Genomic DNA, 56441 nt, shown 5'->3' on the forward strand with positions numbered 1-56441 from the left:
CGCGCGCAGCCGTGCCGCGCGCGTTGCCACCGGCGCCTGGGTTTGCCGTCGCGCTTGCGCGCGGCGGAGGGCCGGGTTCCGCGTGCGGGCGCGGCGGCGCTGCAGGCGCCGGATGTGCCGGTTGGACGGACTCGCCCGGCCGTGCAGACCGGGGTGACCGGGCCGCAAGCGACGCGTCATCGTGATCCGGTGGCGTCGCCGCCTTTGCGGTGACGGGAGCTGCCAGGGCTATGCCTGCGTGGGTTCCGGTCCGCGCCGCATCCGGATGAATTGCGACGGCATCCGCACTGGCGCTGCCGTAAGCGTCGTGCGCTTCGCGATAAGGGTCGGGCGCCGCGTCATGCTGCGCCGCCTGCATGACTGTTTCTTCGAAATTGCGTAACGGCGCGGCAGGCGTGGCGGACAGGGAACTGGTGTCCGGCTCGTGCGGCACCAATGCCAGCGCCATGTCCGGCAAGGCGGGCAGGTCCGGCCCCCCCGGGATATCGGGCAACGGCGGCAGCGTCTGTAACGGGGGCTCGTACGATACGCCGTGCTGCGCGGCGGGCGCCGCCTGCCGGCGCGATTGCGGCGGCGTCGGATCGTGCGGTGCGGGAATGGCCGGTTCCAGCGCCGGCACCTGTTCGCTGACACCGCCAGCCGGCTCGCCGGATTCGTAAGCCAGCGGTTCCAGTGGTTCCAGGGAAAACGCCGGTCCGTCCGGCGCGGGCGGCACGCGTCCGGACAGCACGTCGTCCGGCGTCAGCGCCACCACGTCGAAGGATTCGGAAGGCAAGGCCAGGTCGTCATCGTCGGGCAGCGCATCGAGTTTGTTGCGTTCGGCCTTTTTCAGCGCCTGCATCAGCAAACTCATAGCCCCCTCCGCGCGATCTCCGCCGTGGCGTCGCCCGCCGCGTTTCCCGTGTTGTTCCCGTAGGGCGCTTCCGGCCCGGCGCCTGGCGCCGGCAGCAGGTAGCGGAAGTCGCGGTAGTCGCCGTTCATGCTGGCGTCCTTGACCACCACGGGCCGCATGAAGATCACCAGTTCGGTCTTGACGGCGTTTTCATTACGGTACGAGAACAGGTTGCCCACCACCGGCAGGGCGCTCAGCAGCGGCACGCCATCCTTGTTATTGTCGACGGAATCCTGCATCAGGCCGCCCATGACGGCCACCTGGCCGCTGCTGACCTTCATGACCGATTCCAGTTCGCGCGCCTGGATCACGGGCACGCGGGAAATCACGTTGCCGGCGGCCAGCGCAGGGTTCGGGTCCTGCACGTAGCCGACGATGCGCGTGATGGTCGGGCGCACGTTGAGGGTGACTTCGTCGGTGTCGGCAATTTGCGGCGTGACGCTCATGACAAAGCCGACCGGCACGGTTTGCAGGCTGGATTCATAGGTGGCGGGCGCGGTCACCGTGCCGGTCGAGTTCAGCACGGCGGGAGTCACCTTGATCGTAAAAAATACGTTGTTATCGACGACTTTCAGCATGGCGGTCTGGTTATTCAGGACGCTGATCTTGGGGCTGGACAGCACCTTGACTTTGCCGAACGATTCCAGCAACTGGATCGTGGCGGACAGGTTGCCCGGATTGACGTAATTGAGGAGGAACATGCCGGGCGAGGTATTGGGCAGCACGCCCGACGGCAACGGTTCGGTGCCGATCCTGCCCTGCGTGGCAGTCAGGCGGCCGCCCAGGCGCGACCAGTTGATCCCTTGCTGGTACTGGTCGCCCAGGCGCACTTCGATGATGGTGGCTTCGATCAGCACTTGCCGCTTGACGCTGGCCAGTACGAGGTCGAGGAATTCCTGGATTTTTTCATGCTGGCGCGCGGTGGCGCGCACGCCGATCAACCCGCCTTCGGCATTCACGACGATGGATGGATCGTAGCGGTTGCGGTTGCGGCCGGAGGGCGGCGGTGCGGTCGACAGTGGCGCATCCTGCAGCATGGGTGGCGCCGCCATCGGCAGCGCCGCGCCGCCCGGCATGGACACCGGCTGCATTGGCGCGCCTGGTGACTGCGATGGCGATTGCGCCTGTGCCTGGGCTAGCGCTGCCAGCGGGTCTTGCTGCGCGTCCTGCAAGGTCGAGGCGCGCAGCATATCCCGGATGTTTTTTTCGATGTTGTACCAGAAGTTATTGTCCGAGCGGTTCGACACCGACGTGGTGGAATTGTTGTTGCCGGATCCGGTCGATTGCGCCTGCGTGGCGCCGGACTGCGCAACGGCGCCGGCCACGGGATTGCTGGCATTGGTGTTGGAACCGCCGCCCGTGGTGGAAATCTGCGTGGCGATATTCACGCTGCTGTTGGTGCTGCGCGCGATATTCACGTAGTCGATTTTATAGTTGCGCCACTCGGGCGTATCCGGCTGCACGATCAGCGTGCTGCCGGCGATTTCATAGCGCATGTCCACTTGGCGGGAAATGCGGTGCAATAACTGAGGCAAGGTCTGGTCCAATGCGTTGAGGGTGACGGTGCCCTCGATACCGGGATGGATGTCAACGTTCAGGCCGGCATCGCGCGCCAGCGCAAACAGCATCGATTGCACCGGCACTTTGTGCACGGTGACACTGTACGTTTCCACTTTCGGCGTCGGCCGCGGCGGCGGCAATTGCGCGCTCTGGCGCACTGGTTCCGGTATGGTCCCGGCAAGGGGCGGTTCGCCGCCTATATGGGTGGACGACAGCGGGAATTGCGGTGTGGCGCAAGCAGACAGCAGTGCGCATGCCACCGGTATCAAGGGTGCGGCAAATTGTTTCTTCATGGCGGCGCCCCAGCTGGCAAGCTCAAGAAATGTTGTGTTTATGAAATTATTCGCACATCATCTATTAAAAGTACCAACAGTGGCGCACGATTTCTTTTTGACATTGTTTTTGCGCAATATCGTGCGCCGGGATGGCGTGGTTGCCGGAGCGGGGGCGGCAGGTCCGTCAGCGGGTCCGCACCATGTAGGTACGACGGCCGGAGCGTTTTTTGGAACGGTGGGTAAACAGCCAGGATGTCACGAAGCTGCCATACAGTGCGCGCAGGATCGGCGGGCGATAGCGTTCAAAGGTTGCGCGCAGCGTGGACACTTCGGCGCCAAACGCTTCTTCATTTTCAGGCGCGATGCGGTAGCGCCCGTCGCCGTCCCGGGGTTCCCACACAACGTATGGCTGTGCGTGAAAATTGAACACGAGTTTGACATCGCCCGACAGGCGGCGGCGGTGGATGTCCGATACGCCATCGGTTGCCGCCAGCAGGCGGGCCAGCGCGCGCGTGGTGATATAAGGGTATTCGATTTCAAAGGCACGGATCGTGGCGCGATCCGCAGTCAGGACGGGGAATGTGTTCATCGTCGTAGCCCTTTCCGCAGTCAGCATGCGAGGAACATCGAACGCGAACCTGGCTCGGTTCGCGAGTGGATACAGCGTAACGGATTTCGCTATTGCAGAGCGCGCGGCTGAGTTTTTGTTGCGCGCGCCACAGCGGCGCGGATGGCGCCGATATTGCGGATCTTCGGCGCATAGCGCCAGCGGCCATTCAATGCGGCCATGGCTTTGAGGGCTTGCTGCTCGGTGCCGTAGCTGCCGTAGGCAATGCCGATGCGAGGTTCGCCTTTATTCAGCGTGGGATAGGCATGCACGTCGCCGATGCCGACCACGTTGCGCACGTCGTTGAGGAATGCTTCCGCGCGCGCGGTGTCGCTGGCGGCGAAGTCTTCGATCTTGATGCTGAAATGCGTGTCCGGCTCGTCGCGCAGCCACGTCTTGCCGGCCTTGAGGGTTTGTTGCAGCAGGCTTGCCGTGGGGGGCTGCTTGTCCGCGACGGCGTTCGCGTTTGCCGCATCAGGCCGCGCGTCAGCGGATGACGTAGTTGGCAATGCGGTGGCCGATGCCGGCGCCGATGGTGCCGTTGATGCAGCAATCGCCGGGGTGCTCTGTGGATTGGTGGTGGCAGTGCCCGTGGTACCCGCAGTGGCCAGCGCCATCGGCGCGGCAGACTTGATGACGCCGGTATGCATGGGCAGCGATGCGGCGGCAGGGCGGCGCTGCGCCTGCTGCAACAGCACCACCGCGCCGATACCGATGGCCGCGATGACCGTGATCGACCCGATGACCACGGGCCGCACGTTGCCGCGCGGCTTCAGGGCCGGCAGGCGTCCACGGATCGCGGCCTGCACGTGGCGTACCGATACCGACACGGCGCCTTCGCTGGCGGCTGCGGCCAAGGTCTGGTCGGCCAACTGGATCAGGCGCCGCAGGTCGCCTTTGGCCGTGGATGCCAGCATGCGCACGGCATCGGATGCAAACATGTCGAGGCCGTCGTAACCCGCCGCGTGCAAGCGGTGCGCCAGCAGCGCCGGCACGTCGTCCGCCGCCAGTTGCGGCATCACGAAGCTCAGCGTGATGCGTTCGCGGAACTGGCGCATCGCGTGTTGCCGCAGGCTTGCGTTCAACGCGTGCTGGCCCAGCAGCACGATTTGCAGCAGCTTGCCATCGGTGTCATCGAGGTTGGTCAGCAGGCGGATTTCTTCCAGCGCTTCTGATGGCAGCAAGTCCGCGTGGTCCGCCATCAGCACGGCGTGACGGCCGCCCGCGCGCATGGCCGCCAAATGGCTTTGCAGTTCGCGCAAGACTTCATCGCTGCGTTTGCCGTCCGGGTTCAGCCCCAGCGCCAGCGCGGTGGCGTGGATCACGCCCAGCGGCCCCAGGCTGCCCGGTTCCATATGGATGATCACGGCCTGGCCCGCCAGTTGCCGGGCCAGCGCGTGGCACAGCAGGGTCATGCCGCTGCCCGCGTCGCCCGTGATCTTGACGATGCCGTCGCCATGCGTGACCGCGTAGGCGAGGGCGCCCAGCAATTCGCGGCGCGCGCCTTCCGCGTAGAACAGCGCGGCATCGGGCGCGGTGCCAAACGGCGCGCTGCGCAGGCGGAAGTGGGCAAGATAGCCGGGCTGTTCCATGGTCCTCATTGGCTGCATTGAATACTGGCCATGAACGCCTGTTCCAGGGTCGCGGCGCCGTAGTGGCGGCGGCACGCATCGGGCGTGCCGACAAATTGCAGGCTGCCGTCATGCAGGATGGCGAGGCGGTCGCACAGCGCGTCGATATCGGCCAGCGCGTGCGAGGTCAGCAAAACCGTGCGGCCCTGTTCCCGCAAGTGCCGCATCCGGTTGTTGAACAGCGCGTGCGCTTTCGGGTCAAGGCCGCTGCACGGCTCATCGAGGACGTATAGTTGCTTGTCGGCAATCAATGCGGCGGCCAGCCCCAGCTTTTGCGTCATCCCCTTCGAATACTCGCGCACCCGTTGGGGCAGGGCGGACGGGGCCAGGTCCAGCGCGGCCAGCGTGTCGAGGGCGCGCCTTTCATCGTAGCGCTGGCCTTGCAGTTGCAGCACATAGGCGAGGAATTCCTCGCCCGTCAGGAAGGGCGGCGGCTCGAAGCGCTCCGGCAGGAATGCCAGCGGCGCGCGGGCGCGGCTCTCGCGGCTGTCAATGCCGAACAGGGCGATCTCGCCTTCATCGGCTGCACAAAAATCCAGCAGGCAGCGCAGCAGCGTGGTTTTGCCGGCGCCGTTGACGCCCACCAGGCCAAGCAGTTCGCCGGCCCGTACGTCCAGGGTCACGCCGCGCAGCACGTCGCGCCCGCCGTGGCGCTTGGCGACGCGGGTAAAACGGATGGCGGGTTGTGGGCTGGTCGACAAGATCATACGGAAGGCGGCAACGATGGCCACCACTGTAGCAAATATCGTACTGCGAGGGCCAGCGGCAGGCATATATATTCGGAGAAATGATACCTTCTGACATACAATGGCCGCGACGAAATGTGTGGTAAATATGGAGATGGTTTATGGCTAGGCCGGAAAAGGTCCGATTAGGCGAAATCCTCGTGCAGCAAAAGCTGCTGACGGAAGAGCAACTGGGGCAGGCGCTGGCCGAACAAAAGCGCAGCGGCCGCAAGCTCGGCCGCGTGTTCATCGACAGCGGCTTCGTCACGGAAGAACAGATTTCCGGCGCGCTGGCGCGCCAGCTGAACATCCCGTACATCAACCTCAAGTTCTACAACATCAATCCCGAGCTGGTGCGCATGCTGCCGGAAACGCAGGCGCGCCGCTTCCGCGCGATCGTGCTGGAAGACCGGCGCGGTTCGCTGCTGATCGGGATCTCCGATCCGACCGACCTGTTCGCGTATGACGAGATCGCCCGTCTCGTCAAGCAGAGCATCGAGCTGGCGGTGGTCAATGAGACCGAAGTGCTGGGTGTCATCGACCGCACCTATCGCCGCACGGAAGACATTTCCGACCTGGCGCGCGAGCTGGAGCAAGACCTGGGCGACGTGTCGATCGACTTCGGCGCGCTGGCCGCGAACCCAGGGCTGGAAGAAGCGCCCATCGTCAAGCTGCTGCAATCGGTGTTTGACGACGCCACGCAGGTGCGGGCTTCCGACATCCATATCGAGCCGCAGGAAACCCGGCTGCAAATCCGCTTCCGCATCGACGGCGTGCTGCACTTGCAAACGGAAGCCGATATCAAGATTGCGCCGGCGCTGGCGCTGCGTTTGAAACTGATGTCGGACCTCGACATCTCGGAAAAGCGCTTGCCGCAAGACGGCCGCTTTGTGGTGCGGGTAAAAAACCAGCGGATCGACGTCCGTATTTCCACCATGCCGACCCAGTACGGCGAATCGGTGGTCATGCGTTTGCTGAACCAGGGGAATATCAACCTGAAGCTGGACGCGATCGGCATGCCGCGCGCCATGGTGGATCGCTTCCGGTCCATCGTGCAGCGCCCCAACGGCCTGGTGCTGGTGACGGGGCCGACCGGTTCGGGCAAGACCACCACGTTGTACAGCGCGCTGGCCGAACTGAATTCCGTTGAAAAGAAACTCATTACCGTGGAAGACCCGGTCGAATACCGGCTGGCCGGCATCAACCAGGTGCAGGTCAACGACAAGATCGAGCTCAATTTTGCACGCGTGCTGCGCGCCGCGCTGCGGCAAGACCCGGACATCGTGCTGGTGGGCGAGATGCGGGACCAGGAAACCGCGCAAATCGGCTTGCGGGCCGCGATGACGGGTCACCTGGTGCTGTCGACCCTGCACACCAACGATGCCGCCAGCACGCCGCTGCGGTTGATGGACATGGGCGTGCCGCGCTACATGGTGGGCAGCGCGCTGCAGGCGGTGCTGGCGCAGCGCCTGGTGCGCGTGATCTGTGAAAGTTGTAACACGCAGTACACGCCGACCCCGACCGAATTCGAATGGCTGAAACTGGAGTTGAAAGACAAGGTCAACATGGCCCGCTACTTCCACGGCAAAGGCTGCTCACATTGCAACGGCATGGGATACCGCGGCCGGACCGGCGTCTATGAATTGCTGGAAGTGACGCAGGCGGTGGTGGACGCCTCCAACGATCCCGATCCGAACCACTTCCTGAAGGTCGCGCACGCGACGATGCGGGGCGAGACCCTGCGCCGCCACGCGGTGCACCTGGTGATCCAGGGCCGCACGACGATTTCCGAAGCGATGCGCATCAGTAACCAGATCGAGGAATAACCCGTGCCGTTTTATGCCTATAAAGGCCGCAGCAACAGCGGGGAACTGATGCAGGGCGTGGTGGAGGCGGCCGATGAAAATGCGGTGGCCAGCCAGTTGATGGGGTCCGGGGTGACGCCGGTGTCGATTACGCCGACGCGGGCGGCCAAGGCGGCTGCGGGCAAGGGTGAAAGCGAAGACTGGGTCGCCAGGCTGACGGAAAAGAAGCCGACGTCGATGGATGTGCAGCTGTTCAGCCGCCAGTTGTATACGTTGCTGAAGTCCGGCGTGCCGATCATGAAGGGGCTGGCGGGGCTGCAGGAATCGGCCATCAGCAAATCGTTTGGCCGCGTGATCGCGGATTTGCGCGAATCGCTGGACGCGGGCCGCGAATTGTCCGCCGCGATGACCAAGCATCCCACCGTATTTGACAACTTTTATTTGTCGATGGTGCGGGTGGGGGAAATGACGGGGCGCCTCGATGAAGTCATGCTGCGCCTGTTCGACCACCTGGAGTTCGAACGGGACATGAAAAACCGCGTGAAAAGCGCGACCCGCTATCCGACCTTCGTGATTATCGCGATGGTACTGGCGATGATTGTCGTGAACGTGTTTGTGATTCCGCAATTCGTTAAAGTATTTGAAAGTTTTAAAGCGGAATTACCGCTGATGACGCGGATTTTGATTGCCACGTCCCGATTTACCATTGATTACTGGTACATGCTGCTGGCGGGCGCCATCGGCGGATTCTTCGGATTCAAAGCGTGGACTAAAACCACGGAAGGGTTGCTGAAATGGGACCGCTATAAATTGAAGTTTCCTGTTGCGGGAAAGATCATTCATAAGGCCACCATGGCGCGCTTTGCCCGCAGTTTTGCACTGTCGAGCAAGAGTGGCGTGCCTATCGTGCATGCGTTGACGGTCGTGTCCCAGACGGTGGATAACGCGCATTTGAGCAAGCGGATCGAAACCATGCGTGACAGTGTGGAACGGGGCGACAGCATTCTTCGTACGTCCGTTGCCGCCGGCATTTTTACACCCATCGTGCTGCAAATGATCGCGGTGGGGGAAGAGTCCGGTTCGCTGGATGACTTAATGGATGAGATTGCCGCCATGTATGAGCGGGAAGTCGATTACGAATTGAAAACCCTGTCGGCCCAGATCGAGCCGATCATGATCACGTTCCTTGGCGCGATGGTGCTGGTGCTGGCGCTGGGAATTTTTGTGCCCATCTGGAGTCTTGGCAAGGCGGCAATGCACTGATGAGACAATGTAAAACACGTGTGGTTCGAGCGCAACACAATCGTCAGTCTGGTATTACGTTGCTGGAACTGATCATTGTGATCATAGTTTTTAGTGTTTTGCTGGGGACCATACTTGAAAGTATTTACTACTATCAGGGAAAAGCTGAACAGGCGGCGGTGCAACGATTAGTGGGACATATGCGCCTAGCCTTGGTTGGGAAGCAGTATCAAGCAATGGTGGCGGGAACGCGACTCGACTTGGTGGCGTTGACGAGGGAAAACCCCATGACTTGGTTGCAAACTTTTCCTGCAAACTATCGGGGTGAAATTGCTAAATCGACAAAGGAAAACCTGACTCCTGGCAGCTGGTATTTTGACGTTTCGGAACATAAACTTGTATATATGTTCAGCAGTAAAAAAAGTTTTCTAGGGGATTCATTTGAACGCTGGTTTTTCAAGGTAGAATTCAACCGCTTGCCCACGAATACCGCCAAGCAGGTTGAACCGTCCCAGGCTGAGCCGGGCGTCACCTTGGTTCAAGTTGACTCAGGATAAATGATTCACTCATACTTGCATCCTGCTCGTCACACACCCTTTCTGACACCTCGGAGAATTGATAAATGCATATGAAACAAACGGGTTCGCTGCGTCGTACTGCCCAAGCAGGCTTCACCCTGATTGAACTGATCGTTGTGATCGTGATTTTGGGCATTCTGGCTGCGACAGCGTTGCCAAAGTTTGCGGATATGAGTGGCGATGCACGACTGGCGAAGATGAATGGTGCGAAAGCTAGTGTTGCGGCAGCTTCGGCGTTATATCGTGGGAAATGGCTGGCGGGTGGAACCAATGCTGCGGCAACATATACAGTTGAAGGTACGTCGGTTGGAGTGAATTCTACTGGTTTTGTAACGGCAGCTACGATCGCAACTGCTTCCGGTATATCGAGCACCGATTTCTCGGTGACTGCTGGTACTACCACTACAGATATTGCATCTGATACGGGGCACGCTTCCTGCAAAATCACGTATGACGAATCTAATGGATCCGTTACGGTGAGCGGTTTGACGTCAACGAACTGCAAATAACTAGTTAACCCAAGCTAAAACCCGGCTTTTTAAGCCGGGTTTTTCTTTTTGCGCATCCTGGTGTCGTTGAGGACTGCTGAGCCGCGAAATCCACAGGCCGTCACTACAGAGTAGCGCAGTACTGTTCTGCTTAGGCTAGCGTTACAACGCCAATTGCGAATTCTGAACAGTACCGGGATGAACTCCTTTTGCGTAGTCAACACGGTGCCTGTACACCGGTTGCACACAACGTGACCACGCGTTTCCGCTCCACGTACCCAGATTTGGTGGCGGCCGTATCATCGGGGCAGCTGGCTGAATTGCACGCAGTTGCCGTAATCGTATAAATATTGATGGCCCGTACGTTCACGCCATCTGACTGCACACCTTCGTTGCGCTGGTCGATGTTACATGTCACGGTCACGTTAAACCCGCCACTGCTGCCGCTCAGCGGCAATGTTGTGGTACCAGCGCATGCCGCATTTTGCAGCGCCTGATATAGCCCCCAGTCCGTCCCGGCGCGCGCCGCCTGTAATGCATAGGCTTGCATGGCATCTTCCGCCGCTGTGATTTGCTGGGTATTGGACAGCCGGCTGACGGTAATGCCGAGTGTGGCCAGCACTACCAGCAGTACCACGGCGGCGATGTAGGCGAATCCGGCGGTGTGTTTTCTGGTGATGGTCATGGCGTGTTATCTGTATGTGTGCCAACGACGATTTGTACCGATTGATTACTCTCCGTCAGTTGCAATTTAATTTGCATATACCCAGTGTTCAAACCACTGTTGTTGGAGTTAGGGTCGTAGACGAAAGTGCATGACTGTATTTTTGTGGCCACGATAGGGGTATTTGCGCCAGGCGTGGGGCAGGTATTGTTGATGCTGAAACCATAGCCGCTGAAGCGGTACAGCGTTCCTTTGCCGTCGCCATTCGAGTCGATGCCATTCGCCCCGGAGCAGACGTAGAAGACGGCCTGTTGCGCAGCGGGCACGATGACGAAGCGCGCATTGTCATAACCGACGTCCACTCTCAATGCGTTGATGTCGAGGCGATATGTCCCTATGTTGTCAGTCGCAGGCAGGACGGCCACGCCGGTAATGGTGCTGCGTGATGTGCTGTTCACCGGGGTGTAGACGTTGGTCGAATCCTGGTTGTTGATCACGACGAAATCGCCCACTGCAGGTGCTGTTGTTAATTGCGAGAGGACGTCAAACTGCGTGGTGGTTGTCATGGTGTTGACCCACTTGGTGGTGTTGGCAGCGTGTGTCGCATCGTAGCCTGTGTCGGGAGCTGCGCGGTAACGTCCACCCGCCGAGGTGGGAACCAGTTCAAAGCATGAAGTGTCCGGCGTATGGATGGAGTTCGAGACTGCGGAACGGATATCGCGCGTCATTGTCCGCACGGCGCCGTCGGCCAGGTCCGTTAGGTTGGCGCGCCGCCTCACATCAAGGAAGTTCTGGATCGCGGGGCCGAAATATATCGTGATACTGCCCGCCAGGACGCCGATAATGACCATCACGACAATTAACTCAACCAGCGTGAAGCCATGGGGGCGCTTCATATCGCGACTCCCTTGGCATAATTTGCGCGCCAACCGGTCAGAGTAAATGAGTTGTTGCCTCTTGCTGTCTTTACTGTGATGACATATGCATCGCTGGTGCCGAGGCCGAGCGTATTATTGGTATCCGCTGCAACGGTAACGGAAATGGTCATCCCCGCCAGTTCCATCACCTGGTCGCCAGTAACCAGACAGATCATGCCTGGGCTGTAGCCGTTGTAGTCCATCACGTCATTGAATGTGTTGCGCGCGCAGCCAACCGACGCGGTGTTCGTCGACGCCGCAAACGGTTGCCGCTGGATTTCATCCATCATGCCTTCCGCCACCACTCGTAATTGTTTCTGCACGATGGGATCGGCGCTGGCGATTGTCGTTACGTTAAACACTTGCAGTACGCCTGCCACGGCGACGCCGATAATCACCATGGCGATAATCAGTTCCACCAGGGTCGTCCCCCTTTGCCGCTTATTCCACATAGCCGGTCGCTCCCTGGATGGCAATCGACGTCAATCCCGTTATCGCAATGGACCCCGCCGTCGTTGCCGTACCTGCGCCATCGCTGGTGATGGTCCCGGCAGGCTGGAAATACAGCGTGGTGGCAGTCGCTGTAACGGCGCTGTCCTTGCTGGAATAGCTGTCGCTGCCATCCGGCAGCGACAGGGGGGTGTTGCATGCAGCGGCGCCGCTTGCCGACGCGATGGACAGGGTGACCGCACCGGATGTCACCGTGGCGCACACGAGCCGGCGATGGCTGACGGCCGTCTTCTGCGCATAGCGCAGCGCGCTGACCACTTCCGCGCGGAAGGCGGGACCGGCCATGTCGTTGCCCATCAGGCGGGGAATGGCGATGGCCGAGATGATGCCCAGCACCACCATCACGACGATCAGCTCCACCATTGTGTAGCCGTGGTCTCGCCACTTCAATTGAACACCTCGCGCACATGCACCACGCCCTTGGTTTCCTGCGACTGGAGGCCGAAGTTGGCGCGCGCGGTCGGATCGTAATCATAGGCGCCGCTGGTGGCGCCGGTCTTGTCACAGCCGTGATACGAGCGCAGGCCGGCGAGGTTGGCGCCGCTGATCCTGGTGGCGTTGCTGGGACACGCATTGGCGGCGCCCAGCGCGGCGCCAAGGTGCGTCGTTACGTCGGTATAGCCCTTGGCGTTGGAGCCGGACGTAATCGTGATCGTGCCTTTGCCCAAACTCATCTTAACGGCCGAGCCGGTATAGGATGCCGACACGGTACCGCCGCTGGGGAAGCCGATGGAACCGGCTGGAATCGACGTGGTCGAGTCGTCGCCGTTGACGACCCACACGGTGCCATTCCAGTATTCCGCCTGTACCGGCATTTTCAGCGAAGTCAGCGAAGTGCCGTAAGTGTTAAACAGGCGCAAGCGACCCAGTCGGATCGGCACGGATGCCTGCGTATGCCCGGCGGAACTGACGCCATCGGTATCGGTGGCGCGGATGGTCACGGTTTGCGGTGCAGGCTTGGTACCGTTGACGCCGCCGGTCACGGCCGCGAAGCTGAAGGTTGGAGTCGCGGTCGCGGTCACTGTTACGGTGGCATTCGCGGTGGATTGGGTGAAGGACGACGCCGCGACCGCGCCGCCGGCGGTCACGCTGCCAACGGTGCTGGCTATTGCCGTGCCGGTTGCGTCCAGCGCGGTCAGGGTCACGGCTTTCGCGAAGGTATTGGTGGATGGCACACCGGTATAGTTGACCGTGGTAGCGCCGTATGCGTTCTTTGGCGTGATGATGACGCTGGTGATGGGTTGACCGGAATATGTATATTTCAAGGTGCTGGCCAGCGACGTTTCAAAGTAGGCTGGCGTAAACGGGCCGACCGCGCCGCACGCCGCGCCGGTTTGCGTGGTTCCCGTCACTGCCAATGGCGAGACATTCAGATAGTAAGAAACCGCACTGCCATTGCTGCCGTACGCCAGGCTGGCGGTTAAATCCGCGGTGCCCACTTCCGAGTAAGTCAGTTTGTCGAAGGTATAGGTATAGGCGGTGCCACTGTAAGTGCTGGTCGCGCCGTCCGTCAGCACACCGGTCACGGAGCCGGTAAACGTGGGCTGGCACTTGGCGATGGCGAGGATGGGTATGTAAGGTGTGGATTCCCGCCCGAAATTGGGCGTGACTGCGCCGGCATTGTTCACGGCCTGTACCGTCGCGCTGAACGTATTGCCCGCTTTTTTATTGCCTGATGTGACATTGGAAATGACGAACTTGGCGGGCGCGGCAACAAACGGATCGCTGCCCGTCAATAACAATCCGCTGCCCGAATATTTGGCCAGCAGGGTGACCTGGCCGGCATCGGGATACGACAGGTTGAGCGACGCCTTACCGCTTGAAAATGTCAGGGTCAGCGCGTTGGCTGAACTGGTGCTGCCGGAACAGGCCATCGTACGGCTGGTGTTGCCGCTGCTGATGGTCGGGCCTTGCGTGCCGGTGCTGGGGTTGTTGTACGAGCAGCCGAACTCGACGGAATAATCGCCATTCGCCAGCGCTGAGGTACAAGCCATGCTGGTATCGGACTGTTTGACAGCCCTGACGTCGACGGATTGCTGCGAGGCCGCCGTATGGTCGGGCGCCGTCAGCACCAGCGCCGCCGTGTCGAAAAAATACGTGCAGTCGGCGGTGGAGCCATTCCAGCAGGTCGTGGTTGACGTGGTTCCTGGCGACAAGCTGGTCGTGCCGAAGGTGACGGTTTGCGATGTCGTCACCGAAACATCCTGGGTAACGGAGCTGGAACCGGCGGGGATCATGAAGCTGTTGGTTTGCTGGCTGCCGTCCGCCTTTGTGGTGACCAAGGTGCCCGTCATGCCGGCTGTGCTGGCGATGCAGGTGCCGCTGGTATCGGCGCCACTGCAGGCATTGATGGTGACGGTGGCAGGGATGCAGGTGACGCCGCTGCCGGCGTGGTTGAGGCGCACATGGTGCGCGCCACAACTGCCGACCTCGAGGTCGCAACTGGCGCTGCTGCCGTTCCAGCACGTGCCCTGGGTGCTGGCGGTCTTGCTGAGGCTGGAGAAGCTCAGCGACGCCGTTTGCGGCGTCGAAATGGTGGGTAGCGACACCGTGACGGAACTGTTGCCCGATGAAATGCTGAACCCCACGCTGACCAAGTCGCTGTCGTCCAGCGCATCGGCGTTCAGCGTACCGCTGATGCCACCCGTATAGGGGGTGCAGGTGCCGTTGCTGTCGGCCGAATTACACGCAGTGATGGTGACCGGCGTCGTCCCGCAAGCGGTGGTTGTGCCGGTGGTCGTGACGCGCACATGGTGCAGCGCGGCCGAGCCGCCCGTGCAGGTGATGCTGCTCTTGGTCCCCGCCACGATGCAGGAACCATTGATGATGACATTCTTGGCGCCCGTCAGGTTGCCGCTGGCAGTCACGTTGCCGTTGACAGTGGAATCCTTGGCAAAAGTGATGTTGCTGCTGGACGTGATATTGCCGTCGATCCTGGCGTTCTTGGCAAAGGATACGGACCCGCTGGCCGTGATATTCATGTCGATGTCCGTGTCTTTTTGCATGGTGACATACGAGTCGACGGACAGCGACAGTGTATGGCCCCCGTTGTTGGTGGTGAGGTTTTTCTGCGACGTGAAGCTGCCATTCTTGACCCAGATGTCGACATCGGACGTCAGCTTCAGTTCGGCATCCTTGTCGAGGTTGATCGACCCGCACACATAAGTGCCACTGGTCAGCGTGCAGTTGAAAGGGGAGGACGTCAGCGCGGCAGGAAGCGTATAGGTGGTCGTCGTGGTGACGGCACGGCCAGGCGGCGCCATCAACATCCAGACGCACAGCATGAACGCCTGCAGGGTCGTCAACAGGCGGCGAGGGCCGGACTCGACCTGCAAAGTTTGATTCATGGGTGTGATGAAACGGGCAATCGGAGGATGCATGCATCAGATCATGCTGGAGAGGAATATGTCAAGTTGACAGCCGCAATCGTGCCCTTGCCGTGGCCAATATGGCCGGTACCACAAGTTTTTGTCTCGTGCTGGACAAAAAACGGGGCGATTTTCCCCTCAGTTAGCGAATTTGCTCCTGAAAGGCACTGATTCTTGAATATAATCAAGCGACTGCGCGCCTTTGCGCATCTTTTGTATGACGTGGCGTTATCGACGAGACAGGGTGCATGGGTTTTTGGGGAAAAACTAAAAAGAAGGATGGCTGGCTGGCCGTGGCGCTGTATGCGGACGGCGTGCTGGCTGCCGTGGTGCAGCGCCGCCGCGATGCGAAACCCGCCGTGCTGGCTGCGTTGTTTTATCCCGGCGAAAAACAGCTTGCCGGCCCGATCCTGGCGCGCGTGCACAAGGACATGCAAACCGACCAGTACCGCTGCTCCAGCCTGCTGGGCCTGGGCGAATACCAGTTGCTGATGATCGAGGCGCCGAACGTGCCGGCCGAGGAATTGAAGACGGCCGTGACCTGGCGCCTGAAAGACATGATCGACTTCCCCGTGGCGGAAGCCACGGTCGACGTGGTGCACGTGCCCCCCGCGAAAAATGCGACGGTGCCCACTAAACAAGTGTTTGCCGTGGCGGCGCGCAATTCCGTCATCGAACCCCACCAGAATTTATTCACGGTCGGCAAAGTTCGCCTGTCCGCCATCGATATCCCGGAAATGGCCCAGCGGAATATCTCGGCCTTGCTGGAACCCGAAGGACGGGGTGTCGCCATGCTGTCGTTCGACCTCGATGGCGGCTTGCTGACCGTGTCGTTTTGCGGCGAACTGTACCTGGCGCGCCGCATGGACGTCACGCTGACGCAACTGCTGGGCGACGATGACGACAAGAAGCAGCAGCACTACGACCGTATCACGCTGGAATTGCAGCGCTCGCTGGACCACTTCGAGCGCCAGTTCCATTTCGTCGCCGTGTCCAAGCTGATCCTGGCGCCGACCGGCGGCAGCAATTTGTTCAGCTATTTGAAGAGCAATTTGTACCTGCCGGTGGAAACGCTGGACCTCGACACCGTGCTCGACCTCGACAAGGTGCCGGAACTCAAGGACCCGGCGCAGCAGGCCCGCTATTTCATGACCCTGGGCGCCGCGCTGCGGGATGAGGAGCGCGTGTCTTGAGCCAGCAAATCAACCTGTATAACCCGCGCTTCCGCAAGAAGACCAACTATGTGACCTTGAACGCGCTGGCTGCGTTGGCCGTGGTGACGCTGGCCGGTGCGCTGGCGTTTGCCATGGTGGCCAGGCAGCGCGTAGTGGTGGCGCAGGCCGAGGCGGACAAGGTGCAGCGCCAGATGAACGAAGTGGAGCAGCAGCAGAAAGCGTCGGCCAGCAAGGCGCCCGCGCAAAAGGATCCGCAGGTGGCGGTGCAGCTGGCGCAGGCGGAATATGACAACCGCGCGTTGCAGGAAGTGTCGAACATCCTGGAAAAAGGCGAGTTGGGCAATACGCGCGGGTATTCGGCTTACTTCAGTGCCTTTGCCCGCTCGCGCGTGCAGGGCTTGTGGCTGACCGGCGTGCAGATCGTCGGCGCCGGCCATGAAATCGGCTTGCAGGGGAGGGCCTTGCAGGCGGGGCTGTTGCCCGGTTACCTGAACGGGCTGGCGCACGAACCGGTCTTGAAAGGCAAGGCGTTTGGCCAGCTGGAAATGAACCAGGCCGGCCAGCCCGCCGCAGCCGCTCCGGCCGCCTCCACTGCTGCTGCGGCCGCTGCCGCGGGACCGGCGGTGGTGGAATTCAGCTTGCAGGCGCATCAGGAAAACGGCGCGCCGGCAAAAGCGGGGGCGAAATGAAACAGCAGTGGAAACAATGGTCGGCCAAATTCGACGCCATCAGCATGCGCGAGCGGTTGATGGTGGGCGGCGCGGTGCTGGCCGCGATCGTGTTCATCATTAACACGCTGATGATCGAGCCGGCGCTGGCGCGTGAAAAAGCGTTGAAAAGCCAGGTTATGCAGCAGCGCAATGCGATGTCGGCCATGAGCCTGGAAGTGGTGCAACGCGAACTGGCGGCATTGAACGATCCGGACAAGGACGCCAAACAGCGCCTGGCCCAGCTGACACTGGATAACCAGCGCATGCGCGATGCGCTGCGCACCATGCAAAAAGGCCTGGTGGCCCCTGAACGCATGGGCGCGCTGTTGCAGCAATTGCTGGGCAACAGCCGCCTGAAACTCGTATCGCTGAAGACCTTGCCTGCGCGCGGCATGAGCGACGGCAAATTCGCCGAGCCGGAACCTGTCGCAGGACCGGCTCCCGGCCCGGCGCCGATGCCCGGCTTGTCGTTGATGCCGCCTGCTCCCGCGCCCGCCGGCGCCCAGGGCCAGGCCGCCGCCACCGCAACGCCCCCCGTCAAGCAGGAAGAACTGCTGTACCGGCACGGCGTGCAAATTGTCGTCGAAGGCAGCTACCTCGATATGGTGGCGTACATGCAGGCACTGGAAGCCATGCCGGAACAACTGTTCTGGGGCAAGGCCACGCTGAATGCGCAGCAGTACCCGAAAGCCACGCTGTCATTGACCTTATATACGTTGAGCCTGGACCAGAAATGGATAGCTTTGTAATGCGCATGCTGCGTTCCCCATCCGCACTGATGCTGGCGGCATTGCTGTCAGCCGCCGGCGCCGCGTCCGCGCAAGCGCTGGGCGACCCGACGCAGCCGCCCGCCGTGCTGGCCACGCCGGGCGGCGCCGCGGTGGCGCCGGACCCGTCCGAGCCGGCCGCGCTGCAACTGCAATCGATTCTCGTGTCGCGCGAGGCAGGCGGGCGCCGCATTGCCGTCATCAATGGTGAAGTGGTGCGACCCGGCGCTAAAATCGGCGATGCGGTGGTCGTCAGCGTTGGCGAAAACACGGTGGTGCTGCGTCGCGGTAAAAGCAAGGAAACCCTGCGGCTGTTCCCAGCCACGGCCGGCAAGGCGGGACATTAAACAATGCGAAACGATAAGAACATGCAAAAACTGACGATGGCGGCCTGCGCGCTGGGCACATTGCTGGCGCTGGCCGGTTGCCAGACCCCTTCCACGCGCGACACCTACGATGCGATCGGCAAGGAAATGCGCACGGCCACCGCCAGGGCGCCAACTGCGGCAGCCGCACCGGACGCGGTGGAAGCGGCGTTGTTGCCGCCGCTGCCCACGCTGGCGTCGCAGTTGCCGAAAGCGCGCCCCGTGCTGGACGAGCGTTTCAATGTTTCGTTCAACAACGTCCCGGTACAGCAATTCTTCAATTCCATCGTGGCCGGCACCCGCTACAACATGCTGATCCATCCGGAAGTCACGGGTAACATCACGGCACACCTGAAAGACGTGACGTTGATGGAAGCGCTGGACGCGATCCGCGAACTGTATGGCTACGATTACAAGGTGGAAGGCACGCGCATTTATATCCGTCCGCTGACCATGCAGACGCGCATGTTCAAGGTCAATTACCTGACCGCGACGCGCAAGGGCACGTCCAATGTGCGGGTGTCCTCGACGTCCGTGGGCTCGGTCGGTGCGCAAACGTCGGGCGGCAGTGGCAGTAACAGTGGCGGCGGCCAGAACAACCAGCTACAGCAAAACAATAACCAGCCCGGCCAGCCCGGCCAGCCGGGGCAGCAGGGCCAGCAGGGGATGGACGCCAGCAACGTCACGACGTCGATGGAGTCGGACTTCTGGAAAGATTTGAAGGCCGCGCTGGAAGCGCTGGTCGGCGGCCAGGGCGACGGCCGCAGCGTGGTGATCTCGCCGCAGTCCGGCGTGATCGTGGTGCGCGCAATGCCGGACCAGTTGCGTTCCGTCGACCAGTACCTGAAAGCCACGCGTCTGGCGGTCGAGCGCCAGGTGATCCTGGAAGCGAAGATCCTGGAAGTGCAGCTGAACAGCGGTTACCAGACCGGTATCAACTGGGCGTCGTTCGCGTCGTTCAAGACCGGGCATGACAACCGCGTCTCGGGCGGGTTCCTGTCGCCGGGCACCTCGCTGGCGCCGCTGCCGTTCGCAGGCGGACAGCCGCCGACCATGACCAGTGGCGGTACCGCGGGCATTTCCGCCAGCACGGGCTTTAACATTGCCAACGCAGCCGCCAACGCGGGTTCGCTGTTCGGCCTGGCGTTCCAGACCAGTAATTTCGCGGCCATGATTTCGTTCCTGGAGTCGCAGGGTTCCGTGCACGTGCTGTCGAGCCCCCGCATTACCGCCATCAACAACCAGAAGGCCGTGCTGAAAATCGGCACCGACGAATTTTATGTGACGGGCGTGTCGACCACGACCAACAATACGGCGGCCGGCAACACCACCAGCCCGAATGTGACGTTGCAGCCGTTCTTTTCCGGCGTGGTGCTGGACGTGACGCCGCAAATCGATGACGAGGGCGGCATCATGCTGCACGTGCACCCGTCCGTCAGCCAGGTCACCACCGTCAACAAGACCGTCAACCTGGGCAGCGCCGGTTCGCTGAACTTGCCGCTGGCGGCGTCCAGCACATCGGAAATGGACAGCATGGTGCGGGGCCTGGACGGCCAGATCGTGGCGCTGGGCGGCCTGATGCGCCAGTCCACGACGGCGGACGATTCGCAAGTGCCGGGCGCCGACCGGGTGCCGGTGCTGGGCAACCTGTTCCGCAATACCGACCAGAAAATGCAGAAGCGCGAACTGGTGGTGCTGATCAAGCCCACCATCGTCGATGGCCCGGGCGCATGGAGCCAGGATGCGGAAGATGCGGCGCGCCGCATCGAGCAGCTGGAACCGCGCCGCCAGGGCGCCCGCAAGTAAGGGGTAAAGGCCATGTACGAATCCCATTTCGGCTTGCGTGAAGTACCATTTTCCATCACGCCCGACACCAGTTATTTCTTTACCAGCCCGCATTCGCAGGAAGCGCTGAACACCTTGCTGGTGGCGGCGCGCACCGGCGAAGGCTTTATCAAGATCACGGGCGAGGTCGGTACCGGCAAGACGCTGCTGTGCCGCAAATTCCTGTCCACCCTGGGCGAGGAATTCGTCACCGCCTACATCCCGAATCCCTACCTGGAGCCGCGCACGCTGATGCTGGCGCTGGCCGACGAACTGGAACTGACGCTGGAGCGCGACGTCGACCAGCACCAGATGCTGAAGTCGATCACGTTCCGCCTGCTCGAACTGGCGGCGCAAGGCAAGCAAGTGCTGCTGTGCCTGGACGAGGCGCAGGCGATTCCCATCGAAAGCCTGGAAGCGCTGCGCCTGCTGACGAACCTGGAAACGGAAAAACGCAAATTGCTGCAAATCGTGCTGTTCGGCCAGCCTGAGCTGAACGCCCACCTGGAAAGTCCCGTGATCCGGCAACTGGCGCAGCGCATCACGTTCCACTACCACCTGGGCGCCTTGTCGCGCGACGACATCGATTACTACCTGGCGCACCGGCTGCGCGTGGCGGGCTTTTCCGGCGGGCGCCTGTTCACAGCCGCGGCCGTCCGGAAACTGTATGCGGCCACGGGCGGCATTCCCCGCCTGGTCAATATCATGGCGCACAAATCGCTGATGCTGGCATACGGCGAGGGCCGCCAGCAAGTGGACAAGCAGCACGTGCAGGCGGCGGCTTCCGATACCGTCGGCGGGCGGCGCAACAAGGTGGCATGGCCATGGATTGCGGCGGCGGCCGCGGGATTGCTGGCGGCAGGCGGTGGCCTGGCGTGGGCGCTGGTGAAATGAGCGGCGGCCTATGAGCTTGATTAACAAAATGCTGCAAGACCTCGATGCGCGCGGCGGCGCCGGGGCGAAGGCGGGCGGCGAGTCCGTGCGTTCGGTATCGGTGTCCGGTGCGCGTTCGCCAGCGATGCTGGCCGTGCGGACCGGCGTTGCGCTGGTGGCGCTGGCGCTGACAGCCTGGTATGGCTGGACCCAGTGGCACAAGCCGCCACCGTTCAAGGCGCCGAAGCCGCTCGATCCCGCGCTGGCGGTGCCTGCACCAGCACCCGCATCCGTAGCTGTACCCGCCAAGGCGGCCGGCAATGCAGCGCCGCCGGTTGCCGCCAATGCACTGCCGGGCCCGGACCAGGCCGCGCTGGAGGAAAGCCGGGCCGCGCGCGCGGAACGCATCGAAGCGCGCCGCAAGCGGGAAGGGGAGCTGCAACCGGCGCGGGAAACGCAGGCGGCCGGGCAAGCCGCGCTGGCCGAGCAACTGGCCGAGGCCAAACGCAAGGCCAAAGCGGCGAAGGCGGAAGCGAAGGCGCTGGCCGCCGGCGCCACGGAACAATCCGCGACGGCGCCGCGTACCCAGCCAGCCGCACAGGCGCATGTGCAACCGCGCGTCGCCGCCAGGGCGGCGCCGCAGCGCGAAGCGGAGACGTCCGGCGTCACCGTGACGTCGCAGCAGCAGGGTGAGAACGCGTACAAGCGCGCGCTGGCGTCGCTGCAGGAAGGCCGCGTGCAGGACGCCATGGCCAGCCTGGAACAGGCGGTGTTTGCCTATCCGCGCCACGATGCGGCGCGCCAGGCGCTGGTGGGCTTGCTGCTGGAAGCGCGGCGCCATGAAGAAGCCATGCGCCATTTGCAACTGGGGCTGGGCCTCGATCCCAAGCAGCAGCAAATGGCCATGCTGCTGGCCCGCCTGCAAATCGAACGGGGCGGCCCGGCTGTCGAAACCTTGATGCGTACGTTGCCGTATGCGGGCAATAACCCGGATTACCTGGCATTCCTGGCCGGCGCCCTGCAAAAGGGGCAGCGCCACAAGGAAGCGGTCGAGCAATACCAGGCCGCCTTGCGCCTGATGCCGCAAAACGGCGTGTGGTGGATGGGGATGGGAATTTCGCTGCAGGCCGACAAGCGTAACGGCGAAGCGGCGGACGCTTACCAGCGCGCCAAGGCCAGCGGCAGCCTGTCGCCGGAACTGGCGTCGTTCGTGGAAAGGAAGCTGGCGCAGCTGCCGCGTTGATGCTGGCTTGGCGGCTTCCTGCGGAAACCGCCCTACGGGTTTTGCCGTATCGGTATTAGCGGCGGTGGCGGCCTTTCAAAGGCTGGCCTGCTCGCCCCAGATCTGTTTCATGGAAAAGCGCACGTCGGCCTGGTCCTCGCTCAATGCTTCGCTGATTGCGCATTCCGGTTCGGTGGAGCGGCGCACGATCTGGATCATGCCGGACGCGTTGCGCAGCGGCTTGCCGGAAGCGTCGCGCAGGCATTGCACCTGCACTTCGCCATCGCCGTCGCGCTGCGTCACCACGCCGATTTCCGCATTTTGCAGCCGCACCAGGGTGCCGGGCGGGAACTTGCCCACGACGGCGGCAAATTGCGTGCACAGCGCCTTGTCGTCGAATTTCTCTTCGTCGTCCATCAGCCTGGCCAGCGCCTTGTCCGGCAACACGGAACAGCGGTAGTTGCGGGCCGACACTTGCGCGCAATAGCGGTCCGCCAGGCTGATCAGGCGGGCATTTTGCTGGATTTCCACGCCGGAACAGCCGACCGGGTACCCGGTGCCGTCATCGTTTTCATGGTGCTGCAGCACGCACGCGATCCAGTCTTCGTCGCTGACGCCCGCGTCGCGCAGCAAATCCACGCTCTCCAGCGGGTGGCGGCGCACGATCGACATTTCTTCGCTGGTCAGCGCGGACGATTTGTGGAACGTGTTCTGATAACGCAGCATGCCGACATTCATCGTCAGCGACGCGGCCGTGATGGTCAGTATCTCGCTGTCCGCCTTGCGCAGGCCGTTGGCGACGATGATGGCGACGATGGCCGTTTCGATGCAGTGGCGCACCGCATAGGTACCGTTGATCTGGTTCAGGAAGATGCAGGCCAGTGCGATGTCCGGATTCAGTTCGACGGCCCGGATCACGTCGCGCGCGACGGCGCGCAATTCGCTTTCGGCGTTATGCTCGCTGCGCAAGTCCACCAGCAATTTTTCCAGCCGGCGGTTTGCCGCATTCAATTCATGCAGCACCGATGGCGCCGCCGCTTGCGGCGCGGGCGTATCGCCCATGACAAGGTCTTTCAGGCTATTGATATATTGATTCATGGTCATCCCCAACCTGCAACCTCGTGGCCTGCTTGTGGCGGCCACTTTTTTTATATGCGCGCCAGCCGCTCCAGTGCGAGGGCCAGCGTGTCGTCCTTCTTCGCAAAGCAGAAGCGGACGATGCCGGATTCCTTGCCTTGCCGGTAAAACGCGGACACGGGGATGGCCGCCACTTTAATTTCCGTAGTCAGCCATTCGGCGAATTCCGCTTCGCGCATGTCCGATATCCCATCATAACGCACACACTGGAAATAAGTCCCGTCCGCAGGCAATAACGTGAAGCGGCTGCCCTGTAAACCGTTGCGGAAAAGGTCACGCTTGCGCTGGTAAAACGCGGGCAGTTCCAGGTACGGTTTTGGATCGGCCATGTACGACGCGATGCCATGTTGCATCGGCGTATTGACCGAGAAGACGTTGTACTGGTGCACCTTGCGGAATTCCACCGTCAGCGCCGCCGGCGCGGCCACATAGCCGATTTTCCAGCCCGTGACGTGATACGTCTTGCCGAAACTGGAGACGACAAAGGCCCGCGCCGCCAGTTCCGGATGGCGGCACACGGATTCGTGGCGGGCGCCGTCATACACCATGTGTTCATACACTTCGTCCGACAAAATCAGCACTTCCGTGCCGCGCACGATATCGGCCAGTGCCTGCAAATCCGCTTCGCGCAGCACGGCGCCGGTGGGATTATGCGGCGTGTTGATCAGGATCATGCGGGTCTTCGCCGTCACGGCGGCCTGCACCTGGTCCCACGGCACCGCGTAACCCTGTTCACCGACCGTCATCGCGACCGTGACGGGAATGCCGCCGGCCAGTTCGATGGCGGGCTGGTACGAGTCGTATGCCGGTTCGATGACGATGACTTCGTCGCCCGGGTGCACGGCGCACAGGATGGCCGTGGTCAGCGCCTGGGTGGCGCCGCTGGTGACGGTGATTTCCGTGTCCGGGTTGTACTGGCAGCCATAGATCGCGGCGACTTTATTGGCGATCGCATGGCGCAGCACCGGCGCGCCCGTCATGAACGGGTATTGGTTGAAGCCGGCGCGCATGGCGTCCGTCACCATGTCCGTCAGGGCCGGGTCGCACGCGAAGTCGGGAAAACCCTGGCCCAGGTTGACGGCGCCATGTTCCTGTGCCAGCGCCGACATGCGGGTGAACACGGTTGTTCCGACCGCCGGCAAACGGGTGGTCAGGGTGGGCGTATCGGTGGCAACTGGCGGAATTTGACGGCTGTTCATGGATGGATGGCGAAAGATGCGTAAAGCTTATTCTAACGCAGCATCCCGCGTGCAAGTGTTGCTCTTATGCCTATTTTTCCATGGGATCAAGCTTTCAGGCGCCACGCGTCCGGCTGGACGATCTGGAACATGCCGGCTTTCGCCAGTTTGCGCGCCAGTTTCAGCAGCGCCTTGTCTTTCGTGATCAGCGTGTGGGCACCCGCGTCGCGCGCCAGTTCCAGGAATTTCTGGTCGTCGCGGTCGCTGCATACCGGCAGGCGCGTACCGGACACGGGCGGCGCCACCACCTTGATCAGGGCGTCGAAGCGGGCCGCGCAGGCGGGACGGCTGTCGTCGTCGAGCGGCAAATGGGGGTAGTGCAGCACCACCAGGTATTCGTCGCGGCAATCGGCGCGCGTGATGGCTTCCACCGCGCCGCTTTCCATCGCACGCAACAGTTCCGCGCGGCGGGGATCGTTGAACACGAACAAGTCGAGGCAGACATTGGTATCGAGCACCAGGCGCCGGGGTAATTTGGGTTGGTTCGATGGAACGGGTATGATGTCGGACATTTTTGATTCTAAGTAAGTTTTTTTGGATTGTATGCTGATAGTACTGTCGCCCGCAAAAAGCCTGGACCTGGAAACGCCGCCGACCACCCCGCTGCGCACCGAACCCCAGTTTCTCGACCATTCTTCCCAGTTGATTCACCGTTTGCGTGAATTCGCGCCGGCGGAGATCGGCGAACTGATGGATATTTCCGATACGTTGTCGGCGCTGAACGTGGCGCGCTATGCATCGTGGACCAAGGATACGACCGAAGCCCGGCCTGCCGTCATGACCTTCGATGGCGACGTCTACGACGGCCTGGCGGCCCGCACGCTGACGCCAGGGCAGCTCGACTACACGCAATCGCGCGTGCGCATCCTGTCCGGCCTGTACGGCATGTTGCGCCCGCTCGACGTGATCCACCCGCACCGGCTGGAAATGGGTACGCGCCTGTCGAACCCGCGCGGCAAGGATTTATATGCGTTCTGGGGCGATACCATCACCGAAGCGCTGAACCGCACGGTAGACGAGCAGGGCGCCGGGGTACTGGTCAACCTGGCGTCGGAAGAGTATTTCAAGTCGGTGCGCAAGGCGAAGCTGAAAGTGCCGGTCATCACGCCCGTGTTCGAAGACTGGAAGAACGGCAAATACAAGATCATTTCGTTTTACGCGAAACGCGCGCGCGGCTTGCTGGCCCGTTATGCCGCCGTTAATCACGTCAACGATCCGCAGCAGTTGAAGGCGTTTGATACGGATGGGTATGCGTACGTGCCGGACGCGTCGGATGACCGCAAGTGGGTGTTCAGGCGGCGAGTGGCGGAGGCTTAAGGGGAGGCTGGAGTGCGTAGGGCGGGTTTGACAAACCCGCCCTACGGGACGACGCTAACACATAGTTCTGCGGTAACGGCCCGGGAATCAGCCCCAGAATTTCCACCAGGCTTTTTCCTTGTCGCCGCCATCCTTCAGAAACTTGCTGTCAGGATAGTTTTGCTTGAAAACGCGCAGCGCATCGTCGTGCAATTGCTTGTTGCCCATCTTGTCGTAGCCGCGGATCATGATGAACAGCGCTTCTTCGATGGCCGGCGAATCGCGGTAATCGGCGATCACACCCTGGGCGCGGTTGATGGCGGCCAGGTAAGCGCCACGGCGGTAGTAATAACGCGCCACGTGCACTTCATAGGACGCCATGGCATTGATCAGGTATTTCATGCGGTCCAGCGCATCCGGCGTGTACTGGCTGTTGGGGAACTTTTCCACCAGCGCCTTGAACGCGGCAAACGCTTCGCGCGTGGCTTTCGGGTCACGCTCGGACGGGTCTTGCTCGTAAATAAAATTCAGGAAGCTGATTTGATCGTTAAAATTGATCAAGCCCCGCAGGTAATACATGTAGTCGACGTTTGCGTGGTTCGGGTGCAGCTTGATGAAGCGTTCGACGGCGGCCAGTGCCTGCGCCTGGTCTTGCGCCTTGTACTGGGCGTAGGCGATATTCATCTGTGCCTGCTGCGCGTACGTACCGAATGGATAGCTCGATTCCAGCCTTTCGAACAATTGAACGGCACGCTCGTAATGGCCACCTTCCAATTCCTCCATGGCCTCCGAGTATAATTTCGTCGCGGACCAGCCTTTGGTTTCATCCGCCTTCTCCGGCAGCAAACTACACGCGGATAAGCCAAGCAGTACTACGGTTGCTGCAATTACCGATAATTTTTTTTGCATGTTGTTTCGCAAGAACGTTTAACCAAATTTGATACAACTGGCTGATTATAGCCGATGGGAATGCTGTGACTTTAAACAATAATGAATTTGACGCCGACACTGATGACTTCCTGCCTGAAGACGAGGCCGGTGATCCGCTGGCGCCCATCGAGCTGCAGCTGGGGCCTGAAGTTTGCGGCGAACGCCTCGACAAAGTGATCTCCAAACTGGTGCCGCAATTCTCGCGCGGCCGCCTGCAAATGTGGATCGAAGAAGGCTTCGTCACGGTCGACGGCAAGTCCGCCAAAATCCGCGCCACCGTGTATGGCGACGAAAAAGTCGTGATCCTGCCGCAGCCGGACCAGGAAACGGAAGCTTTCAAAGCGGAACCGATGGACCTGGACATCGTCTTCGAAGACGACCACCTGATTGTCGTCAACAAGCCGGCCGGCCTGGTCGTCCACCCGGGGTCCGGCAACTGGTCGGGCACGCTGCTGAACGGGCTGCTGCACCATTGCCCGGCGCTGCGCGGCGTGCCGCGCGCCGGTATCGTGCACCGCCTGGACAAGGATACGTCCGGCCTGATGGTGGTGGGCAAGACGCTGGCGGCGCAAACGGAACTGGTGCGCCAGTTGCAAGCGCGTACCGTCAAGCGCGAATACTGGTGCCTGGTCTGGGGCACGCCGCAACTGACCGGCACCATCAATTTGTCGATGGGCCGCCATCCGCGCGACCGCGTGAAAATGGCCGTGTCGAACATGATGGGGTCGAAACCCGCGATCACGCGCTACGAACGGATTCAATCGGGTACGCTGGATGACCGTCCGGTCAGCCTGGTGCAGTGCCGCCTGGAAACGGGCCGCACCCACCAGATCCGCGTGCACATGTCGCACATCGGTTTCCCGCTGATCGGCGACCAGGTGTACGGCAAGGCGCACTTGACGCATTACTTCCCGCGCCAGGCATTGCAGGCGCGCCGCCTGGGCCTGAACCACCCGGCGACCGGCGAAGCGGTCGAGTGGCGCGTTCCGCTGGCTGATGATTTCGCCGAGCTGCTGGACGAATGCGATATTGACAATCCGGGCCTGAACGACGTGGGCGCCGAAGAAGAGGAAGTCACCTATGACTACGACTTCGGCCATGACGACGATGACGACGATGACGACGAGCACGAAGTTGAAATCATCCGCATGTAACGGCCTGGAGGCGCCCGGTTGGGCGCCGCCCGACTGGCCGGAACTGCCCGCCACCGTGGGCGCGTTGATGACGATGCGCCGCGGCGGTGTCAGCCCTGCGCCGTATGACGACGGGCAGGGCGGCGGCGGCCTCAATCTGGGCACCCATGTCGGCGACGCGCCGCACCGCGTGGCGGCCAACCGCGCCGCGCTGACGGCGGTGTTGCCGGAAGAGCCCGTCTGGATGAGCCAGGTGCATGGCGTCGCGGTGGCCAATGCGGACAAACTCCGTCCCGGCGACGTTCCCGAAGCCGATGCCGCGGTGGCGCGCCGTCCCGGCGCCGTGTGCACCGTCATGACGGCCGATTGCCTGCCGGTGCTGTTTTGCGACAGCGCCGGGACCATCGTCGGCGCGGCCCACGCAGGCTGGCGCGGCCTGGCTGGCGGCGTGCTGGAGCAGACCGTGCAAACCATGCGCGGTGATGGGGCGGAAGAAATCCTGGCCTGGCTGGGCGTCGCCATCGGCCCGGCAAAATTCGAAGTGGGCGAGGAAGTGCTGCAAGCATTCGTGGCGCGGGCCGCCGACGCCGCGATGGAACAGGTGATCCGTTCCGCCTTCCGCGCCATCGATGGCAAGCCGGGCAAATACCTGGCCGATATCTACAAACTGGCGCGTTGCCTGCTGAATGCGATTGGCGTGACGCGCATTGCCGGCGGCGAATATTGCACTGTGTCAAATTCAGGGCGTTTTTATTCATACCGCCGCGACGGCGCGACGGGGCGCCAGGCCAGTTTGATCTGGATCAAGAAATCCAGTTGACCTTTACGGGCGCCGGATCAGTCTGGCGCTCCTTCTCCTTCAGGGCTAGCCGCAGCGGTGGTTTTTGTAGTATGCTGCGTTGCAGCATTTTCCCGTTCCAACGCAGCCCGGCGACGCCGCCGTCTGCCTCCGCCAGTTATATAAATAAGTATTCCTAATGGCAAGACACAGTACATTAAAAACGTCATAATGCCGGCAACGACAGTAGGTTCGGTAAACGCCATCAGCGCTACCACGTAGATCCAAGCAACAGCAATCAGCAACATAAGCAGTCTCGGTTAACACTCACGACAATGGACTTAAACATGAAATTGCCTGATCCTCAAGCCTTTGCCAACGCCTGGATGTCGCAGTTCAGCGACCCCAACCAATGGCAATCCTGGTTCAACATGGTGCCCGAAGTTCAATCGCACCCGGTGACGGCGATCCTGCGCGATGCGGGAGCCGCCATCAAGCCTGACGTGATCGAGCAACTGAAAAACGACTATATCGCGCAGTTTTCCACGCTGTGGCAGGATTTTATCGGCGGTAAATCGCCGGAAGTGTCGGACCGCCGTTTTTCGTCGGCGGCATGGCAAAGCAATCCGGTCACGGCATTCAATGCCGCATCATACCTGCTGAACGCGAAATTCCTGACCGCCATGGCGGAATCCATCGATGCGGCCCCGCAGCAACAGCAGCGTATCCGTTTCGCCGTCCAGCAAGTGGTGGATGCGATGTCGCCGGCCAATTTCCTGGCCACGAATCCGGAAGCCCAGCAAAAGCTGATGGAAACCAAGGGCGAAAGCCTGACCAAGGGCCTGGCGAATATGCTGGCCGACATGAATAAAGGCCATATTTCGCTGTCCGATGAATCGGCCTTCGAAGTGGGCAAAAACCTGGCCAATACCCCGGGCCAGGTGGTGTATGAAAACGACTTGTTCCAGCTGATTCAATACACGCCGACCACGGAAACCGTGCACGAGCGTCCATTGCTGCTGGTGCCGCCTTGCATTAACAAGTTCTATATCCTGGATTTGCAGCCGGAAAATTCGCTGGTGCGCTATGCGGTGGAGCAGGGCAATACCGTGTTCCTGGTTTCGTGGCGCAATCCGGACCAGTCGATGGCGAAAACCACGTGGGACGATTATGTCGACCGCGGCGTGATCAACGCCGTGCACCTGGTGCAGGAAATCTCCGGCCAGGACAAGATGAATATCCTGGGCTTCTGCGTGGGTGGCACGTTGACCGGTACGTCGCTGGCCGTCATGGCGGCGCGTGGCGAACATCCTGCCGCCAGCGTGACCCTGCTGACCACGTTCCTGGACTTTGCCGATACCGGTGTGCTGAGCGTGTTTGTCGACGAGACGCAAGTGGCGTTGCGCGAGCAAACCCTGAAGGCGGGCGGCCTGATGCCGGGCCGCGACCTGGCGACCACGTTCTCCAGCCTGCGTCCGAACGACCTGGTGTGGAATTACGTGCAGTCGAATTACCTGAAGGGTAACGAGCCGCCGCCATTCGATTTGCTGTACTGGAATTCGGACAGCACGAATTTGCCGGGCCCGATGTTCTGCTGGTACCTGCGCAATACCTACCTGGAAAATAACCTGAAGCACCCGGGTAAATTGACCGTGGCCGGTGAAAAAGTCGACTTGTCCGCCATCGATGCGCCGGCATTTATTTACGCGTCGCGCGAAGACCATATCGTGCCGTGGGCGGCCGCTTATGCATCGAACGACATCCTGAATCCGAAAAAGCCGAAGAATAACCGCTTCATCCTGGGCGCCTCCGGTCACATCGCGGGTGTCATCAATCCGGCGTCGAAAAACAAGCGCAGCTATTGGAGCAACGATGCCGCGCCGAAGAAGGGCGCCAAGCGTCCGGATGCGCAAGCGTGGCTCGATGGCGCCACCGAGCACAAAGGCAGCTGGTGGGGTGAGTGGGCAGCATTCCTGGCCGAACACGGCGGCAAGGATGTGCCTGCGCCGAAAATGCATGGCAGCAAGAAATATCTGCCAATCGAAGCGGCGCCGGGCCGGTATGTGAAAGCCCGGGCGGACTGATTTCGGGTGCCGGGTGGATCACCCGGCTGTTGCGTTGCGGCCGCTATCATGTTGCAACGCGAAAACCTGTGCCACCCGCGTTTTTTTCACTCTATAATAGGCGCAAGAGGCATACGTAAGAAAGCGGACCTTGGTCCGCTTTTTTTTCAAAATAACCGTGAACGCGCTGCGGCGCAAAAAATGGAACTTGTGATGAGTAGTGTAAAGAAAAACGCGGAACGCTTGATCAAGAAATACCCTAATCGCCGTTTATACGACACGCAAACCAGTTCCTACATCACCTTGACCGATGTGAAACAGCTTGTGCTCGACAACGAAGAATTCACCGTGGTCGACGCCAAGTCGAATGAAGATTTGACGCGCAGTATCCTGCTGCAAATCATTCTGGAAGAAGAAGCCAGTGGCGTGCCGATGTTTTCCACCGGCGTGCTGGCGCAAATCATTCGCTATTATGGCCACGCCATGCAGGGGATGATGGGTTCGTACCTGGAAAAGAATGTCGAGGCATTCACCGATATCCAGCGTAAATTCACCAGCGCCACGCTCGATGGCAAACCGTTCAGCCCGGAAATGTGGTCCCAGTTTATGAACGTACAGGGACCGATCATGCAGGGCATGATGAATAATTACATCGACCAGAGTAAAACCCTGTTCGTGCAAATGCAGGAACAAATGCAAAACCAGAGCAAGTCGCTGTTCAGCGCATTCCCGTTCATGAATCCGGTGGTGCCGCCGACGGACAAGAAATAAAAAAAAGCCGGGTTTGAAAACCCGGCTTTTTCTTTCCGTACTCTTCAGTGCCTGTTACTGCAGCAGTGAAATCACCAGCGCGGGCGTCACATTACTCTTGCGCATCATCGCGGTGCTTGATTGCAGCAGCATCAATTGCACCGTCGCATTCGCGGTTTCATCGGCAAAATCCGCATCCATGAAACGGCCTTCCGACGCCTGGCCGTTTTCCACCGCGGTTTGCAGGTTGTTGAACGTGTGGTCGAGGCGGTTGATCAGCGCGCCCAGTTCCGAGCGGGATTGCGCCACCAGGTTGATGGCGGTATTGATGCGGCCCATCACGGCATTCGCGCCGCCCGAACTCAACAATTCCGCGCCGGTATCGGTGACCCGGGTTTCAATGATATTGCCCGGCAACACCACCTGGTAGGGCACATTCACGCCGGACGTGTTGCGGGTCGCATCCAGCGCATTGTTGTATAGGGTTTCGAACTGGTATTGCGTGCTTTCCTCGGCGGTGGCGCCGAACTGGAAGCGGGTGATGAAATCGTTGGCGGCTTTACCGGTCAGCAAACCGTTTTCACCGTACAGCAAGTCTTCCTTCACCAGGCGTTCATTCTGCTTGCCCAGCTCATCGTATTCGACCTGCATGGCTTCGCGGTCGGCGTCCGTATAGCTGGCGTCGGCTGCCTGCGTGGCCAGTTCCTGCATGCGGAACATGGAACGGTTCAAGCCTTCCAGCACGGAATCCATGGTTTGCAGCTTGGAAATGGAATTCTGCGTATTACGCATCGCCATTTTCATGCCTGCGTTTTGCGCATGCAGGCGCGTGGCGATTTGCAGGCCGGCGGCGTCGTCCTGGCCTGAGTTGATCCGGTAACCGGTCGCGAGTCGCTCGTTCGACACGCTCAGCAAGCGCTGAGAGCGGCCGGCCGCGTTGATGGCGGCAAGCGAGGCGTGGTTTGTGTGCATGCTGAGCAAGGTATTTTTTCCCTTAGGAAAATCTTGACTTGGATTAATTGTACTACACACCACGGTTACCGCCTGACGCATTTTTGCATCAGTCGCGGATTTTCAGTCGCTGTCGCAAGGAAAAGGCCCGGCCGTTTTTCATGGCCGGGCTCAGTCGGCTCAGTCGTTATCGAGCAGCGCGTTGTAGATCACCGCGCCAAGGATGGCGCCGACAATCGGCGCCACCCAGAACAGCCACAAGTCACCCATGGCGCCGGTTTGTGCAAACAGGGCCGGGCCCGTGCTGCGGGCCGGATTGACGGACGTATTCGAGACCGGGATCGACACCAGGTGGATCAAGGTCAGGCACAGGCCGATCGCCAGGCCGCCAAAGCCGCCGGCCGCGCGCTTGGACGTGGCGCCCAGGATCACGATCAGGAAGATGGCCGTCATGACGACCTCGCACACCAGCACGGACACCATGCTGAAGCCGCCAGGGGAGTTGCTGCCATAGCCGTTCGACGCGAAGCCGCCCACGCCGGTAAAGCCGGCCTTGCCGGAAACGATCAGGAACAGCACGGCGGCGGCCGCGATGGCGCCCAGTACCTGGGAGGCGATGTAGCCGGGCAGTTCAGCGGCGGAAAAACGCTTGCCCACCACCAGGCCGATCGATACGGCGGGATTGAAGTGGCCGCCGGAAATCGGGCCCAGCGCATACGCGCCGGTCAGCACTGTCAGGCCGAAGGCCAGCGACACGCCCAGCAGGCCGATGCCGACCTGGGGAAATGCCGCCGCCAGTACGGCACTGCCGCAGCCACCCAGCGTCAGCCAGAACGTGCCGAGGAACTCGGCTGACCATTTTTTGACATTGCTCATTGTTGATTCTTTCGAAATGGGTTATGTAACCAAAAATATATTACTTTGGTTATATAACACATAAGTTTTACTAAATGCAATGACGGGGGGGCTGGGGATGGCGGGGAGCGGAGGGGAATACGCTATAATGGCAGATTCGCTCCAATTTTCGATAGTGATTCCCCATGCACGAAATTTCCCGTATTTCCAAGGACAAACAGGCCGCTGCCACCCCATCCGGGGCCGCGCCGAAAGTCGGATTCGTCTCGCTCGGTTGCCCGAAAGCGCTGGTCGATTCCGAACAGATCCTGACCCAGCTGCGCGCCGAGGGTTACGAGACCGCCAAATCGTATGATGGCGCCGACCTGGTGATCGTCAACACGTGCGGCTTCATCGATGCCGCCGTGCAGGAATCGCTGGATGCGATTGGCGAAGCGCTGGCGGAAAACGGCAAAGTCATCGTGACCGGCTGCCTGGGCGCCAAGAAAGACGGCGAAGGCAATGACCTGATCAAGTCCATTCACCCGAAAGTGCTGGCGGTGACAGGCCCGCACGCGCTGGGCGAAGTGATGCAGGAAGTGCACCACCACTTGCCGAAGCCGCACGAACCGTTCATCGACCTGCTGCCGCCCCAGGGCGTCAAGCTGACGCCGAAACACTATGCGTACCTGAAGATTTCCGAAGGCTGCAACCACCGCTGCAGCTTCTGCATCATCCCGTCGATGCGCGGCGACCTGGTGTCGCGTCCGATCGGTGAACTGATGCTGGAAGCGGAAAACCTGTTCAAGTCCGGCGTCAAGGAATTGCTGGTGATTTCGCAGGATACGTCGGCCTACGGTGTGGACGTGAAGTTCCGCTCCGGTTTCTGGAACGGCCGTCCGATCAAGACCCACATGACGCAACTGGCCGAAGCGCTGTCGCAGCTGGCCAAACAATATGGCGCATGGGTGCGCATGCACTACGTGTATCCATACCCGCACGTGGACCAGGTGATCCCGCTGATGGGCGAAAACCTGCTGCCCTACCTGGACATCCCGCTGCAGCATGCGCACCCGGACGTGCTGAAGCGCATGAAGCGCCCGGCCAGCGGCGAAAAAAACCTGGACCGCATCCAGGCCTGGCGCGCCATGAACCCGGACCTGACGATCCGCTCGACCTTCATCGCCGGCTTCCCCGGCGAGACGGAAAGCGAATTCGAATACCTGCTGGACTTCCTGAAGGAAGCGCAGATCGACCGCCTGGGCTGCTTCGCTTATTCCCCGGTGGAAGGCGCGACCGCCAATGCGCTGGACAATCCCGTGCCGGAAGAAGTGCGCGAAGAGCGCCGTGGCCGCGTGATGCTGCTGCAGGAAGAAATTTCCCGCAAGCGCTTGCAGGCGAAAGTCGGCAAGACCATCAAGGTACTGATCGACGAACTGACGCCTAGCGGCGCCAAGGGCCGTTCCGCCGCCGATGCGCCGGAAATCGACGGCGTCGTCTACGTGAAGAAACCGTTTGAACCGCACAAGAAACTCGTGGTGGGGCAATTCGTCGACGTGGAAGTCACGCGCGCTGACGCCCACGACCTGTGGGGCGAGGCATAAAGCTGCCTGAATCGAAGTAGAATCAGGGCGGGAGCGCATAACGCGCATCCCGCCTTTTTTTATCCGCGAGCCATGACCGACAAAAAATCCATCCAGACCTCCCTGATCCACACCGATTACGAAGCCCCGTCCGGCTTCGACGCTTTTCCGACGCCGATCCACCACGCGTCGACCGTGCTGTTCAAGAACGTGGCGGCGTTGCGTTCGGGCGAGTGGAAGGAAAAGAACGCGTACACCTATGGCTTGCACGGCACGCCCACCACGTTCACCCTGGAAGCGCGGCTGGCCGAGATCGAAGGGGGCTTGTATTGCCTGCTGGCGCCCAGCGGCCTGGCGGCCATCGCCATGGTCGACTTTGCGCTGCTGAAAAGCGGCGACGATGTGCTGCTGCCCGATAACGTCTACAACCCGAACCGCGAACTGGGCAAGTGGCTGGCGGATTTCGGTGTCACGGCCCGTTATTACGACCCGCTGGTGGGAGCGGGGATTGCGGAATTGATCCAGCCCAACACCAAGCTGGTGTGGACGGAGGCGCCGGGCTCGGTGTCGATGGAAGTGCCGGACTTGCCGGCCATATGCGCGGCGGCCCATGCGAAGGGGGCGCTGGTGGCGCTGGATAACACGTGGTCGGCCGGGCTGGCGCTGCGCGCGTTCGACATGGGCGTCGACATCGTCATGCAGGCGCTGACCAAGTACCAGTCGGGCGGTTCCGACGTCCTGATGGGCGCCGTGATTACGCGCGACCGCGCGATCCAGGATCGCATCGCCATGGCGCACATGCGGTTGGGGATGGGCGTCGGCGCCGACGATACGTACCTGGTGCTGCGCGGCTTGCCCACGATGAAATTGCGCTTTGAAGCGCATGACCGGGGCGCGCGCAAAGTTGCCGAATGGTTGAAGGCGCGGCCGGAAATCAGCAAGGTGCTGCATCCGGCACTGGAAGATTGCCCGGGCCACGCGACGTGGAAGCGCGACTTCAATGGGGCGGGCGGCTTGTTTTCCGTGCTGTTCGATCCCCGTTACACGGAAGAGCAGACCGACCGCTTCGTCGATGAACTGAAATTATTCGGGATCGGCTACAGCTGGGGAGGAGCCAACAGCCTGGCAGTGCCTTACCGCATCCAGGCCATGCGCAGGAACTGGCTGCATGGCGGCGTGCTGGTGCGGTTCAATATCGGCCTGGAAGACCCGGACGATTTGATTGCCGATATCACGCAGGCGCTGGCCAAGATGTAATCATGCGGGGCGGTCAAGCGGCCCCGCAATTACATCATTCAATTACACGTGATGGCGGGTTGCAGTTCGACCGTGTGACTGTCAGTCCCTTTGCCCTGGCGCTCCACCGTCTCGCGTTTGACGACGCATTGCGTCAGGCGCGGATCGAGTTTGCGCGCCAGTACCACTGTGGTATTGCTGTAGGTACAGCCTACCCATGTTTCGCCCTGCTTGTTGGCGGACAGGCGCCAGCGCGGTTCGTCGCCGGAATCGGCTTCCGGCGGCAACGGGCGGTCGTCGGCGGGATTGCCGACATACAGTTGGGTTTGTTCCAGCCGGAATTCGGCGGCGCCGCCGACAGGTTCCCAGCCTTCCGCCGTGGTCACGGCGGTGGACGCCAGGATGGTGGCGGGACAAATGATGTCGTCCGCGCCGGCCGCGCTGGCGGTATTGCCGAGCGCAATCGTTGCTGCCAATGCTGTCAAGAGTGTCGTCGTGAATGAGGTGCCCATGTCGCCCTCCGTCCTTCAATAGAGTGCTGTTCCTGCCCGCCTGGCGTCTCGGAATGCCTGCCAGTCCAGCTCCACCTGTACGGAGTAGCCGTAAGCAAAGGATACTAGTTCTTGTTGGAAACTGCTACTGCTGCCAAGCAATTCTGTGATGTGCTTGTCGATACTGTACCGGCCGGTTTCGATGTCGGCATCCTGGTCCGCCAGCACGTGGGCCGAAGCCAGCGCGATGCCGAGATAGCGGGCTGCATTTTCCAGCTTGCCCGCCGTCGTCAAATCCTGCGGCTCGAAATCCCGGTCATTGCCCGCCTTCTCGTGCACGTAGCAATGCATGCCTTCCACCATGGTCCAGCCATTCATGGGGTCGGGATCGACCTGGTGCGCGCGCTGTGTACGCGCCGTGCGGCAACCTTCGTGGCCCCCATACCATTCCGGCGCCATGGCGGGGCCACCCGCGCCAGTCACGGCGCTGGGGATCGCCTGTTTGACTTCCAGTAAAACCTGGTCGTCATTGCCTTGCAACAGTAGATACCAGCGCATTTTGCCCAGGCTGCCCATGCCGGCGCCCAGCCGCTGGCGCACATCCATCACGTTATAAAACGCGGGACCCTGGCGGATGGCCGGCGGAATCGATGCCGCGTAATTATCCATCGCGGCCAGCAGGGCGCCGCGCGTGCCGGACGAGACGGGCGCCAGGTCTTCGTGCGCTTCGACGAACCGGCGCAGGCCGCCTTCGTTGCGCTCCGTGTATTTATCCAGCAGGCGGGTGACATCCGCTTGTGCGGCGCGGCGGATCGTGTCCTGCACCACGCCACTGGTATTGTCTTCGGTCAGCCGGAACGGCAGTTCGCCGCGGTTGCCGCGGAAGCTCGCCATGCGGTCTTCATAAGCGCCGGCCAGCGCCTGGATGGAGGCGGTTATGCCGCCGTCGGCAATATGGTTTTGCCGGCCCAGCAACACCATGCTGGCGGCCAGGCGGCGCAAGTCCCAGATGTATTGCCCCAGGTAACCTTCATCGAAATCCGCGATGCCGAACACGGCGGTGCCGCTGCTGTCGCGGCGGGCGCCAAAGTTGCCGATATGGGCGTCGCCCGTCAACCATGTATACGCGGTGTGCTCCGTCGTGAAGGCGGACGGGTGGGTCGCCATATCCAGGTAAAACAAATGCGCGGTGGCGCGGAAGAATGGGAAGGCGGACGCGGCGTTCGCCATCTTTTCCATGCGGGTTTTCAGGTCGGCGCGGTTATGCGCGGCGAACTGGTGGTGATGCGCATAGAGTTGGCCAGCCACCCAGCTGGGACGCGACCTGGCCACGAAATTCGGGACGGGATTGATCATGGTTCATTCCTCCTCCGGCGATGCACTGGAACCAGCGTAGGCCATTTCCAGATGGAAATATTATCTTCGATCAAGCTTCATGGCATCGCACGGTTTTCATTCAGGTCGACCAGGCCCTTGATCAGCCGGTAAGCCTTCCACAGCCACGCACCGCACCAGATCACGATGGCCAGCGGAATGCCGATGATGGTGATCCACAGGGCGCCGCCGATCACCATCCAGACCAGGTACCACCAGAACGAGCGGATTTGCCAGCTATGGTGGCTGTGGACGAACGTGCCGGCGGTTTCCGGCCGTTTGACGTAATTAATGATCAGCGGGATGAAGGAAAACGCCCCCAGCGAAAACACGAAACTCACGGCATGGATGATGTACAGCCACCATGCCGTGTTCTTTGCCGACGCCACCTGTCCATCCATTACCAGTTCCGAAGCCATGACAATCTCCCGCTGCGTGAAATCAAATTCGTTGTGTAGATTTTAACAATATTTCCAAAGATCTGCTGGTGTTTGCGATGGTGTTGTCCAGGGCAATGGGCATATGGCCATAAATACAACAGCATCGCGCAAAGCAATCGTGCGGCCCGGAAAGTTGAAACCGCAATGTTATATTTTATTTATCGCTTTTCCGGCGCGGGGCCTGCGGCGTTTCCTGGGAGTATGTGAATGAAAAAATTACTGCTGACCTTGATTACATTGTTCGCCTTGTCGTGGTTCCCTGTCGCCAGCCATGCCGCCGGCTATACGCAAACCAGGTATCCGATCGTGCTGGTGCACGGCTTGTTCGGCTTTGACAGCATCGGCTCCTATGACTATTTCTACGGCGTGGCCAACGCCTTGCGCAGCGGCGGCGCCAATGTCTACCTGGTGCAGGTGTCGGCGACGAATTCCACCGAAGTGCGGGGCGAGCAATTGCTGACCCAGGTGCAGCAAATCCTCGCCGTCACGGGCGCGGCGAAGGTGAATTTGATCGGCCACAGCCATGGCAGCCCCACCGCCCGTTACGTGGCCTCCGTGCGGCCCGACCTGGTGGCGTCCGTGACCGGTGTCGGCGGCGTCAATAAAGGTTCCAAGGTGGCGGACGTGCTGATCGGTGCGGCGCCGGAAGCCGCGTACACGGTGGTCGAAGCATTTTCCGCGCTGATGAGCACGCTGGGCGGCGATCCCACCTTGCCGCAGGATGCGCACGGCGCGGTGCAATCGCTGAGCACGGCCGGTTCGCTGGCGTTCAATGCGCAACATCCGCAGGGCATTCCCACCAGCGCGTGTGGCGAAGGCGCTTACCAGGTTGGTGGCATTTACTATTTCTCGTGGAGCGGCGCGAAAATCCTGACCAACCCGCTGGACGTGGTCGACCTGCATTTCCTGCTGACGACCCAGGCCTTCAATGGCGAACCCAACGATGGCCTGGTGGCCACCTGTTCCACGCACCTGGGTAAAGTCATCCGCGACAACTACAAGCTGAACCACCTGGACGAAGTGAACCAGATGTTTGGTCTCACCAACATCTTTGAAACCAATCCGCTGACCTTGTACCGGCAACATGCGAACCGCCTGCAAGGGCTGGGGCTGTAAGCGATGAACGGCAAGCTGATGGCCGGCGCCGTGCTGGCGCTGGCGGGCGCCCTGTGGCTGGCGCAGCGGCAGGAGCCGGCGCCGTTGCCCGTGGCGGCCAAACCGCCAGCCGCGGCGCCGTTCGTGCGGTCGATGGAAGGGACGCGGCCGGACGGCGACGTGCGCGAGGACGCGGCCCGGCAACTGGTGGTCGATGCGGAACTGGGCTACCTGTTCGATTACTACCTGGCGGGGCTGGGCGAGCGCGAACTGGACGCGATCCGGGCGGAAATCGAGCGGGAACTGGAGCGGCGGCTGGCGCCGGCGGCAGCACGTCAGGCCAAGGTCTTGCTGGGTAAATACCTCGAGTACAAGACCGCGCTGGCGACGCTGGAAGCCGGGCTCAAGCCCGGCAAGGACTTGCTGGCCAGCGCACGGGCGCGGCGCGACGCCATGCTGAAACTGCGCAAGGAGTATTTTACCGGGCGGGAAATCGCGGGCCTGTTCGGCGCGGCCGACGCGTACGACGCCCAGGCGCTGGCGCGGCTGGAAGTCACCCAGGACAAGCAATTATCCGCGCTGCAACGGCAGGAAAAACTGGCGCAGCTCGATGCCGCGATGACGCCGGAACAGCGGGCGCAGCGCGACGCGCCCGTTGCCATCATGAAAGTGGAAAGTTCGGTGGCGCACATGCGGGCGCAGGGCGCGGGCGACAATGAGGTGTACCGGGCCCGCGCCGCGGCATTCACGCCGGAAGCGGCGGCCCGGCTGGCGGAACTGGACCGGGAACAGGCGCAGTGGCAAGCCCGCATCGCCGCTTACCTGCAGCAACGGCGCCAGCTGCCGCAGGGCGATGCGCTGGCGCTGCAACAGTTGCGCGACGCGGGTTTCAGCGCCCAGGAACAGAAGCGGCTGGCCGCGTATGAATAACCTGCGTTACGCCAGCAGGTTCAGGATGCCATCCAGGCCCACGAAATTCAACGCCACGCTGGCCTGCTCGCGCACGACCGGCTTGGCGCGGAACGCCACCGACATGCCGGCCACGCTCATCATTTTGAGGTCATTGGCGCCGTCGCCCATGACGATGGCTTGCGACGTGGAGATACCAAGCGATGCACACACATGTTCGACGGTGCGCTTCTTGACGTCGGCGTCGACGATTTCACCCAGCACCTGGCCCGTCAGCTTGCCATCGATGATTTCCAGTTCATTGGCCAACGTGAAGTCCAGGCCCAGGCGTTCTTTCAGGCGCTTCGTGAAGAACGTGAAGCCGCCCGATACCAGCAGGGTTTTCAGGCCGGCCGCCTGCACGGCGGCCAGCATGGCTTCCGCACCCAGCGACAATTGCAGGCGTTCGTTGTAGACGCGCTCCAGCGCCGACGCGTCCAGCCCTTTCAGCAGCGCCACGCGCTTGCGCAGGCTGGCCGAGAAATCCAGTTCGCCGCGCATGGCCGCTTCCGTGATTTCCGCCACTTGCGGCTTCAAACCCTGCATGTCGGCGATTTCATCGATGCATTCGATGGTGATCAGCGTGGAATCCATGTCCATCGCCACCAGGTGGAATTCGTCGAGTTTGTGCACGCCCATCATGTAGGTGGCGTCCAGCTGGGCGGCATGGGCCGCCACTTCGATGGTATGGCGCAGCGCCACGGAATACGTGATGCCTTCGCAGCGGATGGCGTTGTCGGCAAGGCGGATGATGCGCTGCGGCGCCGTCAGCGCGGCAATGCGTTCCAGGGCGGGCATGCAGGAACCCAGGCCTTGCAGCACCAGGTTCATCGTGTAGTCGTTCGTGTTCATTGGGTCAATTGTTTAATGGCGTTCTTGATTTGCGCGACGCGGGCCGGCAAGTCCGGCATGCTGGCGGCAATCTTGAGTTTGTCCTGCCCGTTCAGTTTGATTTGCTTGTTCTTTTGGATCAGCGTAATGATGCGCATCGGGTCGATGGGCGGCTTGGGCATGAATTGCAGGGTGGCCGCTTCGCTGTGGGCATCGATCTTGACGATGCCGACCGTGGCGGCCTGGATGCGCAGGCGGTGGGTTTCGATCAGCGCCTTGGCCGGGTCCGGCAACTTGCCGAAGCGGTCGATCAATTCTTCCTGCAAGTCGTCGACCTGGTCCTGGCGTTCACAGTTGGCCAGCCGCTTATAGATCGACAGGCGCTCGTGCACGTCGCCGCAAAAATCGTTGGGCAGCAGGGCCGGCACGTGCAGGTTGATTTCCGTGGTGGACGACAGCGGCGCGGCCAGGTCCGGCTCCTTGCCGGCCTTCAGCGCGCGCACGGCTTCGTTCAGCATGTCGGTGTACAGCTGGAAGCCCACTTCCAGCATTTCGCCGGACTGGTTTTCGCCCAGCACTTCACCGGCGCCGCGGATTTCCAGGTCGTGCATGGCCAGGTAAAAGCCGCTGCCCAGTTCTTCCATGGCCTGGATCGCGTCCAGGCGGCGCTGCGCCTGTTTCGACAGGCCCTGCAGATCGTTGACCAGCAAATACGCGTACGCCTGGTGGTGCGAGCGGCCCACGCGGCCCCGCAACTGGTGCAGCTGCGCCAGACCGAATTTGTCGGCGCGGTGCATGATGATGGTGTTCGCGGTCGGCACGTCGATACCGGTTTCGATAATCGTCGTGCACAGCAGGATGTTGTAGCGCTGCGCCACGAAGTCGCGCATGACTTTTTCCAGGTCGCGCTCGTGCATCTGGCCGTGCGCCACGGCGATGCGTGCTTCCGGCAGCAATTCTTCCAGCTTGGCCAGGCGGTTCTGGATGGTTTCCACTTCATTGTGCAGGAAGTACACCTGGCCGCCGCGCTTGAGTTCGCGCAGGCAAGCTTCGCGGATGATGGAATCGGCTTCGCTGCGCACGAACGTTTTGATCGCCAGGCGCTTTTGCGGCGCGGTGGCGATCACGGAAAAGTCCCTTAAACCTTCGAGCGCCATGCCCAGGGTGCGGGGGATTGGCGTCGCCGTCAGTGTCAGCACGTCGACTTCGGCCCGCAGCGATTTCAGCGCTTCTTTCTGGCGCACGCCGAAACGGTGTTCCTCGTCGATGATGACCAGGCCCAGGCGTGTGAATTTCACGTCGTCCGACAGCAGTTTATGGGTGCCGATGACGATATCGAGTGTGCCGTCCTGCATGCCCTTGATGGCGTTGGCGATTTCCTTGCCGGTGCGGAAGCGCGACATTTCCGCGATGCGCACGGGCCAGTCGGCGAAGCGGTCGGCAAAGGTTTGCGCATGCTGCTCGGCCAGCAGGGTGGTGGGGGCCAGGATGGCCACCTGCTTGCCGCCCATCACGGCAATAAAGGCGGCGCGCAGCGCCACTTCGGTCTTGCCGAAGCCGACGTCGCCGCACACGAGGCGGTCCATAGGTTTGCCCGACGTCATGTCTTTCATGACATTCAGGATGGCCGCCGCCTGGTCCGGCGTTTCATCGAAGCCGAAGCTTTCGGCAAAGCGCTCGTAATCCTGCGACGAATATTCAAACGCGTGGCCCTGGCGCGCGGCGCGCCGGGCGTATAGATTCAGCAGTTCGGCGGCCGTATCGCGTACCTGCTCGGCAGCCTTGCGCTTGGCTTTTTCCCACTGGCCGGAACCCAGCGTGTGCAGCGGCGCATCGTCCGGCGACGCGCCGGAATAGCGCGAAATCACGTGCAACTGCGACACCGGCACGTACAGCTTGGATTCCTTCGCATATTCCAGGTGCAGGAATTCCGTTTCGCCTTCGCCGAGGTCCATGCTGACCAGGCCCAGGTAGCGGCCGATGCCGTGGTTGATGTGCACCACCGGGTCGCCGATCTTCAGTTCCGACAGGTCGCGCACCATGGATTCGACCTGGCTGACGGCTTCCTGTTTCTTCTTGCCCGCGCGGCGGCCGGAGCCGGCATACAGTTCGGTTTCCGTGATGAAGGCGATGTCCAGGCCGTCGGCCGTCAATTCAAAGCCTGCCTGCAGCGGTGCAACGCCCAGCGTGACTTTCGCATCGGATGCGAGGAACCCGTCGAAGCCTTCCGTCAGCGCGGGATGCAGGTCGAATTCGCTGAAGTACTGCTGCAGGGTTTCGCGGCGGCCGTTCGATTCGGCGCAAATCATCACGCGGCGCGGCGTTTTCAGCAGCCAGGCCCGCAGGTTGGTCAGCGGATCGTCGAGGTGCCGGTTGACGGCCACGTCGGGCGCCGGCGCGGACAGTTCGGATGGCGCGCCAGCCTTGTCTGCCACGGTGGCGACGGCCAGGCGCGGATGGGGTTTGGCCAGTGTAAAGAATTGCTCGTCCGCGAGGAACAGGGATTCCGGCGGCAGCAGCGGGCGTTCGCGGTCCGCTTTCAGGAAGCGGTAGCGCGATTCCGTGTCGAGCCAGAAGCGCTTGATGGCGGCATCGATGTCGCCCACCATGGCCAGCGTGGCGCCGTCGGGCAGGTAATCGAACAGCGTCGCGGTTTCTTCAAAAAACAGCGGCAGGTAATATTCGATGCCGGCCGACGCGATGCCGCTGCCGACGTCCTTGTACACCACGGCGCGCGACGGATCGCCTTCGAACTGTTCGCGCCAGCGCGAGCGGAACGTGGTGCGGGCCGTGTCGTCCATCGGAAATTCGCGGCCCGGCAGCAGGCGCACTTCGTTGACCGGGTACAGCGAGCGCTGCGTGTCGGCGTCGAAGGTGCGGATGGTTTCAATCGTGTCGCCGAACAGGTCGAGGCGGTAGGGCAGGGCCGAACCCATGGGGAACAGGTCGATCAGGCCGCCCCGCACCGAGTATTCGCCGGGCGACATCACCTGCGTCACGTGCGTATAGCCGGCCAAGGTCAGCTGGGATTTCAGCCGGGCTTCGTCCAGCGATTCGCCTTTTTTAAAGAAGAACGTGTACGCGGCCAGGAATGACGGGGGCGCCATGCGCACCAGCGCCGTGGTGGCCGGCACGATCATGACGTCGCACTGGCCGGTCTGGATTTCGTGCAAGGTTGCCAGGCGTTCGGACACCAGGTCCTGGTGCGGCGAAAACGCGTCGTACGGCAGGGTTTCCCAGTCCGGCAACAAATGGCAGCGCAACTGGCCGCTGGCGAACCACGGGATTTCATCGAGCAGGCGCTGGCCATCGGCCGCCTGCGCCACGATCACGGCCAGCATCTTGCCGTTGGCCTTGAGTTCCAGCGCGGCCCGCGCCAGCGCATACGCATCCGCGGAGCCATACAAAGCGGGCAACACGAAGCGGTTGCCGGGTTTCGGTAAAACTTTGTTTAATTCAAAGGACATCGATGACATCAGTGAACGGTTGAGCGCGCGGCAGGAGGGGCCGTGTGCATCGTGCATTATAGACGATGCGGCAACAGCTCGCGGAGGAGGGAAGTGCGGCGGCGGGCGCCTGCCACGGCGGGCGCCGGGCAGGCGGTAAAACGAGGGGATGTTTAATCGACGATGACGCGGCCGTTCAGCGACTGGACCGGACGGTTGTTCGCATGGTGCAGGATGCCCTCAAACGCGGCCAACTGTTCTTTCGATACGGTGACCGGGTTTTTCATGACCAGCCAGCGCACGCCTTCCGAGCATGGCGGCGTCGTCAGCGAACCGGAGAAGCGGAAGTACGCGTGCTTGGCCGGCAGCAGGCTGGCGGCCGACAGCGGAGCGGTCAGCGCGTTTTTCGCATTGGCTTCCTTCGGCAATTGCGGCCACAGCGCCTTCAATGCCTTGTTTTCCGCGCCTTCCTTGAACATCACGCCGATCACGGCCAGGTTGCCGTCCTTGTCGGCGTGCACCAGGTGCACTTCCAGCGGATACGACTGGCCGTTGACCAGGTTTTCGCTGGGCGCGTGGAAGTGGTATTGCTTCAGTTCGAACTGCGTGCCGTCCAGTTGCAGCGTGCTGCCGGGGGCGAAGTTCACTTGCAGCGTGTGGCCATTGTTTAGCACTTCATTGCCGGCGGCCTTGTAATCCATCTTCAGCGGCTTCAGGCCCGCGTGCACGGCGCCCTTGATGTCAACCGGCGACTGGTTCTTGCCGGCGCAGGCGAAGTTGTCCGGGGTCAGCTTGGCCCACTGGTCCGGGCCGCCTTCGCCGGCATACGTCCATTTGGCGCCGTCGGCGGCCATGGCGGAACCTGCGCACGCGATGAGGGCGGCTAATACGAATTTTTTCATGAGATCCTTTCTGCAGTGGTTTGGCCCATAGATGGGCGGGTGATGCCATTCTAGGTATAGATCATGCGGAAATATTCACGGATTGTCACTGTTGTCTATGAATTAACAGCGGTTGACAAGCGGGGCGAGTCCCTTCAGGAAGCCATCGCATGCAGGTTCATGGTGCGCGCGCGGGGCGCCTCGCGCCTCGGCAGCGCCGGCAAGCCGGCCGCGCGGTGCTGGCCGGCTTGCCCGGGGTGGCCGGTGCGGAACTGGCTGACCATCTGTTCCAGCATGGCGGCCTGTTGTTGCAGCGATGCGGCGGCCGATGCGGCTTCCTCGACCAGCGCCGCGTTTTGCTGGGTGATGCCGTCGATCTCCGTCAACGCATGATTGAGCTGGCCGATGCCGGTATATTGTTCGCGGCAGGCAGCGGCCATGTCGCTGACCATCGCGCTCACCTGCTGCACCCGCCCGACCGTGTGGCCGATGGCGGCGCCCGCCAGTTCCACCTGCTGCGAACCTTGTTTGACTTGCGCGCCCGAATCGGCAATCAACACCTTGATTTCCCGCGCCGCCGTGGCGCAGCGCTGCGCCAGGCTGCGTACTTCGCTGGCCACCACGGCAAAGCCGCGTCCCTGTTCGCCGGCCCTGGCGGCTTCGACGGCGGCGTTCAGCGCCAGGATATTGGTTTGAAAGGCGATGCCGTCGATGACGGTGGTGATGTCGGCAATCTTGTGCGACGCGGCGTCGATGGCGCCCATGGTGGCGATCACCTGCGCCACCAGTTCGCCGCTGTGCTGCGCATCCTGTGCGGCGCGCTGCGCCATGTCCTGTGCGGTTTGCGCATTTTCCATGCTGTGCTGGACGTTGGCGTTCATTTCCTCCATGGAGGCGGCGGTTTCTTCCAGCGTGCCGGCCTGTTCTTCCGTGCGCGTGGACAGGTCAAGGTTGCCGCTGGCGATTTGTGCCGACGCGACGGCGACCGACTGGGCGCCGCTGCGCACCTGGCCGACCATGTCGCGCAAGCGCGCATTCATCTCGGCCAGGGCGCGCAGCAACTCGCCCGTTTCGTCGCGGGCGGTGCTGCCGATGTCGGCCGTGAGGTCGCCGGCGGCGACCGTGCGCGCCACGTCGACTGCCGCGCGCAGCGGTCGAACGATCGAACGGCTTTGCAGCCAGGCCAGCGCCACACCGGCCGCCAGGGCCAGCGCAAGAGAAACAAACATCCACAGCCGGGCGTCATCATAGGCGAGTTCCGCGGCGGCTTCGTCCTGCGCGTTTTTTGAACGCTGCAGGGCTTCGTAGCCGTGCAGTTCTTCCTGCCACGCGGTCAGCGCCCTGGCCGCATCGGTGCGCAGCAGTTGGATGGCGGCAGGGCGGTCGCTGCGGATCATTTGCAGGAAACGGTCGTTGACGGGACGGGCCGCCGCTTGCGCTTCCTTGAGCCTGCCAATGGTGGCGCGGCCGGCGGCGTCAAGCGGCATGCCTTCGAGCTTGCCCAGCGCCGTGTCATATGCCTCCCGGGCCGCGGTGATCTTGGCAAATTCGCGCTGTGCTTCAGCCGGCTCGTCGATCAGCGCCATGGTGCGCATGACGCGCGCGACGATGTGCACGGATTCCGACATGGTTTCCACCAAGGAGATCTTGACCAGGTTGACCTTGGTGATGTGGTGTAAGGCATCGTTGCTGCGCGCCATGCCGCTCAGGCCCACCAGGGCCATGCCGATGATCAGCGCCAGCATGATCGCGTTGGCAGCCGCGAGGCGGACGCCGATTTTCAAGTTATTCAGATTCATGTCTCCTCCGGTGAGCGGCAACCGCCTGACAAAGAATCTAAAATACTTGGCGCAAAAAAACCAATTGAATTTGTGATATTTGGTGAGAATTTGGTGAATTCGTTAGTAGGTCTGCAAAATTTTGTTGTAGAAGAGCACGTGCGGATGCTTTCTCGATAACTGAACGACTCCCGGCGCGTTGCGCTAGCCGCGTGGGTGGAGGGCGCCGGTGACGGTGAAACGGATCTCGCCGTTCTCTCCCTGCGTCGTGGTGATGTGCAGTTCGGAGATGCCGCTCTGACTGGCCATTTGCACGATATGCGCGACGGCATTGCCGATCAGGGTCTGGTCGACGGCCGGTTGCGCGGGTACCGCTGCCGGAGAATGCGGTGGCCACGGCAGGGCCGGCGCCTGGATTTGCGTGGCGTTGGGATCGAATGCCGGATCGGCGCCAGGCACGATGACGACCGCCGGCGGCGGGATGGTGCTCTCCGGCGGCGTTTCCGGCGCCGCGGCGCCAAAGAACTGGTTGATCATCCAGCCGAACTCGCGCCGCGTGGTCACGCAATAAATCGGGACCGCGTGCGGGAACACGCGCTGCACGGCGCCGGACGCTTTCAACTGATCGGGGTCGACAGCCAGCACGTACAAGCCGTTGCGGCTTTCTTCGAGCGGCATCCACTGGTGCTGCATCACGTATTCGCGGTTGAAATTGTCGAGCAGGCCCGGCGGGCGGCGGCGGTCGACCTGGAACATGAAATAGGGCACGCCAAAGAAGTCGGCCAGCGCGCGGCCCACCAGCGGCGGCGGGATGGCCAGTTCATCGAGCAGCACATCCTCGATGTCGATGCGGCGCGCGGCCGCGCTGTGCATGGCCAGTTCCAGTTGCGCGCGGGGCACCACGGTTTCCGGCAGCATAGCGGCAAAACGGCCCCGTTCGCGCGCCGGCGTCTTCTGGCTGTTGAGCATGGCGATGGCCAGCGAATCGCAGATATGCTGCACGCCTTCTTCGACCAGCGCGTCGAACGGGCCGCCCTTGCGATTGTTGATCAGCTGGAGCACGCCCTGCACCGCGCCCCGTTCATCGATGATCGGGGCGGCCAGCATTTGCTGCGTGCGGTAACCCGTGCGGCGGTCGACCCCTTGCTGGAAACTCAGTTCCGGGTCGACGCGGCGCAGTTCCGCTTCATCGTAGACGTCCAGCAAGTTCAGCATGCGGCCGGACAGCGCGGCATATCCGGCAATGCTTTGTTTGGAAATCGGCAGTTTCAGCTGCTTGAACGACGCCAGCCCGGTTTTCACCTTGGACACCATGCTGGCCTTGTCTTCGGACAGCTGGTACACCGTCAGCCGGTCGCCGGCAAACAGCTCGCACAGCTCGGCCGACATATCCAGCATGATGTCGTCGATATCGTGCGTGGCGTGGATCTTGTTGGTGAGCTGTTGCAGCCGCTTGAAAAAGTACAGGCTGTCTTCGGCGGACGTCATCGGCGCGTTCCGCCCGGCGGCGTGGTGGCGCCCACCACGGTGGAGTCCGCGTCACCGCCCGGCTGCTGCGGCGATGGCGGCAGCGGTAATGGCGGCACCGGCAGGCCCGTGCCCGACACGTGGGTGGCGTCCGGGTCCGCATCGTCCGGCAGCGGCGCCAGCGCGGGGCGGGGCTGTGACGGCATCACGAGGCCGGATGGCATGTCGGCAGGCGCCGGCCAGCCATGTGGCGGCTGTGGCTGCGGTATGGCTGGCGGCATGGGTTGCGGCGGCACATGGCCAGGCTGCGCCGGGGCGGGCCACCTGGCGCCGGACGATGGTCCGGGCACCAGCACGGTGGCGTGCGCGGCGTGTGCGTACGGGTGGACGGGGGCGGGCCGGCCGGGAGACGTTGTATAGTGCGCCCCCGGTTGCGGCACGCGCACCGGCGGCGGCAGCGTATCGGCTGGATTGATCACGTCGCCCGACAGTGCGCGCTGCAAATCGTCGCGGAAGGCGCGGGCGCTGGGATAGCGGTCGTCCGGCCGCTTGGCCAGCGCGCGCAGCACCACGCGGTCCAGCGCGGGGCGGATGGACGGACTCAGTACGCTGGGCGGAGCCACCTGGCCATAGACGATTTGCTGTTGCAGCGCGAACAGGCCCTGGCCCTTGAACGGGCGTTCGCCCGTCAGGAATTGGTACAGGATGATGCCGGCCGCGAAAATGTCGGCGCGCGGGCCGACCGGCTGGCCCATGATCTGTTCCGGCGACATGTAGCTGGGCGTACCCACCATGGTGCCGGCCTGCGTATGGTTGGCTTCCACGTCCTGCATGCGGGCCACGCCGAAGTCCGTGAGTTTGACGCGCAACTGGGCCGTCAGCATGACGTTGGCCGGCTTGATGTCGCGGTGGATGATGCCTTGCTGGTGCGCGTAATCGAGCGCTTCCAGCAATTCGCACGTCATGCGCACCGAATCTTCCAGCGTGAAATCCAGTGAAAACATCTGGCTATCGTCAAAATAGCTGCCCAGTTCTTCACCAGCGATCAATTCCATCACCAGGTAGGCGACGCCGCCTTCCTCGCCAAAGTCATACACCGTCACGATGTTGGGGTGGTTCAGGCGCGCGACCGCCTGCGCTTCCGTGATGAAGCGTGAAGCATATTCTGCCCGCAGCGCCGGATCGTCGATCCGGCTCATCTGGATGACCTTGATGGCGACCCGGCGGTTCAGCTTGGGGTCCACGCCTTCATAGACCAGGCCCATCGCGCCGCGTCCCAGCACGCGCAACAATTGGTATCGGCCCAGCTGCTTCAATTCATTCATGTGGTTTAAAACTGGCTAGATCTGGCGAAAAGGGAAAGTTTATAACAGAAACATCTCAGCTTCTCAGCGTATCATAAGGCACTTCCGCCTGTTCGAGGTGCGGAGATATGTACGCCATGGCCCTGAATTCCTGAATATGCAAACTTGTGGCGTTTATACAGTGCAGTCCGCGCTGGGCAACGGCGCGTGGCTGGCGCTCGGTCCGGACGGCGTGCCGGTGGCGCTGAAGACCGCGCCGCCCGATGCCGGCGCGCGCTGGCTGGCCGGCGCGGAGCTGGCTGCCGGTTTGCCACCGCATCCCCATATCGTGCCGGTCGCCGCGCACGGCCTGTGCGATGGTGTGGCCTACGTGGCGACGCCCTATGTGCAGGGCCAGACGCTGGCGGCCCGCCTGGGTACCGGCACGGTGGCGCCGGCACAGGCGCTGGTGTGGGCCATGGAATTGCTCGATGCGCTGGCGCACGTGCACGCGAACGGCATCGTGCACCGCGACGTGAAACCGTCGAACCTGATGGTCGATCAACACGGCCGACTACTGCTCGTTGACTTCGGTCTTGCCTGCCGGCCCGGCGCCATGCCGGCCCATGGCACGCCGGGCTATATGGCGCCGGAACAGATGCGGGGCAAGGTCGATGCGCGCAGCGACCTGTATGCGGCCGGCGTGGTGCTGTACCGCATGCTGGCGGGTCGCCTGCCGTTTGCCGGGACGGCGTTCGAAGCGATGCAGCAAGCCTTGCGGGGCCTGGCGCCGCCGCTGCCGCCAGCCTTGCCGTGGCTGGCGCCGCCGGCCCGCGCCGCGCTCGACCGTGTGCTGGCGCAAGCGTTGTCGGCCGATCCCGCCGCGCGCTTTGGCAGCGCCGCCGCGATGCGCGCGGTTCTCCATAATTCCTCCCTATTTTGATGCCAGTATCCGCGCCCTATACCTGTTCCGCGAACATGGCAACAGCGTATGGCAGAAATAGAATTATTTTCTGGAATTTAATGGAAATTCCCTTTATAGTCGTGAACGGCATTAACAAGCAAAAGAACAGCCCATGAGTATGGTGGACATCGACGCGTTGCTCCAGGAAGTTTCGACGGAAGAGCCTTGCGGCCCGAACCTCGAGTATGACCCGGAATTCCTGGAACTCGAACAGGCCCTGCAGGGCAAGCCGGAAGTTCAGTACGGCGACACCATCACACCCGCAGTCCCTCCCGAATGGAAAGTAGTCAAGCGACTGGCCGCCGGCTTGCTGGAGCGTAGCCGCGACTTGCGCATGGTAATGGCGCTGGGCCGCGCCGGCCTGGCGTTGCATGGCATGGACGGGTTGGCGGAAAGCCTGACCCTGGCGCGCCGCCTGCTCGACGAGCGGTGGGACAGCGTGCATCCGCAACTCGATCCCGACGACGACATGGATCCCATGTTGCGCATCAATTCGCTGGCGATGCTGACCGACAGCGGCTTCCTGCGCGAAGTCAAGGATGCGCCGCTGCTGATGCTGCCCGGCCTGGGACCTTTGTCCATACGGTTGCTGGAACTGGCCAACGGCGAAATCCCCACGCCGGAAGGCGAAGCCAAGATCGAATTGCATTCGATCGAAGCGGCGGCGATGGACGCCGATGGCGAAAAGCTGGCGGCCGCGCTCGACGCTGCAAGCCGCGCATTCGATGCCGCCACCGAAGTGGAACTGACGCTGGTGCGCCAGGTCGGCAGTTCGCAGGCACTGAATATCGACGGCCTGACGCGCATGCTGCGCCGGGGCCGCGACTTCCTCGCCGAACAGCAGGCCAACGCCGCTGGCGGCGCCTCCGCGCAGGACGCAGGCGGCGAAGCGGAGGACGATGACGGCGCCGACGAGGGCGCCTATGAAGGCGAAGCCGCCGCTGAAGGCGCGCCAGCGCCCGCCGGCCGCCGCGCCGGCCGCGCACCGGCCGCCATCAGCGGTGAAATCGCCAGCCGCGCCGACGTGGTGCGCATGCTCGACAAGATCAACAAGTATTACCAGCAGTACGAGCCATCGAGTCCGGTGCCGTTGCTGCTGGAAAGGGCCAAGCGCCTGGTGCCGAAGAACTTCTTTGAAATCATGGAAGACCTCGCGCCGGACGGGATGACGCAATTGCTGGCCGTAAGTGGCCCGCGTCCGGAAGACCAGCAGCAAGAGTATTGAACTCGCTGACCCAGCCAGTATTTTTCATGGAGGAGTAAATCGTGGGCAAAGAAAGTAGCCAGAAATTCATCGCGCGTAACCGTGCGCCGCGCGTACAGATCGAGTACGACGTCGAGGTCTACGGCGCCGAAAAGAGCGTCCAGCTGCCCTTCGTGATGGGTGTGCTGGCGGACCTGTCGGGCCAGCCGGCCGACCCGCTTGCGCCCGTGGCGGACCGCAAGTTCCTGGAAATCGACGTCGACAATTTCGACGAGCGCCTGAAATCCATGAAGCCGCGCGTCGCCGTGCAGGTACCGAACACGCTGACTGGCGAAGGCAACCTGTCGGTCGACATGACCTTTGAAAGCATGGACGACTTCACGCCGGCCGCCATCGCGCGCAAGGTCGAGTCGCTGAACAAGCTGCTGGAAGCGCGCAGCCAGCTGTCGAACCTGCTGACCTACATGGATGGCAAGACCGGTGCGGAAGAACTGATCGGCAAGGTCTTGAACGACCCGGCCCTGATGCAGGCCCTGACGTCGGCGCCGAAGCCACAAGAATAATTGACCATAGCGGAGGAACAGATGGCTCAAACCCAAGAATCGCAGCAAGGCGCAACCGGCACGCTCGAATTGAGCGACTTCGGCAGCCTGCTGCAAAAGGAATTCAAACCGCAGTCGGACAAGGCCAAGGAAGCCGTCGAGAACGCGGTGAAAACGCTGGCCGAACAGGCGCTGGCGGGCACCAACCTGATTTCCGGCGACGTGCTGGCGACGATCGAAAGCCTGATCGCCGGCCTGGACAAGAAGCTGACGGAACAGATCAACCTGATCATGCACACGGAAGAATTCCAGAAAGTGGAATCGGCGTGGCGTGGCCTGCACTACCTTGTCAACAATACCGAGACCGATGAAACGCTGAAGATCCGCGTGATGAACATCTCGAAGAACGACCTGGCCAAGACCCTGAAGAAATACAAGGGCACGGCATGGGACCAGAGCCCGATCTTCAAGAAGATGTACGAAGAGGAATTCGGCCAGTTCGGTGGCGAACCTTTCGGTTCCATCGTGGCCGACTATTACTTCGACAACAGCGCGCCGGACGTGGAACTGTTGTCCGGCATGGCGAAGATCGCCGCAGCCGCGCACGCGCCGCTGATTTCCGCCGCCGCGCCATCGGTGATGCTGATGGAATCGTGGAGCGAACTGTCGAACCCGCGCGACCTGACCAAGATTTTCCAGACCCCGGAACATGCCGCATGGCGTTCGTTCCGCGAATCGGAAGATGCGCGCTACGTCGGCCTGGCCATGCCGCGCTTCCTGGCGCGCCAGCCATACGGCGCCAAGACCGACCCGGTCGAAGCGTTCGACTTCGAAGAAGACACGTCCGCGCCTGGCTCGAAAAACTATACATGGGCCAACGCGGCCTACGCGATGGCGGTCAACATCAACCGCTCGTTCAAGGAATACGGCTGGTGCTCGCGCATCCGCGGTATCGAATCCGGCGGCGCGGTGGAAGGCTTGCCGGTGCACAGCTTCCCGACCGACGACGGCGGCGTGGCGATGCAATGCCCGACCGAAATCGCGATTTCCGACCGACGCGAGGCGGAACTGGCGGCCAACGGCTTCATGCCGCTGGTGCACAAGAAAAACACGGACTTCGCCGCCTTCATCGGCGCGCAATCGCTGCACAAACCGGCCGAATACGACGATCCGGACGCCACCGCCAACGCCAACCTGGGCGCGCGCCTGCCGTACCTGTTCGCCACCTGCCGCTTCGCGCACTACCTGAAATGCATCGTCCGCGACAAGATCGGTTCGTTCAAGGGCCGCGATGAAATGGAACGCTGGCTCAGCAACTGGATCAACCGTTATGTCGACGGCGATCCCGCCAACTCGAGCGAAGGCACCAAGGCCCAGAAACCGCTGGCCGCGGCCGAAGTCCTGCTGGAAGAAGTTGAAGGCAATCCAGGCTACTACACGTCGAAGTTCTTCCTGCGCCCGCATTACCAGCTGGAAGGCCTGACCGTGTCGCTGCGCCTGGTATCGAAACTGCCGTCGGCCAAAGGCGGCTAATCCCGACGCCACCCGACGTAACCTGACGTAACACTCACTAGGAGATAAAAATGGCAGTAGACATGTTCCTCAACCTGGGCGCCACCATCAAAGGCGAAACCCAGGACAAAGCACAAAAAGCAGCAGGCGATATCGACATCCTGGCATGGAGCTGGGGCGCCAGCAATTCCGGTTCGTTCCACGCCGGCGGCGGCGGCGGCGCCGGCAAGGCCAACTTCCAGGACATTTCGTTCACCAAGTACCTGGACAAGGCATCGCCTGCGATCCTGATCGCGCTGGCCAAAGGCTCGCACATCCCGACCGCCAAGCTGCTGGTGCGTAAAGCCGGCGAAGGCCAGCAAAAGTACCTGGAAATCACCATGACCAAGGTGCTGATCACGTCGTGCTCGACCGGCGGCTCGGGCGGCGAAGACCGCCTGACGGAAAACATCACGCTGAACTTCGCTGAAGTGAAGTTCGAGTACTTCCTGCAAAACGAGAAGGGCGTGACCGCGTCCGGCGGCGTCTTCAACTGGGACATCGCCGCCAACGCGTCGAAGTAATCCCTGCAATACCCCTGCCGCTTCCCCTTGTGCGGAAGCGGCAACCCCTCATCAGACTGAAAGAACCTCTCCGCCATGGACGCGCTACAGCTCATCAGCGAGGGACAACTGGCTCCCGCGCTCGCCGCATTGCAAGACCAGGTCCGCAAGGATCCCGCCAATGCACGACTCCGAACTTTCCTGTTCCAGCTGCTGTGCGTACAGGGCCAATGGAACCGCGCGCTGAACCAGCTGAACGTGACGGCTGAAATGGATGCCGCCGCGCTGCCGATGGCGCAAACTTACCGCGAAGCGATCCAGTGCGAAGCGCTGCGCGACGAAGTGCTGGCGGGCAAACGCGTGCCCGTGGTCTTTGGCGAGCCGCAGCCATGGGTTGCACTGCTGTTCGAGGCATTGAAACTCGAATCCGAAGGCGAGCCCGATGCCGGCGCCGCCGCGCGCGAACGCGCGTTCGCCGATGCGCCCGCGATTGCCGGCGCCATCAATGGCGCGGCCTTTGAATGGCTGGCCGACAGCGACACGCGCCTCGGTCCCGTGCTGGAAACCATCCTCAACGGCCGCTACCTGTGGGTGCCGATGATGCACATCGCCCGCATCGAGATCGAGGCGCCGTCCGACCTGCGCGATAACGTGTGGATGCCGGCCGTGTTCACGTGGACCAATGGCGCCACCACCGTCGGCTTTATTCCGACACGCTATACCGGCACGGTCCACGCCGGCGCCGACGATGCGCTGCTGCTGGCGCGCCGCACCGAATGGAATGACGAGGGCCACGCGCTGGGCCAGCGCATGTTCGCCACCGACCTCGGTGAATTCGCGCTGATGGACGTGCGCACCATTGAATTCGGCGTGGCCGGCGATGGTACTGAAAGCGGCGAGGGCGGCGAAGGCGGTAATGGCTGAACTGGCGCCACGCGAACGGCTGCAACCGTCGCTGCTGGACCGACTGTCGGACGATGAACCGGACAAGACGGTCGAGTCGCGCGAACGCAGGGTGCTGTCGCTGCGCACCCTGCGCGAAAGCGTGCTGCGCGACCTGGGCTGGCTGCTGAACACGACGAATCTGCTGTCGGTCACCAATCTGCCGAAGCTGCCGTATGTGGCGGGTTCGGTGCTCAATTATGGTATGCCGGACATTTCCGGGCTGTCGGTGGCCGGCATGAATCTGATGGACCTGGAACGCGGCATCCGCCAGGCGATCTGGGACTTCGAACCCCGCCTGATCCGCGCTTCCGTCGCCGTGCGCGCGATCGCGGAAGAATCCTCCGGCAACAAGATCATGTTTGAAATCGAAGGCGATATGTGGGCGCAGCCCTATCCTGAGCGGCTGTACCTGAAAACCGAACTCGATATCGACCGCGCGTCGATCCGCCTGCAGGAAACCGGCGGCGCCACGCCAACGCAAGCGCCCGCATTCGTGCCGACCATGGCGCCGTTCCGGATGGTGCAGTCATGAACCCGCGCCTGCTGCGTTATTACAGCCAGGAGCTGCAAC

52 protein-coding genes and 1 pseudogene (1 of these 53 running past the window's edge) are annotated in these 56441 nt (G+C 62.0%); 28 read left to right on the top strand and 25 right to left on the bottom strand.

Going from position 1 to position 56441, the window contains the following annotated elements; translation table 11 throughout:
* The 5 genes and pseudogenes from GJ700_RS07030 to GJ700_RS07050 all read right to left on the bottom strand — a co-directional run.
* Positions 1-853, bottom strand: a pseudogene (locus GJ700_RS07030) (hypothetical protein); the annotation flags it as partial.
* Entirely contained in the window at positions 850-2745 is a 1896-nt protein-coding gene (locus tag GJ700_RS07035; RefSeq protein WP_154372046.1) for a pilus (MSHA type) biogenesis protein MshL, read from the bottom strand. The gene GJ700_RS07035 and the pseudogene GJ700_RS07030, both read right to left, overlap by 4 nt.
* Positions 2746-2911: 166 nt before the next feature.
* On the bottom strand, positions 2912-3316 hold the full coding sequence (locus tag GJ700_RS07040; RefSeq protein WP_154372048.1) for a hypothetical protein: 405 nt from the start codon (positions 3314-3316) through the stop codon (positions 2912-2914).
* A gap of 89 nt (positions 3317-3405) precedes the next feature.
* Entirely contained in the window at positions 3406-4926 is a 1521-nt protein-coding gene (locus GJ700_RS07045; RefSeq protein WP_195763806.1) for an ExeA family protein, read from the bottom strand.
* A 5-nt stretch (positions 4927-4931) separates the two neighbouring features.
* Complete coding sequence (locus tag GJ700_RS07050; RefSeq protein ID WP_154372052.1) at positions 4932-5672, bottom strand: ABC transporter ATP-binding protein; 741 nt, start codon at positions 5670-5672, stop codon at positions 4932-4934.
* Between the two features lie 140 nt (positions 5673-5812).
* On the opposite strand from GJ700_RS07050, the gene GJ700_RS07055 reads away from it, so the two are divergent.
* The 4 genes from GJ700_RS07055 (at position 5813) to GJ700_RS36045 (ending at position 9824) form a co-directional block, all read left to right on the top strand.
* Positions 5813-7516 carry a GspE/PulE family protein gene (locus tag GJ700_RS07055; protein ID WP_154372054.1) on the top strand — a complete coding sequence of 568 codons (1704 nt, stop codon included), beginning with the start codon at positions 5813-5815 and terminating at the stop codon, positions 7514-7516.
* Positions 7517-7519: 3 nt separating this feature from the next.
* Positions 7520-8758: a type II secretion system F family protein gene (locus GJ700_RS07060; protein WP_371867863.1), complete on the top strand. Its 1239-nt coding sequence runs from the start codon at positions 7520-7522 to the stop codon at positions 8756-8758.
* Complete coding sequence (locus tag GJ700_RS07065; protein ID WP_154372056.1) at positions 8758-9294, top strand: type II secretion system protein; 537 nt, start codon at positions 8758-8760, stop codon at positions 9292-9294. The genes GJ700_RS07060 and GJ700_RS07065 overlap by 1 nt, the downstream gene beginning before the upstream one ends.
* 65 nt (positions 9295-9359) lie before the next feature.
* Entirely contained in the window at positions 9360-9824 is a 465-nt protein-coding gene (locus tag GJ700_RS36045; RefSeq protein WP_308700658.1) for a prepilin-type N-terminal cleavage/methylation domain-containing protein, read from the top strand.
* A 196-nt stretch (positions 9825-10020) separates the two neighbouring features.
* Here the strand turns inward: GJ700_RS36045 and GJ700_RS07075 are convergent, their stop codons facing one another.
* Genes GJ700_RS07075 through GJ700_RS07095 form a run of 5 tightly spaced genes read right to left on the bottom strand, consistent with a single transcriptional unit; the run spans position 10021 to position 15241 of the window.
* Positions 10021-10488, bottom strand: coding sequence for an MSHA biogenesis protein MshP (locus tag GJ700_RS07075; RefSeq protein WP_154372058.1), 468 nt, complete (start codon positions 10486-10488; stop codon positions 10021-10023).
* A complete protein-coding gene (locus GJ700_RS07080) occupies positions 10485-11363 on the bottom strand; it encodes a type II secretion system protein (protein WP_154372060.1) in 879 nt (292 codons plus the stop codon). The genes GJ700_RS07075 and GJ700_RS07080 overlap by 4 nt, the downstream gene beginning before the upstream one ends.
* The gene (locus GJ700_RS07085; protein WP_154372063.1) at positions 11360-11836 is read right to left on the bottom strand and encodes a prepilin-type N-terminal cleavage/methylation domain-containing protein; all 477 of its coding nucleotides are present in this window, start codon (positions 11834-11836) and stop codon (positions 11360-11362) included. Before GJ700_RS07085 ends, GJ700_RS07080 begins: the two co-directional genes overlap by 4 nt.
* The gene (locus GJ700_RS07090) at positions 11826-12284 is read right to left on the bottom strand and encodes a GspH/FimT family pseudopilin (protein ID WP_154372064.1); all 459 of its coding nucleotides are present in this window, start codon (positions 12282-12284) and stop codon (positions 11826-11828) included. The genes GJ700_RS07085 and GJ700_RS07090 overlap by 11 nt, the downstream gene beginning before the upstream one ends.
* Positions 12281-15241, bottom strand: coding sequence for a DUF6701 domain-containing protein (locus GJ700_RS07095; RefSeq protein WP_154372066.1), 2961 nt, complete (start codon positions 15239-15241; stop codon positions 12281-12283). Before GJ700_RS07095 ends, GJ700_RS07090 begins: the two co-directional genes overlap by 4 nt.
* 269 nt (positions 15242-15510) lie before the next feature.
* Here GJ700_RS07095 and GJ700_RS07100 point away from each other — a divergent pair, with 269 nt between their 5' ends.
* Genes GJ700_RS07100 through GJ700_RS07130 form a run of 7 tightly spaced genes read left to right on the top strand, consistent with a single transcriptional unit; the run spans position 15511 to position 22219 of the window.
* A complete protein-coding gene (locus GJ700_RS07100) occupies positions 15511-16455 on the top strand; it encodes a type IV pilus biogenesis protein PilM (protein WP_154372068.1) in 945 nt (314 codons plus the stop codon).
* Positions 16452-17126, top strand: a complete 675-nt coding sequence (locus GJ700_RS07105; RefSeq protein ID WP_154372071.1) for an MSHA biogenesis protein MshA — start codon at positions 16452-16454, stop codon at positions 17124-17126. Before GJ700_RS07100 ends, GJ700_RS07105 begins: the two co-directional genes overlap by 4 nt.
* Positions 17123-17896 carry a type II secretion system protein M gene (locus GJ700_RS07110; RefSeq protein WP_154372073.1) on the top strand — a complete coding sequence of 258 codons (774 nt, stop codon included), beginning with the start codon at positions 17123-17125 and terminating at the stop codon, positions 17894-17896. Before GJ700_RS07105 ends, GJ700_RS07110 begins: the two co-directional genes overlap by 4 nt.
* Positions 17881-18261, top strand: a complete 381-nt coding sequence (locus tag GJ700_RS07115) for an MSHA biogenesis protein MshK (RefSeq protein ID WP_229506857.1) — start codon at positions 17881-17883, stop codon at positions 18259-18261. Before GJ700_RS07110 ends, GJ700_RS07115 begins: the two co-directional genes overlap by 16 nt.
* Before the next feature lie 21 nt (positions 18262-18282).
* Positions 18283-20085 (top strand): pilus (MSHA type) biogenesis protein MshL, encoded by a 1803-nt coding sequence (gene mshL, locus GJ700_RS07120; protein ID WP_154372075.1) that lies wholly within the window; start codon positions 18283-18285, stop codon positions 20083-20085.
* Between the two features lie 12 nt (positions 20086-20097).
* On the top strand, positions 20098-20997 hold the full coding sequence (locus tag GJ700_RS07125) for an ExeA family protein (protein ID WP_154372077.1): 900 nt from the start codon (positions 20098-20100) through the stop codon (positions 20995-20997).
* 10 nt (positions 20998-21007) lie between these two features.
* Positions 21008-22219 (top strand): tetratricopeptide repeat protein, encoded by a 1212-nt coding sequence (locus tag GJ700_RS07130; RefSeq protein ID WP_154372079.1) that lies wholly within the window; start codon positions 21008-21010, stop codon positions 22217-22219.
* A 75-nt stretch (positions 22220-22294) separates the two neighbouring features.
* Here GJ700_RS07130 and GJ700_RS07135 read toward each other — a convergent pair whose 3' ends face one another.
* The 3 genes from GJ700_RS07135 to GJ700_RS07145 all read right to left on the bottom strand — a co-directional run bounded on the left by GJ700_RS07135 (position 22295) and on the right by GJ700_RS07145 (position 25085).
* Positions 22295-23296 (bottom strand): HD-GYP domain-containing protein, encoded by a 1002-nt coding sequence (locus GJ700_RS07135; protein ID WP_229506858.1) that lies wholly within the window; start codon positions 23294-23296, stop codon positions 22295-22297.
* Positions 23297-23346: 50 nt separating this feature from the next.
* Entirely contained in the window at positions 23347-24534 is a 1188-nt protein-coding gene (locus tag GJ700_RS07140; protein ID WP_154372081.1) for a pyridoxal phosphate-dependent aminotransferase, read from the bottom strand.
* Between the two features lie 86 nt (positions 24535-24620).
* Positions 24621-25085: a putative toxin-antitoxin system toxin component, PIN family gene (locus tag GJ700_RS07145; RefSeq protein WP_154372084.1), complete on the bottom strand. Its 465-nt coding sequence runs from the start codon at positions 25083-25085 to the stop codon at positions 24621-24623.
* Between the two features lie 31 nt (positions 25086-25116).
* On the opposite strand from GJ700_RS07145, the gene yaaA reads away from it, so the two are divergent.
* The gene (gene yaaA, locus GJ700_RS07150; RefSeq protein ID WP_154372086.1) at positions 25117-25890 is read left to right on the top strand and encodes a peroxide stress protein YaaA; all 774 of its coding nucleotides are present in this window, start codon (positions 25117-25119) and stop codon (positions 25888-25890) included.
* An 87-nt stretch (positions 25891-25977) separates the two neighbouring features.
* Here yaaA and GJ700_RS07155 read toward each other — a convergent pair whose 3' ends face one another.
* Positions 25978-26778: an outer membrane protein assembly factor BamD gene (locus GJ700_RS07155; protein WP_154372088.1), complete on the bottom strand. Its 801-nt coding sequence runs from the start codon at positions 26776-26778 to the stop codon at positions 25978-25980.
* 65 nt (positions 26779-26843) lie between these two features.
* On the opposite strand from GJ700_RS07155, the gene GJ700_RS07160 reads away from it, so the two are divergent.
* The 4 genes from GJ700_RS07160 to phaR all read left to right on the top strand — a co-directional run bounded on the left by GJ700_RS07160 (position 26844) and on the right by phaR (position 31544).
* Positions 26844-27953 (top strand): RluA family pseudouridine synthase, encoded by a 1110-nt coding sequence (locus GJ700_RS07160; protein WP_371867864.1) that lies wholly within the window; start codon positions 26844-26846, stop codon positions 27951-27953.
* 67 nt (positions 27954-28020) lie between these two features.
* Positions 28021-28752, top strand: a complete 732-nt coding sequence (pgeF, locus tag GJ700_RS07165; protein ID WP_229506888.1) for a peptidoglycan editing factor PgeF — start codon at positions 28021-28023, stop codon at positions 28750-28752.
* 305 nt (positions 28753-29057) lie between these two features.
* Positions 29058-30794: a class I poly(R)-hydroxyalkanoic acid synthase gene (phaC, locus tag GJ700_RS07170; RefSeq protein ID WP_154372092.1), complete on the top strand. Its 1737-nt coding sequence runs from the start codon at positions 29058-29060 to the stop codon at positions 30792-30794.
* 192 nt (positions 30795-30986) lie between these two features.
* Complete coding sequence (phaR, locus tag GJ700_RS07175) at positions 30987-31544, top strand: polyhydroxyalkanoate synthesis repressor PhaR (RefSeq protein WP_154372094.1); 558 nt, start codon at positions 30987-30989, stop codon at positions 31542-31544.
* Between the two features lie 54 nt (positions 31545-31598).
* On the opposite strand, the gene GJ700_RS07180 is transcribed toward phaR, so the two are convergent.
* Together GJ700_RS07180 and aqpZ are read right to left on the bottom strand one after the other, a co-directional pair.
* Positions 31599-32495, bottom strand: a complete 897-nt coding sequence (locus GJ700_RS07180) for a flagellin N-terminal helical domain-containing protein (RefSeq protein WP_195763808.1) — start codon at positions 32493-32495, stop codon at positions 31599-31601.
* Positions 32496-32654: 159 nt separating this feature from the next.
* Entirely contained in the window at positions 32655-33350 is a 696-nt protein-coding gene (gene aqpZ / locus GJ700_RS07185) for an aquaporin Z (RefSeq protein WP_154372098.1), read from the bottom strand.
* Between the two features lie 164 nt (positions 33351-33514).
* On the opposite strand from aqpZ, the gene rimO reads away from it, so the two are divergent.
* Positions 33515-34912 carry a 30S ribosomal protein S12 methylthiotransferase RimO gene (rimO, locus tag GJ700_RS07190; RefSeq protein WP_154372100.1) on the top strand — a complete coding sequence of 466 codons (1398 nt, stop codon included), beginning with the start codon at positions 33515-33517 and terminating at the stop codon, positions 34910-34912.
* A gap of 72 nt (positions 34913-34984) precedes the next feature.
* Positions 34985-36148 carry a cystathionine beta-lyase gene (locus tag GJ700_RS07195; protein ID WP_154372102.1) on the top strand — a complete coding sequence of 388 codons (1164 nt, stop codon included), beginning with the start codon at positions 34985-34987 and terminating at the stop codon, positions 36146-36148.
* 38 nt (positions 36149-36186) lie between these two features.
* On the opposite strand, the gene GJ700_RS07200 is transcribed toward GJ700_RS07195, so the two are convergent.
* From GJ700_RS07200 to GJ700_RS07210, 3 genes are all read right to left on the bottom strand, one after another.
* The gene (locus tag GJ700_RS07200) at positions 36187-36639 is read right to left on the bottom strand and encodes an STY0301 family protein (protein WP_154372105.1); all 453 of its coding nucleotides are present in this window, start codon (positions 36637-36639) and stop codon (positions 36187-36189) included.
* A 15-nt stretch (positions 36640-36654) separates the two neighbouring features.
* Positions 36655-37974, bottom strand: a complete 1320-nt coding sequence (locus tag GJ700_RS07205) for a DUF2252 domain-containing protein (protein ID WP_154372107.1) — start codon at positions 37972-37974, stop codon at positions 36655-36657.
* A gap of 77 nt (positions 37975-38051) precedes the next feature.
* Positions 38052-38411: a DUF4870 family protein gene (locus GJ700_RS07210; RefSeq protein WP_154372109.1), complete on the bottom strand. Its 360-nt coding sequence runs from the start codon at positions 38409-38411 to the stop codon at positions 38052-38054.
* 228 nt (positions 38412-38639) lie between these two features.
* On the opposite strand from GJ700_RS07210, the gene GJ700_RS07215 reads away from it, so the two are divergent.
* The gene (locus tag GJ700_RS07215) at positions 38640-39548 is read left to right on the top strand and encodes an esterase/lipase family protein (RefSeq protein WP_154372111.1); all 909 of its coding nucleotides are present in this window, start codon (positions 38640-38642) and stop codon (positions 39546-39548) included.
* Positions 39549-39551: 3 nt separating this feature from the next.
* Positions 39552-40457, top strand: coding sequence for a lipase secretion chaperone (locus tag GJ700_RS07220; RefSeq protein ID WP_154372113.1), 906 nt, complete (start codon positions 39552-39554; stop codon positions 40455-40457).
* A 6-nt stretch (positions 40458-40463) separates the two neighbouring features.
* Here the strand turns inward: GJ700_RS07220 and serB are convergent, their stop codons facing one another.
* The 6 genes from serB to GJ700_RS07250 form a co-directional block, all read right to left on the bottom strand.
* Entirely contained in the window at positions 40464-41306 is an 843-nt protein-coding gene (gene serB, locus GJ700_RS07225; RefSeq protein WP_154372739.1) for a phosphoserine phosphatase SerB, read from the bottom strand.
* Positions 41307-41323: 17 nt separating this feature from the next.
* Complete coding sequence (gene mfd / locus GJ700_RS07230; RefSeq protein WP_154372115.1) at positions 41324-44773, bottom strand: transcription-repair coupling factor; 3450 nt, start codon at positions 44771-44773, stop codon at positions 41324-41326.
* A gap of 152 nt (positions 44774-44925) precedes the next feature.
* Positions 44926-45654, bottom strand: coding sequence for a carbonic anhydrase (locus GJ700_RS07235; RefSeq protein WP_154372117.1), 729 nt, complete (start codon positions 45652-45654; stop codon positions 44926-44928).
* A gap of 134 nt (positions 45655-45788) precedes the next feature.
* Positions 45789-47432 carry a methyl-accepting chemotaxis protein gene (locus GJ700_RS07240; RefSeq protein ID WP_154372119.1) on the bottom strand — a complete coding sequence of 548 codons (1644 nt, stop codon included), beginning with the start codon at positions 47430-47432 and terminating at the stop codon, positions 45789-45791.
* A 183-nt stretch (positions 47433-47615) separates the two neighbouring features.
* A complete protein-coding gene (locus GJ700_RS07245; protein WP_154372121.1) occupies positions 47616-48899 on the bottom strand; it encodes a GspE/PulE/PilB domain-containing protein in 1284 nt (427 codons plus the stop codon).
* A complete protein-coding gene (locus GJ700_RS07250; protein WP_154372123.1) occupies positions 48896-50203 on the bottom strand; it encodes a serine/threonine-protein kinase in 1308 nt (435 codons plus the stop codon). The genes GJ700_RS07245 and GJ700_RS07250 overlap by 4 nt, the downstream gene beginning before the upstream one ends.
* A gap of 160 nt (positions 50204-50363) precedes the next feature.
* Here GJ700_RS07250 and GJ700_RS07255 point away from each other — a divergent pair, with 160 nt between their 5' ends.
* The 8 genes from GJ700_RS07255 to tssF form a co-directional block, all read left to right on the top strand.
* Complete coding sequence (locus GJ700_RS07255) at positions 50364-51104, top strand: serine/threonine-protein kinase (RefSeq protein WP_195763809.1); 741 nt, start codon at positions 50364-50366, stop codon at positions 51102-51104.
* Between the two features lie 133 nt (positions 51105-51237).
* Positions 51238-52350: a type VI secretion system protein TssA gene (gene tssA, locus GJ700_RS07260; RefSeq protein WP_154372127.1), complete on the top strand. Its 1113-nt coding sequence runs from the start codon at positions 51238-51240 to the stop codon at positions 52348-52350.
* A 41-nt stretch (positions 52351-52391) separates the two neighbouring features.
* Positions 52392-52892 (top strand): type VI secretion system contractile sheath small subunit, encoded by a 501-nt coding sequence (gene tssB / locus GJ700_RS07265; RefSeq protein ID WP_371867866.1) that lies wholly within the window; start codon positions 52392-52394, stop codon positions 52890-52892.
* 21 nt (positions 52893-52913) lie between these two features.
* On the top strand, positions 52914-54404 hold the full coding sequence (tssC, locus tag GJ700_RS07270; protein ID WP_154372129.1) for a type VI secretion system contractile sheath large subunit: 1491 nt from the start codon (positions 52914-52916) through the stop codon (positions 54402-54404).
* 50 nt (positions 54405-54454) lie between these two features.
* Positions 54455-54946 (top strand): Hcp family type VI secretion system effector, encoded by a 492-nt coding sequence (locus GJ700_RS07275; RefSeq protein ID WP_154372132.1) that lies wholly within the window; start codon positions 54455-54457, stop codon positions 54944-54946.
* Positions 54947-55021: 75 nt separating this feature from the next.
* Positions 55022-55849, top strand: coding sequence for a type VI secretion system accessory protein TagJ (locus tag GJ700_RS07280; protein WP_154372134.1), 828 nt, complete (start codon positions 55022-55024; stop codon positions 55847-55849).
* A complete protein-coding gene (tssE, locus tag GJ700_RS07285) occupies positions 55842-56402 on the top strand; it encodes a type VI secretion system baseplate subunit TssE (RefSeq protein WP_154372136.1) in 561 nt (186 codons plus the stop codon). Before GJ700_RS07280 ends, tssE begins: the two co-directional genes overlap by 8 nt.
* Positions 56399-56441: the 5' end (the start) of a type VI secretion system baseplate subunit TssF gene (gene tssF / locus GJ700_RS07290; RefSeq protein ID WP_154372138.1), read on the top strand. It continues 1814 nt past the right edge of the window; the window shows 43 of its 1857 coding nt (coding positions 1-43); it begins with the start codon at positions 56399-56401; its stop codon lies off the right edge, out of view. Before tssE ends, tssF begins: the two co-directional genes overlap by 4 nt.

This window comes from Pseudoduganella rivuli, from assembly GCF_009674485.1.
Taxonomy (GTDB): Bacteria; Pseudomonadota; Gammaproteobacteria; order Burkholderiales; family Burkholderiaceae_D; genus Rugamonas; species Rugamonas rivuli_B.

What these genes read in the sequence shown, in the direction of transcription:
- GJ700_RS07215 (WP_154372111.1), top strand. Translation starts at nt 38,640, where the DNA reads ATGAAAAAATTACTGCTGACCTTGATTACATTGTTCGCCTTGTCGTGG.
- mshL (WP_154372075.1), top strand. Translation starts at nt 18,283, where the DNA reads ATGCAAAAACTGACGATGGCGGCCTGCGCGCTGGGCACATTGCTGGCG.
- GJ700_RS07140 (WP_154372081.1), bottom strand. Translation starts at nt 24,534, where the DNA reads ATGAACAGCCGTCAAATTCCGCCAGTTGCCACCGATACGCCCACCCTG.
- GJ700_RS07145 (WP_154372084.1), bottom strand. Translation starts at nt 25,085, where the DNA reads ATGTCCGACATCATACCCGTTCCATCGAACCAACCCAAATTACCCCGG.
- GJ700_RS07235 (WP_154372117.1), bottom strand. Translation starts at nt 45,654, where the DNA reads ATGAAAAAATTCGTATTAGCCGCCCTCATCGCGTGCGCAGGTTCCGCC.
- GJ700_RS07110 (WP_154372073.1), top strand. Translation starts at nt 17,123, where the DNA reads ATGAAACAGCAGTGGAAACAATGGTCGGCCAAATTCGACGCCATCAGC.
- GJ700_RS07180 (WP_195763808.1), bottom strand. Translation starts at nt 32,495, where the DNA reads ATGCACACAAACCACGCCTCGCTTGCCGCCATCAACGCGGCCGGCCGC.
- GJ700_RS07250 (WP_154372123.1), bottom strand. Translation starts at nt 50,203, where the DNA reads ATGAATGAATTGAAGCAGCTGGGCCGATACCAATTGTTGCGCGTGCTG.
- GJ700_RS07085 (WP_154372063.1), bottom strand. Translation starts at nt 11,836, where the DNA reads ATGTGGAATAAGCGGCAAAGGGGGACGACCCTGGTGGAACTGATTATC.
- phaR (WP_154372094.1), top strand. Translation starts at nt 30,987, where the DNA reads ATGAGTAGTGTAAAGAAAAACGCGGAACGCTTGATCAAGAAATACCCT.
- tssC (WP_154372129.1), top strand. Translation starts at nt 52,914, where the DNA reads ATGGCTCAAACCCAAGAATCGCAGCAAGGCGCAACCGGCACGCTCGAA.
- GJ700_RS07100 (WP_154372068.1), top strand. Translation starts at nt 15,511, where the DNA reads ATGGGTTTTTGGGGAAAAACTAAAAAGAAGGATGGCTGGCTGGCCGTG.
- GJ700_RS07075 (WP_154372058.1), bottom strand. Translation starts at nt 10,488, where the DNA reads ATGACCATCACCAGAAAACACACCGCCGGATTCGCCTACATCGCCGCC.
- GJ700_RS07035 (WP_154372046.1), bottom strand. Translation starts at nt 2,745, where the DNA reads ATGAAGAAACAATTTGCCGCACCCTTGATACCGGTGGCATGCGCACTG.
- GJ700_RS07045 (WP_195763806.1), bottom strand. Translation starts at nt 4,926, where the DNA reads ATGGAACAGCCCGGCTATCTTGCCCACTTCCGCCTGCGCAGCGCGCCG.
- GJ700_RS07280 (WP_154372134.1), top strand. Translation starts at nt 55,022, where the DNA reads ATGGACGCGCTACAGCTCATCAGCGAGGGACAACTGGCTCCCGCGCTC.
- GJ700_RS07240 (WP_154372119.1), bottom strand. Translation starts at nt 47,432, where the DNA reads ATGAATCTGAATAACTTGAAAATCGGCGTCCGCCTCGCGGCTGCCAAC.
- GJ700_RS07115 (WP_229506857.1), top strand. Translation starts at nt 17,881, where the DNA reads ATGGATAGCTTTGTAATGCGCATGCTGCGTTCCCCATCCGCACTGATG.
- GJ700_RS07065 (WP_154372056.1), top strand. Translation starts at nt 8,758, where the DNA reads ATGAGACAATGTAAAACACGTGTGGTTCGAGCGCAACACAATCGTCAG.
- tssE (WP_154372136.1), top strand. Translation starts at nt 55,842, where the DNA reads ATGGCTGAACTGGCGCCACGCGAACGGCTGCAACCGTCGCTGCTGGAC.
- serB (WP_154372739.1), bottom strand. Translation starts at nt 41,306, where the DNA reads ATGAACCTGGTGCTGCAAGGCCTGGGTTCCTGCATGCCCGCCCTGGAA.
- GJ700_RS07155 (WP_154372088.1), bottom strand. Translation starts at nt 26,778, where the DNA reads ATGCAAAAAAAATTATCGGTAATTGCAGCAACCGTAGTACTGCTTGGC.
- GJ700_RS07095 (WP_154372066.1), bottom strand. Translation starts at nt 15,241, where the DNA reads ATGAATCAAACTTTGCAGGTCGAGTCCGGCCCTCGCCGCCTGTTGACG.
- tssA (WP_154372127.1), top strand. Translation starts at nt 51,238, where the DNA reads ATGAGTATGGTGGACATCGACGCGTTGCTCCAGGAAGTTTCGACGGAA.
- phaC (WP_154372092.1), top strand. Translation starts at nt 29,058, where the DNA reads ATGAAATTGCCTGATCCTCAAGCCTTTGCCAACGCCTGGATGTCGCAG.
- GJ700_RS07125 (WP_154372077.1), top strand. Translation starts at nt 20,098, where the DNA reads ATGTACGAATCCCATTTCGGCTTGCGTGAAGTACCATTTTCCATCACG.
- GJ700_RS07220 (WP_154372113.1), top strand. Translation starts at nt 39,552, where the DNA reads ATGAACGGCAAGCTGATGGCCGGCGCCGTGCTGGCGCTGGCGGGCGCC.
- GJ700_RS07245 (WP_154372121.1), bottom strand. Translation starts at nt 48,899, where the DNA reads ATGACGTCCGCCGAAGACAGCCTGTACTTTTTCAAGCGGCTGCAACAG.
- rimO (WP_154372100.1), top strand. Translation starts at nt 33,515, where the DNA reads ATGCACGAAATTTCCCGTATTTCCAAGGACAAACAGGCCGCTGCCACC.
- GJ700_RS07135 (WP_229506858.1), bottom strand. Translation starts at nt 23,296, where the DNA reads ATGAATCAATATATCAATAGCCTGAAAGACCTTGTCATGGGCGATACG.
- GJ700_RS07210 (WP_154372109.1), bottom strand. Translation starts at nt 38,411, where the DNA reads ATGGCTTCGGAACTGGTAATGGATGGACAGGTGGCGTCGGCAAAGAAC.
- GJ700_RS36045 (WP_308700658.1), top strand. Translation starts at nt 9,360, where the DNA reads ATGCATATGAAACAAACGGGTTCGCTGCGTCGTACTGCCCAAGCAGGC.
- aqpZ (WP_154372098.1), bottom strand. Translation starts at nt 33,350, where the DNA reads ATGAGCAATGTCAAAAAATGGTCAGCCGAGTTCCTCGGCACGTTCTGG.
- yaaA (WP_154372086.1), top strand. Translation starts at nt 25,117, where the DNA reads ATGCTGATAGTACTGTCGCCCGCAAAAAGCCTGGACCTGGAAACGCCG.
- GJ700_RS07130 (WP_154372079.1), top strand. Translation starts at nt 21,008, where the DNA reads ATGAGCTTGATTAACAAAATGCTGCAAGACCTCGATGCGCGCGGCGGC.
- GJ700_RS07275 (WP_154372132.1), top strand. Translation starts at nt 54,455, where the DNA reads ATGGCAGTAGACATGTTCCTCAACCTGGGCGCCACCATCAAAGGCGAA.
- mfd (WP_154372115.1), bottom strand. Translation starts at nt 44,773, where the DNA reads ATGTCCTTTGAATTAAACAAAGTTTTACCGAAACCCGGCAACCGCTTC.
- GJ700_RS07040 (WP_154372048.1), bottom strand. Translation starts at nt 3,316, where the DNA reads ATGAACACATTCCCCGTCCTGACTGCGGATCGCGCCACGATCCGTGCC.
- GJ700_RS07200 (WP_154372105.1), bottom strand. Translation starts at nt 36,639, where the DNA reads ATGGGCACCTCATTCACGACGACACTCTTGACAGCATTGGCAGCAACG.
- GJ700_RS07205 (WP_154372107.1), bottom strand. Translation starts at nt 37,974, where the DNA reads ATGATCAATCCCGTCCCGAATTTCGTGGCCAGGTCGCGTCCCAGCTGG.
- GJ700_RS07195 (WP_154372102.1), top strand. Translation starts at nt 34,985, where the DNA reads ATGACCGACAAAAAATCCATCCAGACCTCCCTGATCCACACCGATTAC.
- GJ700_RS07050 (WP_154372052.1), bottom strand. Translation starts at nt 5,672, where the DNA reads ATGATCTTGTCGACCAGCCCACAACCCGCCATCCGTTTTACCCGCGTC.
- GJ700_RS07055 (WP_154372054.1), top strand. Translation starts at nt 5,813, where the DNA reads ATGGCTAGGCCGGAAAAGGTCCGATTAGGCGAAATCCTCGTGCAGCAA.
- GJ700_RS07080 (WP_154372060.1), bottom strand. Translation starts at nt 11,363, where the DNA reads ATGAAGCGCCCCCATGGCTTCACGCTGGTTGAGTTAATTGTCGTGATG.
- pgeF (WP_229506888.1), top strand. Translation starts at nt 28,021, where the DNA reads ATGACGATGCGCCGCGGCGGTGTCAGCCCTGCGCCGTATGACGACGGG.